At 39.3% G+C, this 57,671-nt stretch carries 56 protein-coding genes and 1 riboswitch (2 of these 57 cut by a window edge); of the genes, 18 read left to right on the forward strand and 38 right to left on the reverse strand.

Translation table 11 applies throughout. The annotated features are described in order from the left end of the window. From ACZSMY_RS04780 to ACZSMY_RS04810, 7 genes are all read right to left on the reverse strand, one after another. Positions 1-289: the 5' portion of a TetR/AcrR family transcriptional regulator gene (locus tag ACZSMY_RS04780; protein WP_465147499.1), read on the reverse strand. The gene continues 275 nt to the left of window position 1, outside the view; 289 of the gene's 564 nt are visible here — the first part of the coding sequence; the start codon lies at positions 287-289; the stop codon falls past the left edge of the window. 22 nt (positions 290-311) lie between these two features. Continuing rightward, positions 312-1,082 carry an SDR family NAD(P)-dependent oxidoreductase gene (locus tag ACZSMY_RS04785; protein WP_465147500.1) on the reverse strand — a complete coding sequence of 257 codons (771 nt, stop codon included), beginning with the start codon at positions 1,080-1,082 and terminating at the stop codon, positions 312-314. 199 nt (positions 1,083-1,281) lie between these two features. After that, the gene (locus ACZSMY_RS04790; RefSeq protein WP_465147501.1) at positions 1,282-1,923 is read right to left on the reverse strand and encodes an SDR family oxidoreductase; all 642 of its coding nucleotides are present in this window, start codon (positions 1,921-1,923) and stop codon (positions 1,282-1,284) included. A gap of 41 nt (positions 1,924-1,964) precedes the next feature. Then, on the reverse strand, positions 1,965-2,708 hold the full coding sequence (locus ACZSMY_RS04795) for an SDR family oxidoreductase (RefSeq protein ID WP_465147502.1): 744 nt from the start codon (positions 2,706-2,708) through the stop codon (positions 1,965-1,967). 48 nt (positions 2,709-2,756) lie between these two features. Next, positions 2,757-3,713 carry a quinone oxidoreductase family protein gene (locus tag ACZSMY_RS04800; protein WP_465147503.1) on the reverse strand — a complete coding sequence of 319 codons (957 nt, stop codon included), beginning with the start codon at positions 3,711-3,713 and terminating at the stop codon, positions 2,757-2,759. A gap of 86 nt (positions 3,714-3,799) precedes the next feature. Further along, positions 3,800-4,570 carry an SDR family NAD(P)-dependent oxidoreductase gene (locus tag ACZSMY_RS04805; protein ID WP_465147504.1) on the reverse strand — a complete coding sequence of 257 codons (771 nt, stop codon included), beginning with the start codon at positions 4,568-4,570 and terminating at the stop codon, positions 3,800-3,802. 175 nt (positions 4,571-4,745) lie between these two features. Next, complete coding sequence (locus tag ACZSMY_RS04810; protein WP_465147505.1) at positions 4,746-5,915, reverse strand: MFS transporter; 1,170 nt, start codon at positions 5,913-5,915, stop codon at positions 4,746-4,748. 648 nt (positions 5,916-6,563) lie between these two features. On the opposite strand from ACZSMY_RS04810, the gene ACZSMY_RS04815 reads away from it, so the two are divergent. Then, positions 6,564-7,472: a LysR family transcriptional regulator gene (locus ACZSMY_RS04815; protein WP_465147506.1), complete on the forward strand. Its 909-nt coding sequence runs from the start codon at positions 6,564-6,566 to the stop codon at positions 7,470-7,472. 85 nt (positions 7,473-7,557) lie between these two features. Here ACZSMY_RS04815 and ACZSMY_RS04820 read toward each other — a convergent pair whose 3' ends face one another. The 9 genes from ACZSMY_RS04820 to ACZSMY_RS04860 all read right to left on the reverse strand — a co-directional run bounded on the left by ACZSMY_RS04820 (position 7,558) and on the right by ACZSMY_RS04860 (position 17,407). Further along, entirely contained in the window at positions 7,558-8,292 is a 735-nt protein-coding gene (locus tag ACZSMY_RS04820; RefSeq protein ID WP_465147507.1) for an SDR family oxidoreductase, read from the reverse strand. Positions 8,293-8,588: 296 nt separating this feature from the next. Then, on the reverse strand, positions 8,589-9,071 hold the full coding sequence (locus tag ACZSMY_RS04825) for a LysM peptidoglycan-binding domain-containing protein (RefSeq protein WP_244882401.1): 483 nt from the start codon (positions 9,069-9,071) through the stop codon (positions 8,589-8,591). Positions 9,072-9,816: 745 nt separating this feature from the next. Beyond that, complete coding sequence (locus tag ACZSMY_RS04830; protein WP_368900688.1) at positions 9,817-10,425, reverse strand: uridine kinase; 609 nt, start codon at positions 10,423-10,425, stop codon at positions 9,817-9,819. A 299-nt stretch (positions 10,426-10,724) separates the two neighbouring features. Beyond that, positions 10,725-11,411, reverse strand: coding sequence for a thiaminase II (gene tenA, locus ACZSMY_RS04835; protein WP_193062147.1), 687 nt, complete (start codon positions 11,409-11,411; stop codon positions 10,725-10,727). A gap of 91 nt (positions 11,412-11,502) precedes the next feature. Next, positions 11,503-11,605: riboswitch (TPP riboswitch) on the reverse strand. Positions 11,606-11,755: 150 nt separating this feature from the next. Then, entirely contained in the window at positions 11,756-12,796 is a 1,041-nt protein-coding gene (locus tag ACZSMY_RS04840) for an NAD(P)-dependent alcohol dehydrogenase (protein WP_042534045.1), read from the reverse strand. A gap of 319 nt (positions 12,797-13,115) precedes the next feature. Continuing rightward, positions 13,116-14,162, reverse strand: a complete 1,047-nt coding sequence (locus ACZSMY_RS04845) for an NAD(P)/FAD-dependent oxidoreductase (protein ID WP_193062146.1) — start codon at positions 14,160-14,162, stop codon at positions 13,116-13,118. 503 nt (positions 14,163-14,665) lie between these two features. Then, entirely contained in the window at positions 14,666-14,869 is a 204-nt protein-coding gene (locus ACZSMY_RS04850; RefSeq protein WP_042534043.1) for a twin-arginine translocase TatA/TatE family subunit, read from the reverse strand. A gap of 27 nt (positions 14,870-14,896) precedes the next feature. Next, positions 14,897-16,636 carry a GMC family oxidoreductase gene (locus ACZSMY_RS04855; RefSeq protein WP_193062145.1) on the reverse strand — a complete coding sequence of 580 codons (1,740 nt, stop codon included), beginning with the start codon at positions 16,634-16,636 and terminating at the stop codon, positions 14,897-14,899. A 21-nt stretch (positions 16,637-16,657) separates the two neighbouring features. After that, positions 16,658-17,407, reverse strand: a complete 750-nt coding sequence (locus tag ACZSMY_RS04860; protein ID WP_193062144.1) for a gluconate 2-dehydrogenase subunit 3 family protein — start codon at positions 17,405-17,407, stop codon at positions 16,658-16,660. Between the two features lie 1,225 nt (positions 17,408-18,632). On the opposite strand from ACZSMY_RS04860, the gene ACZSMY_RS04865 reads away from it, so the two are divergent. Beyond that, entirely contained in the window at positions 18,633-20,024 is a 1,392-nt protein-coding gene (locus ACZSMY_RS04865; protein WP_193062143.1) for an aminotransferase-like domain-containing protein, read from the forward strand. Between the two features lie 108 nt (positions 20,025-20,132). Here the strand turns inward: ACZSMY_RS04865 and ACZSMY_RS04870 are convergent, their stop codons facing one another. Further along, positions 20,133-21,440, reverse strand: coding sequence for an MFS transporter (locus ACZSMY_RS04870; protein WP_193062142.1), 1,308 nt, complete (start codon positions 21,438-21,440; stop codon positions 20,133-20,135). 521 nt (positions 21,441-21,961) lie between these two features. Between ACZSMY_RS04870 and ahpC the strand changes: the two genes are divergently transcribed. Next, the gene (gene ahpC / locus ACZSMY_RS04875) at positions 21,962-22,525 is read left to right on the forward strand and encodes an alkyl hydroperoxide reductase subunit C (RefSeq protein ID WP_042534036.1); all 564 of its coding nucleotides are present in this window, start codon (positions 21,962-21,964) and stop codon (positions 22,523-22,525) included. Positions 22,526-22,715: 190 nt separating this feature from the next. Beyond that, on the forward strand, positions 22,716-24,245 hold the full coding sequence (gene ahpF / locus ACZSMY_RS04880; protein WP_465147508.1) for an alkyl hydroperoxide reductase subunit F: 1,530 nt from the start codon (positions 22,716-22,718) through the stop codon (positions 24,243-24,245). 315 nt (positions 24,246-24,560) lie between these two features. On the opposite strand, the gene ACZSMY_RS04885 is transcribed toward ahpF, so the two are convergent. From ACZSMY_RS04885 to ACZSMY_RS04895, 3 genes are all read right to left on the reverse strand, one after another. After that, a complete protein-coding gene (locus tag ACZSMY_RS04885; RefSeq protein WP_465147509.1) occupies positions 24,561-25,040 on the reverse strand; it encodes a PaaI family thioesterase in 480 nt (159 codons plus the stop codon). 200 nt (positions 25,041-25,240) lie between these two features. After that, positions 25,241-26,581: a hypothetical protein gene (locus tag ACZSMY_RS04890; RefSeq protein WP_465147510.1), complete on the reverse strand. Its 1,341-nt coding sequence runs from the start codon at positions 26,579-26,581 to the stop codon at positions 25,241-25,243. Between the two features lie 159 nt (positions 26,582-26,740). After that, entirely contained in the window at positions 26,741-27,898 is a 1,158-nt protein-coding gene (locus tag ACZSMY_RS04895; protein WP_332093681.1) for an MFS transporter, read from the reverse strand. A 493-nt stretch (positions 27,899-28,391) separates the two neighbouring features. Between ACZSMY_RS04895 and ACZSMY_RS04900 the strand changes: the two genes are divergently transcribed. Continuing rightward, positions 28,392-28,745 carry a winged helix-turn-helix transcriptional regulator gene (locus ACZSMY_RS04900; RefSeq protein ID WP_084612971.1) on the forward strand — a complete coding sequence of 118 codons (354 nt, stop codon included), beginning with the start codon at positions 28,392-28,394 and terminating at the stop codon, positions 28,743-28,745. Positions 28,746-29,030: 285 nt separating this feature from the next. On the opposite strand, the gene ACZSMY_RS04905 is transcribed toward ACZSMY_RS04900, so the two are convergent. After that, a complete protein-coding gene (locus tag ACZSMY_RS04905; protein ID WP_465147511.1) occupies positions 29,031-30,461 on the reverse strand; it encodes an MFS transporter in 1,431 nt (476 codons plus the stop codon). 155 nt (positions 30,462-30,616) lie between these two features. On the opposite strand from ACZSMY_RS04905, the gene ACZSMY_RS04910 reads away from it, so the two are divergent. Both ACZSMY_RS04910 and ACZSMY_RS04915 read left to right on the forward strand, forming a co-directional pair. Further along, positions 30,617-31,483 carry a LysR family transcriptional regulator gene (locus ACZSMY_RS04910; RefSeq protein WP_289585130.1) on the forward strand — a complete coding sequence of 289 codons (867 nt, stop codon included), beginning with the start codon at positions 30,617-30,619 and terminating at the stop codon, positions 31,481-31,483. An 89-nt stretch (positions 31,484-31,572) separates the two neighbouring features. Beyond that, entirely contained in the window at positions 31,573-32,013 is a 441-nt protein-coding gene (locus ACZSMY_RS04915; protein ID WP_289585129.1) for a PH domain-containing protein, read from the forward strand. A gap of 55 nt (positions 32,014-32,068) precedes the next feature. Here ACZSMY_RS04915 and ACZSMY_RS04920 read toward each other — a convergent pair whose 3' ends face one another. Continuing rightward, complete coding sequence (locus ACZSMY_RS04920; protein WP_465147512.1) at positions 32,069-33,253, reverse strand: MFS transporter; 1,185 nt, start codon at positions 33,251-33,253, stop codon at positions 32,069-32,071. 99 nt (positions 33,254-33,352) lie between these two features. Here ACZSMY_RS04920 and ACZSMY_RS04925 point away from each other — a divergent pair, with 99 nt between their 5' ends. Next, entirely contained in the window at positions 33,353-34,222 is an 870-nt protein-coding gene (locus tag ACZSMY_RS04925) for a LysR family transcriptional regulator (protein ID WP_465147513.1), read from the forward strand. A 123-nt stretch (positions 34,223-34,345) separates the two neighbouring features. Here the strand turns inward: ACZSMY_RS04925 and ACZSMY_RS04930 are convergent, their stop codons facing one another. Next, a complete protein-coding gene (locus ACZSMY_RS04930; RefSeq protein ID WP_175297061.1) occupies positions 34,346-34,762 on the reverse strand; it encodes an Lrp/AsnC family transcriptional regulator in 417 nt (138 codons plus the stop codon). Between the two features lie 116 nt (positions 34,763-34,878). Here ACZSMY_RS04930 and ACZSMY_RS04935 point away from each other — a divergent pair, with 116 nt between their 5' ends. Further along, positions 34,879-35,931: an alkene reductase gene (locus ACZSMY_RS04935; RefSeq protein ID WP_052485070.1), complete on the forward strand. Its 1,053-nt coding sequence runs from the start codon at positions 34,879-34,881 to the stop codon at positions 35,929-35,931. Positions 35,932-36,090: 159 nt separating this feature from the next. On the opposite strand, the gene ACZSMY_RS04940 is transcribed toward ACZSMY_RS04935, so the two are convergent. From ACZSMY_RS04940 to ACZSMY_RS04960, 5 genes are all read right to left on the reverse strand, one after another. After that, complete coding sequence (locus ACZSMY_RS04940) at positions 36,091-36,882, reverse strand: uroporphyrinogen-III synthase (protein WP_042534015.1); 792 nt, start codon at positions 36,880-36,882, stop codon at positions 36,091-36,093. A gap of 101 nt (positions 36,883-36,983) precedes the next feature. Then, positions 36,984-37,388, reverse strand: a complete 405-nt coding sequence (locus ACZSMY_RS04945) for a hypothetical protein (protein ID WP_042534013.1) — start codon at positions 37,386-37,388, stop codon at positions 36,984-36,986. Between the two features lie 2 nt (positions 37,389-37,390). Further along, complete coding sequence (locus ACZSMY_RS04950; protein WP_465147514.1) at positions 37,391-38,698, reverse strand: Y-family DNA polymerase; 1,308 nt, start codon at positions 38,696-38,698, stop codon at positions 37,391-37,393. A gap of 265 nt (positions 38,699-38,963) precedes the next feature. After that, on the reverse strand, positions 38,964-39,359 hold the full coding sequence (locus tag ACZSMY_RS04955; RefSeq protein ID WP_465147515.1) for a nucleoside deaminase: 396 nt from the start codon (positions 39,357-39,359) through the stop codon (positions 38,964-38,966). A gap of 36 nt (positions 39,360-39,395) precedes the next feature. Continuing rightward, positions 39,396-39,986, reverse strand: a complete 591-nt coding sequence (locus ACZSMY_RS04960) for an ankyrin repeat domain-containing protein (RefSeq protein WP_465147629.1) — start codon at positions 39,984-39,986, stop codon at positions 39,396-39,398. Between the two features lie 250 nt (positions 39,987-40,236). Here ACZSMY_RS04960 and ACZSMY_RS04965 point away from each other — a divergent pair, with 250 nt between their 5' ends. Further along, positions 40,237-41,112 carry a LysR family transcriptional regulator gene (locus ACZSMY_RS04965; RefSeq protein ID WP_193062132.1) on the forward strand — a complete coding sequence of 292 codons (876 nt, stop codon included), beginning with the start codon at positions 40,237-40,239 and terminating at the stop codon, positions 41,110-41,112. A 289-nt stretch (positions 41,113-41,401) separates the two neighbouring features. On the opposite strand, the gene ACZSMY_RS04970 is transcribed toward ACZSMY_RS04965, so the two are convergent. Further along, the gene (locus tag ACZSMY_RS04970; protein ID WP_289585128.1) at positions 41,402-42,952 is read right to left on the reverse strand and encodes a multicopper oxidase family protein; all 1,551 of its coding nucleotides are present in this window, start codon (positions 42,950-42,952) and stop codon (positions 41,402-41,404) included. Between the two features lie 469 nt (positions 42,953-43,421). Between ACZSMY_RS04970 and ACZSMY_RS04975 the strand changes: the two genes are divergently transcribed. Together ACZSMY_RS04975 and ACZSMY_RS04980 are read left to right on the forward strand one after the other, a co-directional pair. Continuing rightward, entirely contained in the window at positions 43,422-44,198 is a 777-nt protein-coding gene (locus tag ACZSMY_RS04975) for a hypothetical protein (RefSeq protein WP_465147516.1), read from the forward strand. After that, positions 44,195-45,067, forward strand: a complete 873-nt coding sequence (locus tag ACZSMY_RS04980) for a DUF3307 domain-containing protein (RefSeq protein ID WP_465147517.1) — start codon at positions 44,195-44,197, stop codon at positions 45,065-45,067. Before ACZSMY_RS04975 ends, ACZSMY_RS04980 begins: the two co-directional genes overlap by 4 nt. 100 nt (positions 45,068-45,167) lie before the next feature. On the opposite strand, the gene ACZSMY_RS04985 is transcribed toward ACZSMY_RS04980, so the two are convergent. Then, the gene (locus tag ACZSMY_RS04985; RefSeq protein ID WP_289585126.1) at positions 45,168-46,106 is read right to left on the reverse strand and encodes an NADP-dependent oxidoreductase; all 939 of its coding nucleotides are present in this window, start codon (positions 46,104-46,106) and stop codon (positions 45,168-45,170) included. Between the two features lie 270 nt (positions 46,107-46,376). Here ACZSMY_RS04985 and ACZSMY_RS04990 point away from each other — a divergent pair, with 270 nt between their 5' ends. Both ACZSMY_RS04990 and ACZSMY_RS04995 read left to right on the forward strand, forming a co-directional pair. Beyond that, complete coding sequence (locus ACZSMY_RS04990) at positions 46,377-46,757, forward strand: hypothetical protein (protein ID WP_042534001.1); 381 nt, start codon at positions 46,377-46,379, stop codon at positions 46,755-46,757. A gap of 16 nt (positions 46,758-46,773) precedes the next feature. Beyond that, the gene (locus tag ACZSMY_RS04995) at positions 46,774-47,388 is read left to right on the forward strand and encodes a PadR family transcriptional regulator (RefSeq protein ID WP_193062128.1); all 615 of its coding nucleotides are present in this window, start codon (positions 46,774-46,776) and stop codon (positions 47,386-47,388) included. A gap of 195 nt (positions 47,389-47,583) precedes the next feature. Here ACZSMY_RS04995 and ACZSMY_RS05000 read toward each other — a convergent pair whose 3' ends face one another. The 6 genes from ACZSMY_RS05000 to ACZSMY_RS05025 all read right to left on the reverse strand — a co-directional run bounded on the left by ACZSMY_RS05000 (position 47,584) and on the right by ACZSMY_RS05025 (position 53,352). Further along, on the reverse strand, positions 47,584-49,647 hold the full coding sequence (locus ACZSMY_RS05000; protein WP_465147518.1) for a catalase: 2,064 nt from the start codon (positions 49,645-49,647) through the stop codon (positions 47,584-47,586). A 136-nt stretch (positions 49,648-49,783) separates the two neighbouring features. Then, a complete protein-coding gene (locus ACZSMY_RS05005; protein WP_042536250.1) occupies positions 49,784-50,188 on the reverse strand; it encodes a GNAT family N-acetyltransferase in 405 nt (134 codons plus the stop codon). Between the two features lie 49 nt (positions 50,189-50,237). Further along, entirely contained in the window at positions 50,238-50,717 is a 480-nt protein-coding gene (locus tag ACZSMY_RS05010) for a metal-dependent hydrolase (RefSeq protein WP_042533996.1), read from the reverse strand. A gap of 141 nt (positions 50,718-50,858) precedes the next feature. Further along, positions 50,859-51,212, reverse strand: coding sequence for an MmcQ/YjbR family DNA-binding protein (locus tag ACZSMY_RS05015; protein WP_244882398.1), 354 nt, complete (start codon positions 51,210-51,212; stop codon positions 50,859-50,861). A gap of 126 nt (positions 51,213-51,338) precedes the next feature. Further along, the gene (locus ACZSMY_RS05020) at positions 51,339-51,923 is read right to left on the reverse strand and encodes a nitroreductase family protein (RefSeq protein ID WP_256706258.1); all 585 of its coding nucleotides are present in this window, start codon (positions 51,921-51,923) and stop codon (positions 51,339-51,341) included. Positions 51,924-52,026: 103 nt separating this feature from the next. Continuing rightward, on the reverse strand, positions 52,027-53,352 hold the full coding sequence (locus ACZSMY_RS05025; RefSeq protein ID WP_193062126.1) for an aminotransferase-like domain-containing protein: 1,326 nt from the start codon (positions 53,350-53,352) through the stop codon (positions 52,027-52,029). A 150-nt stretch (positions 53,353-53,502) separates the two neighbouring features. Between ACZSMY_RS05025 and ACZSMY_RS05030 the strand changes: the two genes are divergently transcribed. The 4 genes from ACZSMY_RS05030 to ACZSMY_RS05045 all read left to right on the forward strand — a co-directional run bounded on the left by ACZSMY_RS05030 (position 53,503) and on the right by ACZSMY_RS05045 (position 56,285). Next, a complete protein-coding gene (locus ACZSMY_RS05030; RefSeq protein WP_465147519.1) occupies positions 53,503-54,408 on the forward strand; it encodes a DMT family transporter in 906 nt (301 codons plus the stop codon). Positions 54,409-54,426: 18 nt separating this feature from the next. Next, positions 54,427-54,642, forward strand: coding sequence for a zinc-binding dehydrogenase (locus tag ACZSMY_RS05035; RefSeq protein ID WP_084612970.1), 216 nt, complete (start codon positions 54,427-54,429; stop codon positions 54,640-54,642). 22 nt (positions 54,643-54,664) lie between these two features. Continuing rightward, positions 54,665-54,904 (forward strand): MDR/zinc-dependent alcohol dehydrogenase-like family protein, encoded by a 240-nt coding sequence (locus ACZSMY_RS05040; protein WP_052485066.1) that lies wholly within the window; start codon positions 54,665-54,667, stop codon positions 54,902-54,904. Between the two features lie 142 nt (positions 54,905-55,046). Beyond that, a complete protein-coding gene (locus tag ACZSMY_RS05045) occupies positions 55,047-56,285 on the forward strand; it encodes an aminopeptidase (protein WP_289585244.1) in 1,239 nt (412 codons plus the stop codon). A 79-nt stretch (positions 56,286-56,364) separates the two neighbouring features. Here ACZSMY_RS05045 and ACZSMY_RS05050 read toward each other — a convergent pair whose 3' ends face one another. Both ACZSMY_RS05050 and ACZSMY_RS05055 read right to left on the reverse strand, forming a co-directional pair. Next, entirely contained in the window at positions 56,365-57,486 is a 1,122-nt protein-coding gene (locus ACZSMY_RS05050; RefSeq protein ID WP_042533987.1) for a DUF418 domain-containing protein, read from the reverse strand. 65 nt (positions 57,487-57,551) lie between these two features. After that, positions 57,552-57,671, reverse strand: partial view of a gamma-glutamyltransferase family protein gene (locus ACZSMY_RS05055; RefSeq protein WP_465147520.1) — the 3' portion only. 1,569 nt of this gene lie beyond the right edge of the window; the window shows 120 of its 1,689 coding nt (coding positions 1,570-1,689); the start codon falls outside the window, past its right edge; the stop codon is at positions 57,552-57,554.

The following is a 57,671-nucleotide window of genomic DNA, read 5'->3' on the forward strand; positions in this document are numbered from 1 at the left end:
TTTTCTGTAAACTGTCTTTAAATTGTTCTGTATATGCAGTAAGAATCTCTTCAAGAGAATGAAGTTTGTCACAGCGATCGTCTAAAGAAACAAAAAAATGATTAATATAGTGCTCTAACACACTTTTTACAAGGTCTGATTTAGTCGGAAAGTAATAATGGATGCTTGCTTTTCTGATGCCTACTATGTTTGCAATATCAGCAAAACTAAATCCATTTATCCCCCTTTCTTGAATCAGCTTTTCCCCTGTTTCAATAATTTTTGTTTCCGTGCTTTCTTTTTTTGCCATTCAATCACCTTTATCTTTATTATTAACGCAGCCTTGCTGTAGCTCCGCCATCTACAGGCATAACTGTCCCTGTAATCCAGGAAGATGATTCACTTGCTAAGAATAAGATCGCATTCGCAACATCTTCTGGTTGTCCATTTCTATTTAAAGGATGGAATTCATTAAAGGAACCTAAAACCTCCGGAACTTCCTCATCTGAAAGGAAATTATTATAAATTGGCGTTTCCACTACAGCAGGAGCTACTGCATTTACCCGAATATTATCTGCAGCTAATTCTACCGCCATATTTTTTGTGAGCGCGTGTCTTCCAGCCATAGCTGCGGAATAAGCAGCCGATGGTGTTGCTTCTACTGATTGGATCGCCCACATAGAACCCGTGTTGATAATAGCACCTTGTCCACGTTTTTTCATTTCCGGAATGACTGCTTGCGAAGTGAAAATAGTTCCTTTCACAATGACATCAAGGTAAGATTGCACATCTTCCGGTGTATATTCTGTGAATGAAGTTGGAACAAACTTCCCAGTATTGTTAACAAGTATATCAACTCCGCCATATAATTCAACTGCTTTGTTAACCAGCTCTTCAGAAGTTTCCGGGAGGCTGATATCGCCTGCTGCAAAGCTTACTTTTTGTCCGGTTGGATCAATTTCTGCAACGGTAGTTTTCAAAACCTCTTCTCTCCGTCCATTAATGATTACATTAGCACCTTCATTAAAGAATAATTCTGCCGCTTTTCGGCCGATTCCAGTTCCTCCGCCAGTAATAATTACGGTTTTATTTTGAAATTGCATATATGTTTCCCCGCTTTCATTTTATTTATTGAATATTTTCATTCTACCTACTGGTAGGTAGAATGTCAAACGTAGAATTTTGGGTGCAAATAAAAAATAAACCCGCCTGAGTAAGTTGGGTTTATTTAGATGAGTAGTTATACAAATTTTATTAAAGTTAATAGGTGCTTTCTGATATATTCTTATATTCTATTGATACTTATAACGAACTCAAAGCTTCATCAATGGATATATTTCCACCAATAACATCAAAAGCTTTACCGATTGTTTGCTTATTCTGGAGTGATGCAATAGTCACTGAAGCAACATCCTCTCGGGTAATAATTTTATGCGGAAGATACTCTCCAATTTGAATCTTACCTTTCCCTGATTCATTGGAAAGGTGCCCAGGACGAATAATGGTGTAATCCAAGTTAGAGTGCTCTATCAATAAATCAGAATAATGCATTGCGGCAGCATATTCTTCATAATCATTCACCCATTCTAGACGATCCTCATCATGAAAGTGATGAATACCTCCTGCACTAATGAGAATAAAGCGTTTCACACCAGCTTGTTCAGCAGCTTTTGCCGTTTTTACTTTCCCATCTAAGTCAACGAGCACGGATGGGCTTCCTCCAGCAGTAAAGACAACCGCATCAATTGAAGATAGCTTTTCAACAATTTGTGCCACTGTTTCACGTACATCTACTAATCGTGCCTCAACACCTTGTGATTTAAACTCCTCTATCTGTTCTGGCTTACGTACACCAGCAATAGGATTATATTGGCTGGATTCTTGTAACTTTCTAACGACTTGTCTGCCTGTTCCGCCATTTGCTCCCACAACTAAAATATTCATCGTAATTCCTCCATTCAAGAACTATTTTGTATTAAATATTCTTACGCCTGATTCGTTGGATAAATCGTATATTCACTTACATTCGTATCTTCTGGTTGCTCCATCGCGGAAACAACAACTTCTGCTACTCGCTCCGGTTCAATTCCAGTTTTGGCATAATCTGCACGCTGCATTTGTTGTACTTCAGAATCGGTAATAGAATCCAGTAATTCTGTATTAATTGAACCTGGATAAATTGTTGAAGTCCGTATGTTCGTTCCTTCCTCAACAGATTCTTTCCGAAGGACTTCCATAATATTACGCAATCCCCATTTAGTCGCTCCATATACACCACAATTTAAATAATTACGTAATCCGGCTACGGAAGATGTTGCAATAAATTGACCTGACTTTTGATTGGCAAAATGAGGAATTGTCGCTGCAATCCCATAGAGTACCCCTTTTAAATTGATATCAATCATAGCATCCCAATCCTCCACTTGTAGTGAGGACATGCGTGAATTAGGCATAATACCACCATTCAAAAACATAACATCAACTGTTCCATAAGTGTCGACTGCTGTTTGAATTAATTGTTGATTATCCTGACGTTTCGTTACATCGGTTACGACATAAGCAGCTTGTCCTCCTTGCTCTTCAATAGTCTGAACAAGTGCTTTTAATTTTTCTTTACGTCTTGCTCCGATTACTACTTTTGCCCCTTTTTTTGCTGCAAGTTTAGCAGTTGCTGCTCCGATTCCGCTCGAAGCTCCTGTAATCACTACTACCTTATCCTGAATAGACATAATCGTTCCCTCCAATATATGATTTGAATGCTGTTTGTATATGATTCTTTAAGGTATTAACACTACAGCCCCTGTTATTTGTCGCGATTCTAACAATTCATGAGCTTTGACAGCATCCCTTAAAGAAAGCTGCTTCGGTTCTGGAATTTGAATGATGCCAGACTTAATAGCATGGAATAACTCATTTCCCATTGAAAGAAGGCGATCATAGTTCATCACATGATGATCTAAATCAGGAAATGTTGCATATAATGATCCTTTAGCTGCTAACATCCACATCTCTAACTCGACAGATCCTGATGCCATACCAAAGTTTACGTAATAACCAAAAGGCCGTAATGATGCTAAGGATGCTTCAACCGTTGCTTTTCCAACCCCATCATAGACCACATCGCAGCCTTTCCCATTCGTAAATTCTTTCGCACGCTGAGCAATGTCTTCATGACGGTACTCAATGACGAAGTCACAGCCACTTTGATAGGCGATTTCAGCTTTTTCAGCAGCTCCAACCGTTCCAATCACTGTGACGCCTTTATTCTTTAGCCACTGTGTCATTATATTGCCAACTCCGCCTGCAGCTGCATGAACAAGGGCAACTTCTCCTGCTTGAACTGGATAGGTACGATGAATTAAATAATGTGCTGTTAATCCTTTTAACGTCGAAGCCGCTGCTATTTCATAACTCATTTCTTCAGGCAGAGGGAGCGTTAAATGTGCAGGCACAATATGCTCTTCCCCGTAGGCTCCTGGAGATTGAGTATAAACGACACGATCTCCTATTTTAAATTCGTCTACTCCTTCGCCAACAGCGATTACTTCTCCGGCTCCTTCCTTACCTGGCGTAAGTGGTAATTCTCCGCCCGTTCTTGTATAAATATCTGTATAATTTACGCCGATGGCACGATTGCGAACTTTGATTTTTCCTTTTCCCGGTTCGCCTAGTGATACACTTTCTAAATCCATCACTTCAGGTCCTCCGTGTTGCTTTACTACAATTTTTTTCATTACACTTTCCCCTTTCCTCAGTGTTTTTGCATATCCCCTCAAAAAGATGGAGGATAAAGGGCCTCGATTTCGAGCGTCAGCATACTTTATAGAAAGGCGGCATTATCAACTTGAATAATTTGCCCTTTCATTTTCCGTCCCATATCGCTTGCCAAAAATAAACAGGCATTTGCTTGGTCAATAGGATCTGTCTCTTCAGCTTCCCAATTCACATATTTTTTAGCTAAATCTAATTGCAATGTTCCGCCTGGGTTTGTGCCTTCTAAATTCCCTCGATGCATTGGTGTCATTGTTGTTCCGGGTGCAATCGCATTACAGCGAATATTGGTCTCGGATAAACGAATAGCGACATTGTGTGTTAACGTGTTGAGTGCTCCTTTAGATGACGCATAAGCCACCCCATTAATCGGATGTTCCCCATTGACAGAGGTAACATTAATAATGACACCGTCATCTTTTGGCAAGAAATATTTTAAAGCTTCGCGAACATAACGTGCTGGACCGAAATAGTTCACATCAAATACTTCCTGCATACGTTCATCTTCAATTTCATCAATAGCATCTCCATCAACGACGCCTGCATTATTAATTAAAATATCTATACCTCCAAATTGGTCAACTGTACTCTCAAATACTTCGGAAACTTTGTCCGGGTCAGTAACGTCAGCGACCATACCTGCAGCTTGGTGTCCTTTTGACGTAATTCCTTCAACTACTTCATTCAATTGTTGTTCATGCAGCGCTGTAATAAAAACAAAGGCTCCTTCTTCGGCAAATAATTCTGCCGTTGCTTTCCCGATTCCTGATGATGCGCCTGTAATAATGGCTACTTTATTTTTTAACATTAATTTTCCCATCGATTTATTCTCCATTCTGTTTTATAGTTTTCAAATGTAGGTTTCTTTTAAACGTTACATTAATCCTATCTTTCTTTTGTATGGAGTGAGAGCTTCCTGACTCAAACCCCTTACACTCTAACCATTTTCATCACCCCATTTATGAGAGATGGCTTCAATCTATGGATAACTTCTCTTAACTTGCTAATTGGGCCTCAGAACGATATTCACTGTTTCTTAATAGAATAAATACGAAACTCAAGATAACAGCGATGATTCCTACTAAGACAACATATTGTGTTCCCATTCCGGAGATAAATAAGCCTCCAATGGCTGTTCCGATGGTTGTTCCAATATTACAAGCTGACAAGAACATCCCATTGGAAAAATCAGGCGCTTCTGGTGCTGCAGAAGTAACCAGATATTGATTGATATTTGCTCCTATTCCAGCAATGATTCCCCAAATTAAAATAATGGCTGCTGTTGCTAATGTAAGCTGTCCAGCGAAAAATAAAATGATATAAATACCTCCCAATAGGAAAGGCAATGCCATAATTGTTCTAATCGGGTTAAAAGTAAGCAGTCTTCCGGCCAATATATTACCAATAATATTAGCTGCACCATAAACAAACAGCAGTAAACTAGTTACACTCGGTGATACATTTGTTACGGTTTGAAGATACTCTGCCAGATAGCTGTAAACCCCGAAAATAGCTGCATTTACCAAAACAACAATGATAATCGAAAACCAGGTAACCGACTTTTGTAATACTTTTAATTGTTTTCCGTAAGAAATTGTTTCTTTTATCGGCATGGATGGAACATAAATGACGGTAGCAATAAGCACTAAGATATTTACAATCGCAAAAAAGGCCAAAGCGATTTGTAAATTAGTTGTTCCGGCAATAAAACTGGCAATTGGAACACCGACGACCATCCCTGCAGATACACCAATAAAAATTTTAGCTACTGCTTTTGGAGCTTCTGCTCTGCTGACCGAATCAGCAGCTGCCGAAAACGCTAAAGAAACGTATACTGGATGAAAAAGTGCTGGAATGATTCGAGCAGCTAATAGAACTGCAAAACTAGCTGTGAATATTGAGATGATATTCCCTATAACAAAAATGACTAATACAAGCACCATCACATTTTTTCGATTGAATCTTGAACATAATAACGGCATAATTGGGCCAGATATGGCGACACCAATTGCGAAAATACTTACCAGCCATCCGGCTGTTGCAACACTTACATCGAAGTATTCCGCGATATCAGGTAATATTCCAATGAAGCCCATTTCAGTATTTAAAATACCGAAAACCCCAACGGTTAAAATAAATATAATGAAGCTATTTCGTTTTTCCAATAAATCCAAATCCTTTCTTTTATAAAACGTCTTGAAGTGAAATTTCTCTAGACTTCTAACTTTGTTTAATACATATTACTTCACAACTTGCAACAGACATTCTTTACGTGTTCGTAATAATGAAAATCTAAAATAATTTCTGTTCCATAGCTTCTTTACTTAGCTCACGTCCAGTAATCAAACTTTTTACCTTCAAGCATTTTCTTTGCCTCTTGCCAGCTAATTTTATTCTACTATCTCGAAATATATATAACAAATACCTATTTCTTATGTAGTGATATGCCTTTTAAGAATGATTCTTCCTAAATATTTTGAGATGAGAAAAGTAATATTCGGTTTCAATTTCCAATACGTAAACTTCATGCCGTTTTTCCATTCAACAACGAAGACAGGATGGATAATTTGGCCTACCATTTGAGCATTGGTGTAGAGTGATGAATTCTTGAACTCCATTTTACTTCTAAGAGCTAAGTAAATTATTAACTACTAAATCTATTCTACTTTCCTGGAAGCACCATTAAAAATGCTTACTTTTCATGACATGATATGCTTTTTTTGAATAACATAATCTATATAGTGTATAATACAAGTCATGATATGCTTGTAAGGTATTTCAAAATATATAATCAATCATAGGAGGAGCATATAATGGAATTTAGAGTTCTGCGCTATTTTTTAACTGTTGCCAGAGAAGGCAGTATTACAGGAGCGGCAAATTTTTTGCATGTTACTCAGCCAACCTTATCGAGACAATTAAAAGAACTCGAAGAAGAATTGGGGAAAAAATTATTTATCCGAAAAAGTCACAATATTGTTCTTACTGATGAAGGAATGATCCTGAGAAAGAGAGCAGAAGAAATTATAGATATGGTCGGTAAAGTGGAAAAAGAATTTCATTCCATGGAAGAAACAATAGGCGGAGATATTTATATAGGCGGCGGGGAAACAGAAGCTATGAAGCTAATTGCGCAGGTAGTAAAAGGTATACAGGTTAAATACCCTAATATTAAATATCATTTTCATAGTGGGAACTCTGACGACGTAACGGAGCAGCTTGATAAGGGATTACTTGATTTTGGAATCCTAATTCAACCAGCAGATTTATCCAAATATAATTATATCAATCTCCCGGCCAATGACGTCTGGGGAGTTGTTATGAGAAAAGATAGTCCTCTGGCCGCAAAAGAAAACATCCAAACAATGGATTTATTAAACGTCCCGCTTCTCTTTTCAAGACAAGCGATGAAACCAGGGTTATCTAGAAATGAATTTGCTGAGTGGTTTGGTGATGATTACGATAAACTAAATGTAGTCAGTACATATAATCTTATCTATAATGCGGCGATTATGGTGGAGGAAGGCATTGGTTATGCCGTCACCATTGATAAAATAGCAAATACCTCTCGTGACAGTAACCTTTGTTTTAGACCATTAGAGCCAAGACTTGAATCAGGTTTAAATATTGTCTGGAAGAAGCATCAGGTTTTTTCCAATGCAGCTCAATTGTTTTTTGAGGAAATCCAAGATAAATTTTCTAACAATAAATCCGACGTATAAGAAAAAACTCCCAAATGGAAACATTTCGTTTCCGTTTGGAAGTAATCCATTTTAAAATATAGACCTGATTTACAAAGTTTCTTGACTAAACCGGTTGACCGGTTGGCCGAACAATCATGTCACTAACTGACATGCGATCCGGTGTATCGATGGCAAACACAACTGCGGAGGCGATATCTTCAGAAGTTAATCCAGATTCCAATTGATCTTGATGAACTGCCTCCGAAACTTCTTTATTATTAATTGTTTTATATAGCTCTGTAGCAACTGCTCCAGGAGAGATAATGGTTGATTTGATATTATTTTCTCTTTGTTCCTGTCTTACCCCTTCCATAATCGCACGTACTGCAAATTTTGTTCCACAATATACTGCTGAATCCGGATAGACAACATGCCCTGCTACAGAATCTGTGGCAATAATATGTCCTGATTTTTGTTCTGCCATCACAGGAACTACAGCAGCAATACCATTTAAAACACCCATGACATTGATATCAAGCATTTGTTGCCATTCATCACGACGTCCCTCTACGATTGGAGCTGTTGGCATGATACCTGCATTATTATATAACACATCGATTTTTCCGTATGTGTCTAATGCAAGCTGAGCAACCCTCTGCACTTCTTCATAATTCGTTACATCTGCTTGCTGGATAAGAATATTTGCTTCTGGATACGCTTCTTTAATTGCTTCAAGACGATCTAAACGTCTAGCTGCTAAAATTAATTTAGCACCGCGTTCTGCAAGCTGTTTGGCTGTAGCTTCACCAATCCCGCTTGATGCTCCCATAATAATCATAACTTTATCTTTTATTGTCATGAAAAATTCCTCCTAAATTTCTTATAATCTTCATTATTATCATAAAAGAGAACATTTAAATCCTCAAATACCTATATCATATATGATGATATACTAAATAAGCATAAGGTTTGTGTTGTTTTTTATATTAGCTAAATACATAGAACAGTCTGGGTAACGGGAATGATGAGCTATTTAACAAAACAGCTCATAAAAAAAGCAACCAGCCTACATGAGATTCATAGGCGGTTGCTTTTTTGCGTTAATTTGCAATAAGGATTTTAACATACAGTAAATCTGTCATCTAGTCCCTATGCTTAATAGGTCCACACTTTAGCTTGAAGTTCTTGTACTCCAAATTCCAATGCATCGTCTAAGTCTTCCTTATAAATATCCAGATGGCCATTTGTAATAGCACTACCCCTGTCTTCGCACACGTAAGTTTCATCCTGCTCCGGGATATGTATTTTCGTGCCAAAAGGAAGCGATTGCGGACATGCAATGGTCCTTCCTTCTTCTACTTCCTCACCAGATGCTGTGATACCATAGGCTGGATCACCAGGTTCTTTACCAGTAGATTCTGGACCAGCTGTATAAGCTGTCACTGTAAAAGAGGCTCCGTTTTGATCTGGTATTGTTACTGTTTGCCCAGCTTCAATATATGCAGCATCCGATATGGATGGATTTGCTGCAATAAGCGCATTGACATCTACTTGATAGTTTTGTGCGATACGATAGACATTATCTCCCGGTTGCACTTCATGCTGCTGCTCAGCTGCTGCCGCCCCAGTAAAGAGCACGAATCCAGCCAAAGCAAGAAAAATTGAAAAAATATACTTGATAATAACACCTTCCTCTCCAATATGATAGTAACTATCTACCCCACTTCTTAGCTTATAAACTCAAATTCTATCTATTTAATCTAATTGTAATAAAAATGAAAAAATAGAAATATATTTTATTCTATTGATTATTTTCCATAGATGAGCATGCTGGTGAAGTTCTTGCGTAAAAACATCCAATCAATGAATTACTTTTTCGCATAACGAAGTGATAAAAACGATAAATAATTCATAACTCTCGAATTATTTATCGCAGGCTAATATCAGTTTCATACGCTTTTAGTGCGTAATTTATAGTTGTATGGTAATCTGTTAAATTATTCTTCCCTCCGTCTTATCTTCCTCTTTTAATTTTAAAATAATGAAGGCAATGATTTTATCCCATTTTCCTTCTTGTCCAATTATATTCTATGTATAAGCGTACTAAGTAATCTGTCGTTGGAAAAAGAAATTGCGTGTTTATTATGTAAGCCTGTGGCACCTTCCAAAAAACAGCCTGTAAAAAAGAGAAGGAATCTCTATCAAGTCTCTAATATGTTGGTTGGGGGGTAACACAATGAGTCATCTGATTTATTCACAGAACAATTTGATAGAGAAACCTTATTCCTTATTGATAATGATAATCATTATCACTTGAATTGTCAATACATAATTACAATATTATTTATTTTAGGGAATGGAATCATTGCATTTAAGCGGTGCCTTACCCGTTCACGACGATTAAATCAAATGATGCCGGCGGGCACAAAACGGAGAAATAGTAGTCCTCTGCAGGATCCCATTGCTTATGCCAAGCCTCATCCGCATGCCCCTCTCTTACATTATGCCGATAACGGCGAACCTCAGGTAATACATCCACTAGAATCTTCAAATCAACAACATCAGAAAATTCGGGCAGCGAGCTATAAATTCCATCAAGAATAATGACCTTTGAGGGCTCTTTCGTTATGGAGGATGAGGCCAGACCGCTTTCAGCTGAAAAAGAAAAAGGATGATATTGAACGCTCTCCCCCGCTATAAGCGGTAACAATGCTTCTTTATGCAGACGTTGCCAGTCAATACATCTGCGACATTTCCATTCCGATGTAGTAGTATTCCATTCCTCGTCTGTAATCGTCGCGTCGAAAAACGCATCACACTGAATAACAGTTGCTCCTACGTGTGAAGCAACCTCAGCAGCCAGCGTAGATTTTCCTGCACCGCTCCCCCCGTCCAAAGCCACCACTAAGGGGCTGATTCGTCCTTTCAGGTATCCATTTATAGCGGATACGATTTGCTCGGAAGCTTTTCTTGTTACTTGAGTGTTTTTCACGATTATCCCTCCTCCGTGTCAGACACAAGATTAAATTCACTATCTACAAGTATTCATTTCTTTGGAATAAATGCTTATTAAACTAAATTTCCGGCTTCGGCTTGTTTGCTTCTTACCATTACGAAAATTATATCACAAGTAAATTAGCTGCATCGTGTTTTTAACAAAATTGCGCAGTTGGTATAATAAATACTTTTCCCTTCCAGTCCAAAAAAAGAACCCTCAGATAAATGAGAGTTCTTTAACATGGAACGAATAAACCGAACCCATTAAGAAATTGGAAGCCGTTCTGTTTCTTCTTAACGACTGTTCACTTTTTTACTTTCTGAAAGCCAGCCTTCAAGATTGTAGGACATTTCCCAGAAATGGAGTTCGTATTCTTTTGCGATAATAAATTGTTCTTTTACCTTCTCTTTTTCCTTATCATTCATATCTTCAACTAAAGTGTTTAGTAAATTAATCATTTCGGTAGTTGAATCTTGAAACCAGTCACTCGCATACATTTTAATCCAGTTACGATAAATTTCCGGCTCTGGAGTGGCATTTTCATTCACTTTTCCGATGTCCGCATATAACCAATAGCATGGCAGTATGGCAGCCACAGTATGTGCTAGATTTCCAGACAGGCTTGCTCGATACAAATGCGAAGTATAGGCATACGCAGTTGGCGCTGGTTTGAAGTTATCTAAATCTGCTTGTGTAATATTTAAAATCTCAGCGTGCTCGTTATGCACGGTCAGTTCAGCCTCTGCTGTAAAGCGCGCTTTATCAGCTAAAAGAGCAGTCAGCTTAAAATCTTCGGCCTGGGATGCTGCAATCGCGTGGATCTTACCGTAATGTTTTAAATAGTAAATATCTTGTAAAATATAATACTTAAATGTTTCTAGCGGCAAATCTCCTTTCACGATTCCTTGCACAAATGGGTGATGTAAACTTTGCTCCCAGCTTTCCTTCGTTGCAGCACGTAATTCATCCGTAAATTTCATAAAAAAAATCCTCCTTTAATCTTTTTTCTAAAGACTCGTAGAAGGAAGCATCTGCATACAAAAACATACACACGAAAAAATAGCGCATGGTTGTCTGCTTATTCTACTTCCCTCCGCTGGCCTTAACCAGATCAGGTTCTAAGGGTGCTAAATATACATTTATCTCAGCCGTTACGGCGCCCCTAGCAGAAAATTGAAATGTATTCGATTGTCTATTATGGTAGCAGAACAAATTGTTAAGTCAAGTCTTTTTTGTTTATAAGAAAATCAGCAAAGAAATAATCAAATCTATTAAAAAAATAGGTTTCCAAGAAGCTTAAAAAACTAGTGTGTTTCACTCGTTATCATGGATAAATCATTATCTTAATGCTAGTATCCTTCTGATTTACGGCGGTTTCTACAGCCTCTTTGATATTATCTAAACGATACTTATGGGTAATTACATCCTCGAGACCAAGGTCCTGACTGCCAATTGCCTGTATTGCTGTCGGATAACTGTTTGCATAGCGAAAAACACCGTGAATGTCGTATTCTGAATCGACGATATGGGTAATATCTACAGGTATTTCTGAGGATGCAGGTAATCCAACTAATACAATCCTTCCTCCGCGTTTCGTAATCGTCAGTGCATCCTGAACCGCCCGGCCATTACCTGAAGTTTCAACGGCGATATCCAAACCACTGCCAGCTGTTGCCTTTTCTATCTCCTCATGAATATTATCTTGTGTTGGATCAAATACCTTTGTCGCGCCAAATTTCTTCGCTAATTCTCTGCGATATGGTACCACATCCGAGCAATAGATTTCGTTCACTCCGAATATTTTCGCTGCCTTGATCGCTAACAGCCCAATAGGTCCTAAACCGGTTATCAGCATTTTATCATTGGGATGAACTTTTCCGCGCTGCATCGCATGAATGCCAACAGAAAGCGGTTCAATTAAAGCCCCTTCTTCATAGCTCATTTGATCCGGTATTTTAAACGCGAAATCACTGCGAATCGTGACATATTCAGACCAAGCTCCGTCAACTGGCGGAGTTGCCATAAATTGTACCTCCGGGCAGAGATTGTATCGGCCTGATTTACAATATTCACAAGTTCCGCATACCACACCCGGCTCGACAGCTACACGGTCGCCTGCCGCAAGATTCTCAACCTGACTGCCAGCTTTAACAATATCTCCTGCTAATTCATGCCCTAAAATGAGTGGTTCTTCTACGACATAACGCCCGATTTTTCCGTGTTCGTAGTAGTGCACATCAGAGCCGCATACACCGATACACTGCACTTTGATTAATACTTCATTTTCCTTTGGTTCTGGTATATTTATTTCCTTAACCTCAATATCCAATGGCTTATTTAGAACTGCTGCCTTCATCTTTTTCATTCCGCTACACCTCTTTGATATGTATTGTTTTGCCAAGCGTATAAATACGTCATCCTATACTATTTTGGAAAAATAGAGAGCTATAATTTTTTAAGAACATATTCTTCATTGTAACATGCGTGTTGATATACGATAAATAAACGTGCGATCTTTCTCTTTTTATAGAATACAATGTGCTATAAGCTCTTCCTCTATTTTCTTAGAACAGCTTCTCAATGTAAGGCATTCCATTTCCTCCAAAATTAAAACACTATCTTTGTTCGAGATAGTGTCAATAAGAAGATGGCATGTATCATTTAAGTTCATATTTTCTGCCTTATTATTTCGTATACAAGTGAGAAAGCAGCTTTCTGTTTTTTTCATGAAATTTTGAGTTGTGAGAAGAGACATAAATCTCATTATAGGCATCCGGCTTCATATACAGCTTTGCTTGATTCACTGTATTCGCTGCATCATTGTACGCGCCGGCAATTAAGTGCACCTTTCCATCGAATGAAAGAATATCACCGGCAGCATATAAACCAGCTATGTTCGTTTCAGCTTTTCCGGATCCTTTTACGAAAAAGTCCTGTTCAAGTTCTACTTTCAACGGACTTTCTTTAATAAATTTCAGCTCTCTGTCAAATCCATGATTAATGATTAAATCGTCCACTTCAAAACGAACTTTTTCCCCGGTTTTTTGGTTTTTCGTCAAGATTTCTTTGACATGATGACCTTCTTCGTCTGCAAGCAATTTTTCTATTTTTGTATTTTTATAGATATGGACAGAGGAGGCTTCCAGATGAGCGATATGCGCTTCCATCGCTTTGAATTCCTCCCCTCGATAAACCAATGATACCTGTTCCGCAATGGGCTCTAATTCGGTAGCCCAGTCAATGGCCGTATCTCCTCCGCCGGAAACAATCACTTTCTTATCTTTAAACCTGTCAAGGCTCTGTACTGTGTAATGAAGATTGCTTACCTCGAAACGGTCCGCTCCCTCTATATCCAATTTAATTGGTTCCAGAATACCTCCGCCAGTTGCCAAAATAACCGTTCGGCTAACGTATTTATGTCCTGTATGGGTTGTCACCACAAAACAATCTTCCATATTCTTTTCAAGTTTTTCCACTTTTTCATTTAAAATAACTTCCGGGTTAAATGTACGTGCCTGCGCTTCCATTTGCTCTATCAATTGAGCGCCGGTAATCGGTGTTAGTCCTCCTATATCCCAAATCATTTTTTCAGGATAGATATGAACCTTCCCTCCGAGGTTTGGTTTAAATTCGATAATGCGGGCAGATAGATCGCGCATCCCGCAATAAAAGGCCGCATACAATCCAGCCGGGCCACCGCCTATAATGGTTACATCTTTACATTCTGTCATCGTCTAACAACCTTCCATAAGTTAAATTTTCTGTATTCTTTTTCTAATATTCGTGAGGATTCACACCAGATCGATAAAAAACACACGCTAAAATATTGGATAATATCTAGAATGATGCGCAAATTGGGAGATGAAAAATGTCTTCAATTACTTCAATTCGCGAACGCCTTAGTTGGACCTGGGACTGCGTTTACTCGTCCCATCAAAACCGCTAGATAAAGAAATCCTACTATTTAATGATAATGATAATCATTATCATTATAAATGTCAATGTGTCTTTTTTTATTTCTATCTTTTCGTTCCTGATTAAGCTACTTAAAAAACCGGTAAAAGTCATCTCATACACAGCAAAAAAGTCTTGTACCTAAAGGATTCTGCCGGTGCAGCTCTCTTTTTTAGTACAAGACTTCAAATTTCTTTCTATGAAAACAGCTATACTAATAAACCTCAAACTCATATTCATCGGATACGCTTATTGCATTGCAGAATATTAACATAAGATTTCAACCTTCTCTGTTGACTTTCGGTATTTCCTTTGTTTCACTCGCTTCTTCATCACTTATGATGCCTTCTGCTGATTTTTTAAATGAAGTCAGTGTTTTCCCTAAGGCAGAACCAATTTCAGGCAGTTTTTGGGGACCAAAAATGATCAAAGCCAGAATAATAATCAGAATCAAGCCTGGGATACCGATATTGGAAAGCCCCATCCTGTTCCCTCCTCTTTTATTCTATCATTAAACATGCTGGCTGTTTTTACTCACTTGGACCAATTGGCCTCCCTCATCGAGAAATTTAATAATCCCTTCCGCAGCCCGATATGCCAGTGCCCCTACCGTGCCAGTCGGGTTGTAGCCGCCATTATGGGCGAAAGCAGAAGCACCGACAACAAATAGATTATCGACCTCCCACATTTGTGAATAGTTATTTACTGCAGAGGTTTCTGGGTCAGCACCCATAATGACACCGCCCGTATTATGGGTTGTCTGGTATGGGACGATATCATAATGTTCGCTGATTTCTCTGACGTCCACGTGATCGGCACCCATTTCTTTTAGAATCTCTCCGGCTTTTTCCGAAAGATAGCGATGTAAGTTCCGGTCCTGCTCTGTAAAATCGTACGTTAACTTCAATAAAGGATTACCATATGCATCTTTATAGTTTTCATCCAAGCTTAAATAATTGTTGCGATGCGGCATGGAAGCTCCTTGTGCACCAACAGAAAGAGATCGATTAAAATAATGCAGTGACTGCTCTTTAAAATCCTTACCCCATGATGGCGTGCCCTTAGGAACTGGATTGCTTTCAATTGGCCGGCGTCCTGTTTGTGTAATTGATAAGGAACCGCCATGAATGAAATCTAAAGCTTTATGATCGAAATTATCTCCATTGTAATCATCTACGGTAGCCCCAAGCGAGCCTGCTCCCATAAAAGTGTTAAACTTCTCGTTTTCAAAGAAGCCCGTTGCGCCACCCCCGATTTGATAGCAATAATTCTTCCCGATGACGCCTTTTCCAGTTTCCGGATTATAAGGCTTGCCAATTTCTGATTGAAGCAGTAAACGCGTATTGTTTAATACATAGCTTGTCAAAATGACCACATCTGCAGGTTGTTCAAACTCCTCTCCCGTTTGCACATCGACATAACGGACACCGGTTGCCTTCCCATCATTATGAAGTACCTCGACCACGTTGGAGTCAGGCCGCAATTCAAAGTTTCCTGTTTTTTTTGCAGTAGGGAGAACGGTGATATTCGGGCTTGACTTTGCTCCGTACTCACAACCAAATCTCTCACAGAAACCGCAATACTGACAAGCATTGATTGTTTCCCCATCCGGATTTTCATATGCCTCCGATAAATTTGCGGACGCCATCTGGATAGGATGAAGATTTAAATTCTTAGCAGCTTTTTTAAAGCGATCCAAGATGGGAGTGCTTTTCATTGGGCCTGTCGGATAATCGTTCTTCCGAGGAGCTCCCATTGGATTCTCTTCTCCGCTGATGCCAGTAGTTTGTTCAAATTTATAAAAATAAGGCTCTAGCTCATCATAAGTGATGCCCCAGTCCTGTAATGTATAATCGTCGCTCAGCTTGTCCTTTCCATATTTTTTATCTGTTTCCGATTTGATTTCCAAGTCATATGGCAAAAAACGCCACGTATGTCCATTCCAATGATCTCCAGCACCGCCGACACCTTCTCCCAGAAGAAATGAACCTAATTGTCTCATGGGCAGTGCATGTTCATCCCGTTTATTCCGAAATGTGATGGTTTCTTTCGAGGTATCCTGCATCAGCCCATAACGGACAGCGTAACGGTATTCATCATGAACCATATGAAAATCTTCTGTTCCTCTGTCACCGCCTCGTTCCAGACCAACGACTTTATATCCTTCCTTTGTCAACTCTGCGGCAATAATACCGCCTGTCCAGCCAACCCCAACAGTGACAACATCTACCTTGTCCAATTTCTTTGCCATATCAACAGCCTCCTCATCGTATTACAAATGATCGTTTAATGCTTTTGGTTCCATCTCTATAAAGCTTTCATCCTCAATTTTATCGGTATAACTCATTTGACTGCCTGGATATTCCTTCATTTTCCAACCGCGCATTTTATCATTCCCGCCATATAAAGGATCAGCATAAGCACCTGCGAGTGTTGATGCACGCAGCATTTTGAAAAACTCAGAGGACGCAACCCCTTTTAATTTTACTTCGTCATTTTCAAATTTCTGCAATATTTTATCCTGCTGTTCTCCTTCCAAATCTATAAAAGACTCCTTATAATCATTTTGGCTTTCCTGCTCTAATGCACGAATTCCCTGCATAAAGATTTCATGACGTTTTAATGCAGACTGATAGCCTTGAAAAGGGGTTCCCTTACGAAAGGGACCTTGCATATATTCTTTATCATTATTTCCATATGCTCCTGCTAACTGATGATCAATAAAATAGGGAACTCCAAGAGCTAACGCGCCAGGTCCATTATCATCTTCTGGAAATATACGCTCCGTCGCTGCACCAAGCGTATTAAAATCAGCATGTCTTGTGAAATACATTAATGCCTGGTTGAAATTCTCCTCTTCTTTTACAGTAGGTGCAGCTGGCTGTTTCGTTCCACTCCCACCAAAGCTTGCTCCAAACACAGATCCTATCAAACCGCCGCCGATAAGACCTCCTGCTACATACCCGGAATTCTTTACAAATTTTCTGCGTGACATCTTAGAACCTTTTGACTCTTCAGCCATTTTACTCCCGCCTTTCTAAAACAATTAAAATGTTACAACTAGAATGTAAAAAAACTCATTTTGAGTGAGTTATCAGGATGGGAAAGGAATGATTCTGCTTTGGATACGTTCTAAAACTTCTTGCTTTGCGTACCCTTTCTTTATTTCAAGTTTATTTTTCTATGTTCTCTCTATACGTTTTGATACTTTCACTAGTTTTTAGTTCGTTATTACATCTATATGTTTTCTCTGATGGTCATATACCTTGTAAGTCAAAAAATACGAAGATTGGTTTGTTGTTATTTCTAATATTCTATGGCAATCAGGTCATCTCTAAACAGTCAATTCAATTAAATATATAGATAACTTCTTTTACTCCATTTGGTTTCTTAAAAGGAACAATGTTTAATTAAAGTGCCTGCTTCTCAAAAAAGAAACTTTGGATTTACGATGATTTTAGTAACCAAATGAATACAGACTTATCGTTTGAACTACGCAATATAGATTTATTTTCCGGAAAATACTTCAGCTGCGATGAAGCGCTGATAAAGCGATTTATAGAAGGTGTTCGTATAAAATGAAAACATTAGTATTCGTTTTTCACCCCAATTTGGCTAAATCTCGTGGAAACCAGTATTTAATTGAAGAATAAAGAAGCAGCCTAACGTTACTTTCCACGATGTTTATAGAGCTTATTCCAAGGAATAAATCGATGTTCAAGAGGAACAAAAGCTGGTAGAAAATCATGATCGTATTATTTTTCAATTTCCTTTCTATTGATACAGCGTCCCTCCATTGGAAGCAGCTGTTAACTTTGTCGGTGCACATTATTTACCGCCATTTGCGCTGAATGGTGTCGGTCATCAAGGAGGAACAACTTGCTGAAATCACAAAAGAGTATGTAGATTATGCGTTGAACCCGGAGCTGCTTACCCCCTGCTATAAAAAGACACAGCGGAGCAGCCGTTTGCTCGATAATGACAAACAAACTAAAAACCAAACCTTATTTTATTGGAAGGTTTGGTTTTTAGTTTGTCAGGATCGGCAATTTGCTCTGCAATTGCAATTGCTTCCTAAGGCATTAACTCATCATGAGGTTTAGTAAATTCAAAAAAAGAATTGCAGATGGGAAGAATATGCTTATACAATATAAAGCAAGGATGTTATTCAGTATTTTAAGAAATCATTGAAATTGTAAGAAACTGTCGAAATAAACAGCGTAAAATTGTATAAGAGGGGGAAGAACATGTCTATTAATTCTTTTGAAAACTATCCGATGTCTTGGAAACCGTTGCTCAATAAAAACAAAAAGCCAGTTTATCAAACTCTCGCCCAGCAATTGGAGGACGATATACTAAATGGAAATTTATTGCCAGGAACAAAGCTTCCCCCTCAGCGAGAGTTGGCTGATTATTTAGATTTAAATTTAAGTACCATTTCAAAAGCTTTTAAAATGTGCGGGTTAAAAGGCTTGTTAAGTTCATCTGTCGGCAGCGGAACTTTTGTAGCTTACGATGCGCTATCCAATGCCTATTTACTAGAGGATACAAAGCCAAAGCATTTAATCGAAATGGGCGCTACATTGCCTGATAATGATTCTTATAAACTACTTCAGCTCCAATTAAAAAGCATGGCACAGGAAACAGACTATGAAAAATGGTTTGGTTATGGCCGTGCCGGAGACAGTCTTTGGCAAAAAGACGCTGCCGTAAAATTTATCAAAAGAGGCGGCTATGAAACGACTGTTGACCATATCTTATTTGCAAATGGGGGACAAAATGCCATTACGGCTATATTAGCCAGTCTCTATAAATCCGGCGACCGTATTGGCGCTGATTCCCATACTTATCCTGGATTAAAAACGGTTGCCGCAATGTTTGGTATACACATCATACCGATCAAAGCAGAGAATCATATCATGAGCCCCTCTGCTTTTGAAGATGCCTGTAAAAACGAGCATATCAAAGGGATATATGTAGTCCCCGACTACCACAATCCAACAGCTTGCTGTATGCCTGTCGAAAATCGAAAAGAAATCGCAGCAATTGCTAAAAAGTATAACCAGATTATTATAGAAGACGCGACATATAACCTTCATCATAAAAAAGCATATCCGGCAATTGCCGCTTTTGCGCCTGAACAGACCATTTATGTTGCCAGTTTATCAAAGTCCATAGCACCAGGGCTGCGATTAGCTTATGTGGCGGCGCCGAAACAATATAAGGAGCTCATTTCAAAAGCACTGTATAATTTAAATATATCCGTCTCTCCCTTATTAGCAGAACTGGCAGCACGGACCATTGTATCCAACCAGTTTGAAGATTTAATTGAAGGACATCTTCATGAAGCGATTCGCAGGAATGAAGTTTTTGACCGTTATTTGGCTGATTGCACATGCTTGGGGGCTGATATAGGCATCTTCCGCTGGGTGCTGCTGCCAGGCAAAATAACAGGTGCGCAATTTGAATTGCTTGCCGCACAGCAAGGTGTACAGGTCTACGCAGCAGAACGCTTTGTAGTTGGTAACAGTTCTCCAGAAAGAGCTGTAAGAGTTGCCGTTTGTGCCCCGGAAACAACTGAAGAGCTCGAGCATGGCCTGATTATTCTTAAACGATTACTAGACAGCATCCTTTCATAGGATTGAAAGCATCTAAAATGCCTGAACTTTTGAGATGAAAGGATTCAGGCATTTAGATAAATATATGTGTTATTTCATTCTTATATCAAAAGATGTATACGCATCACTCTATGAAGCTCTTTTCTGTTTATTAATATCTGCCCAAATAATGATAGGTATAAGCAGTAATGAAAGAATCGCACCACCAATGGAAAGGAATGCATAACTGGAATTTGCTACAATCATTCCAGATATTCCGCCCCCTAACGCTCCGGACAAAGCAATCCAGACATCTACGGTTCCCTGCGTCTTCGCCCGGCTGTCTAATGAAGTAGAGTCTACCAGGATTGCGGTTCCACTAATCAAACCAAAATTCCAACCAAGACCAAGTAACACGAGCGCTGTAATAAGTACTGTCATCGAATCCGCAGGTCCCAACGCAGCTAAAACACCAGAAGCAAGCAGCGTAACCGCAGAAGCAACAGCCATCGCAGCCCGGCCGACTTTATCGACTAAGCTCCCGGTTATTAAAGAAGGAAAATACATTGCGCCAACATGAAAACCAATCACTAGGCCGACAGCCTGCAAGTCATGCCCATGATGCCCCATATGTATCGGCGTCATAGTCATAATGGCAATCATAACAAACTGCGTTAAAACCATTACTGCAGCTCCTGCCCAAATACCTTTCCTGTTTTTGGGTAGCCCACCCATGTTTTTTTCTGTCTTTGAATGGCTGTTGCTTTTCTCGGAATTAGAGATGGCTTTCGCTACAAGCAGCGGATCAGGACGCAGATAAAATAAAAGTACCAATCCTGCTAGTATATAAGCTGCTGCTGCTAATATAAATGGGCCTGCCAAAGCAGGTACTCCCAGAAATATCGCAACATCTCCCATAAATTCCACCAGATTCGGTCCGGCAACAGCGCCTAATGTAGTAGAAACCATGGCCATACTTACAGCTTTAGCCCGTTGCGTTGAACCTGCCAAGTCTGTTCCTGCATAACGCGCTTGCAGATTGGTGGCTGTTCCTGCCCCGTAGATAAACAGCGCAATAAATAAAAGGACAATGCTGTTCATTAATGCAGCCATAACGACACCAATGGCCCCAATCCCTCCAGTTAAAAAACCTGCTGAAAGTCCAAAACGACGTCCGTAGCGTTGAGAAAGCCGTCCTACAAGTAACGCTGTCCCTGCAGATCCTAAGGTAAATAATGCTGTAGGAATCCCTGTTATGCTGTCTGTTCCCAGCATATCCTGTGCGAGGAGCGCCCCTACGGTAATTCCCGCTGCAAGACCTGCGCCTCCAAATATTTGAGACATAATGACAACCATTAATGTTTTCTTATACAGTTGTTTTTGTTTTTCTGGAGAGTCAATATATGCTTGCAGCCAAGCTGAACTATCTCCAAGTTTTATTTCATTATCTTCCGCCATTTTATCCCGCCTTCATACTAATACAGTTCTTTTTTAGTAACAATCATAATATTTAGATAGCTTATCACGAATGAAAAAACCATACAACACAATAATTGTATGGCAAACAATATTATAAAATTATTGTATGGCGGCCAAATAGATGAAGCATTTCTATTCTATGACGCCCTTCTATGATTTCTTTTGAAACGCCGCCCCTGCTTTTATCTGTTTCTGGAATTGTTCTTTGCAGTTCTGTGAAGAAAAACACAAATTGCCCCTTTTTCATTTGCCGAATCCGTTCGCAAATGTTATACTCTATTCTCAATTAGTTATTCAATTTTAGAATAAAAGAACAATATAAGACAGCTTATTTCGTTCACAATTTGTTAATAATTCAAGTGAAATAATGCACTTTTTCACTTGGGTTCCTTGACAAATTATCTCTAATTTAGAATAATTATTATTAGATTATAATTATTGTTTTTATTGATAAAAATCAATAATTATAAGATTACTATTTTGCAAGGAGGACATACATTATGTCACTAATAGGTAAAGAAGTACAACCATTTCAAGCAACTGCATTTCATCAAGGTGAATTTGTAGATGTATCCGAAGAAAATTTCAAAGGTCAATGGAGCGTTGTTTGTTTCTATCCAGCAGACTTCTCTTTTGTTTGCCCGACCGAATTAGAGGACTTACAAAATCAATATGCTGAATTAAAAAATCTTGGTACAGAGGTTTATTCTGTTTCTACAGATACACATTTTGTGCATAAAGCATGGCATGAAGCATCAGATGCTATCAACAAAATTGAATATACGATGATTGGTGACCCTTCTCAGCAAATTTCCCGTAACTTTGAAGTATTAAGAGAAGATGCAGGACTGGCTGATCGCGGTACATTTATTATTGATCCAGACGGCGTTATCCAAGCTGTAGAAATTAACGCTGATGGTATTGGCCGTGACGCCAGCACATTAATCAATAAAATCAAAGCGGCACAATATGTACGTGAAAATCCAGATGAAGTTTGCCCTGCTAAATGGGAAGAAGATGGAGAAACATTAAAACCAAGCCTAGATTTAGTTGGAAAAATCTAAGAAAGCACGGTTAGCCGGTTAACGGCTGTAATTTAAATTTAAACGGGGTTCGGCGTTACGTGCGTCGAACTTCCTTTGTGTTATACAGCCTATCGATACAGATTTCTCCATCAGGGGAAATTCCGAGACAGCTATGAACAAAGGGATTCATTTTAGTTTTTCCGATTTTAATAGAGAAAAGAGGTTTACTATGCTCGATCAAGAAATCAAATCACAACTTAAAGAATATTTGCAGCTATTGGAAAATGACATTGTACTCAAAGTAAGCTTTGGCGCTGACGATGTTTCCAAAGAAGCAGAGGAACTGGTCAATGAAATTGCCGGAATGTCTGATAAAATCACAATCGAACAAGGTGAATTCCCGCGCACTCCGACCTTTAGCGTAAATCGTCCTGGAGAAGATTCAGGCATTGCTTTTGCCGGTGTTCCACTTGGGCATGAATTCACCTCTCTTGTTCTTGCATTATTGCAAGTGAGCGGCCGTCCGCCGAAAGCAGATGTGAAACTCCTGGAACAAATCAAGCAATTGCAGGGACCGCTCCATTTTGAATCGTATGTCAGCCTTTCCTGCCATAATTGTCCTGACGTAGTCCAGGCCTTGAATTTAATGAGCGTGGTTCACCCTGCAATTACGCATACCATGATTGAAGGATCTGCATTTAAAGAAGAAGCAGACGATAATGGCGTGATGGCCGTCCCATCTGTCTTCTTAAATGGAGAATCCTTTGTTAACGGACGCCAAACTCTAAAAAGCATCTTTGAAAAATTAGGCACTACGACTGTGGATGTATCCGGCCTGAACGATAAAGAAGCATTTGATGTGCTTGTTGTCGGCGGCGGTCCTGCTGGCGCCAGCGCAGCTATCTATGCAGCACGAAAAGGAATTCGTACCGGTGTCGTAGCGGAACGCTTTGGCGGACAGGTTCAAGATACCATGGGCATCGAGAACTTCATCACTACCAAATATACAGAAGGTCCGAAATTGGCAGCAAGCCTGGAAGAGCATGTTCGCGATTATGAAGTTGATATCATGGACTCGATGCGTGCTAAATCACTGGAGAAAAAAGACTTATTTGAATTAGAACTGGAAAATGGTGCAACACTGAAAAGTAAAACAGTTGTGCTTTCCACCGGTGCACGCTGGAGAAATATTGGCGTCCCCGGGGAAGCAGAATTCAAAAATAAAGGGGTTGCTTATTGCCCGCACTGTGACGGCCCAATTTTTGAAGGAAAAGATGTAGCGGTTATCGGCGGCGGTAATTCCGGGATTGAAGCAGCCATTGATTTAGCCGGAATCGTTAAGCATGTCACAGTTCTTGAATTCCTTCCCGAACTGAAAGCAGATAAGGTTTTACAAGAGCGTGTATATAGCTTGCCAAACGTAACAGTTATCACAAATGCTCGTACTTCTGAAATTTATGGTGATCAAAAAGTGCAAGGGCTTCGCTATGTTGACCGTGAAACGGAAGAAGAACACAGCATCGAACTTGCTGGTGTCTTTGTACAAATTGGCCTTGTGCCAAATACGGAATGGCTGGAAGACACGGTGGAACGCAGCAAATTTGGAGAAATCATTGTAGATAAACGCGGTTCTACCAATATTCCCGGCCTATTCGCTGCAGGAGACTGCACAGACAGCGCATATAAACAAATCATTATTTCAATGGGATCTGGAGCCACTGCGGCTTTAGGTGCATTTGATCACTTAATTCGTAATTAAGGCGGAAAGACTAGCGGGAAAATCCTGCTAGTCTTTTTATCTATGAATCAATTTAACTTTTATTTGGCGCAAACATAGGCAACGCTGCCGATAGAATCTGGATTTTCCAACTGATCTATCATCGATGTAGCCAAGTCGGCCCCAGTTATACGTCCCTTCCCTTTTGGTACAGGCTTATCGAGGCTTATTCGATAAGTCCCTTTTGCTAAAAAAATACCAACTCACTCCTAAAAAGTGTAACTTGGTATTTGGGATTTTGATAACTTCCTTTATGTTAACTTAACGCACTATACTGCATGATATTCAAAAAAATTTCTATTTTAAAAACGTACTCGGCATAACGACAAGAACGACCTCTCCACGTGCGCAGAGAGTATCATCTGCAAAGATTTCTGTATGGACCTTCCATCTTTTCGGATGAATTTCCTCCACTGTTCCAATGGCCTTTAGCGGCGTATCCTGTGAAGTTGGCTGCAGGAATTCCACATGGAGGCCTGCAGTGACAAATCTGGGCGGTACCGAACCATCACCAATTTCATTTCCGTTTTTGCGGTGTAAAGCAAGTGCAGCCGAACCTGACCCACGACAGTCCATTAACGAAGCTATCAACCCGCCGTAAACAAAACCCGGGATTCCCATGTACTTTGAATCAGGCGTAAAAATGGTAATTGTCTTATCTCCTTGCCATCCAGTCCGCAGGTGGTGACCATCTTTATTTAGTCGGCCGCATCCATAGCACCAGGAAAAATCATCGGGATAAATATCTTGTATTGCTTTTTCTATCTTTTCTTCCACACTGTCCCCTCCTTCGACTTTATAAATCTCAATAAATCAGATGGAATATAAGCTGGTAATCTGTCATGTTGTACTATCAATATATACAAGTTCTTCCTGATGTGCAATAATATTCTGATAAATAAATAGAAAGAACCTATTTTGAAAAATAATCAAAACAAGTTCTTTCTATATGAATAACCATCAAGCTATTCTGTTCGTTAAAGCTCCTTTTCTTTGACTTCCCCGGTTTCTTTATCTACCAGATACCAGCCTATGGTGTTTGTCATCTGCGCTTCCCCTTCTTCTCCTGAAAACACAAATGCTTGAACAGTATAATAGCCTTCTTCGTCCTCGTCATCTTGTACCATGGCTTTTACATCTTCCCGGTTAGTGTCGCTATGCTCATCTACATAGTCAAACACGTTTTTTGTCGCATCCTCTTCCGTTATTCCGGTATTTTCCTCCTGTTCATTTGCGTTTGAAGTATCTTCGGATTGGTTATCATCCTCTTCTGCTGTGCCATTATTGTCACCTGCTTCATTCAATAAAGGGTAGGTGGAAATAACTTGATCCGTTTCATTTACCAGCTGGAGCTCCTCGACCTGAAAATCGAGCGCAGTTAGTTGAAGAACCTGCTCAAAATCTTCACGTTCTTGTTGAGTCGGTTCTGCCTCCTCATTGATATGATATGTCACCATCGCTTGATTCCCATCTACCTCTGCTTCTTCGATTTCCAGACCTTCGTAGATTCCGGAGTGATAAGACCCGTTGTCGTTCGTTGTGGTTGCCATCGCTTCAATTGTCTGGCCGAAATCAAATAGTTCGCCATCCTCCGCAGATATTTCTTCTCCCGCTACAGCCCCGCTGATATACGTGTGCTCCCCTCGCTCTGTTTCTTCTGGAGACATAACATAGTATCCGCGATTCGGCTCTTGTTCGATTTCAACGGGATCCTGCCAATGATTTTCCGCAAAAGTCAGTCCTCTTTCCCCATCCTGATTAAAAAGGTTAAATTCATCCAAACCATACCGAAAGCCAATCTCATTCAGCGCTTCCCAAAACATCGCCGACTCCGTGGATGCCATACTTAAATCATCCTCTTCATTATAGTACAAGTTCACTGCTGTTCCGTCGACCTCAAAATTGGTCGTAGCAGAGAGCAGATCACGTTGTGAAGGATCACTTTCCATTAATGATTGATGTATCCGCTCTTCACGTGTCATCTCATCCGCTGTCCGCGTGAAGTAAAGCAATAAATCCGTGCCATCCAGCCACTCGGCGTGAATCAGGTAGTCACCGGAGACTTGTTCTTCTGTATAGTCCTGCTCTTCTGCTTCGTTATCGGAATGGTTGTTTTCCTCCTCGTTTTCCACCGGGTTCTTATCAGATGCAGCATCCTCCTCTGGATTGTTTGAATCTGTCTCATCTCCATCTTCTTCTGAATCTGCCTCATTATTTGACGGTGTTTCCTCTGCAGAATCTGTTTCATTTGTATTATTGCATGCCGCCAATACGAAACTAAATAAAAACAGTCCTAAAACAACGCCTATTTTTTTCAAAATAATCCCTCCAAAATAATGGCTTCGTTAGTTAAAACTATTCCCGGGATTTAAAAAATAAAACGATGTTTGCTTTCTGAGGTTGGATGAGACATATAAATGTAAGCAGAGTTCAACAATTTGTTTTAGAAGAATTTCACAAATGCGTTTAGTTCCTCGCTAAGCATTTACAGTAAATTTATCCCTTCGAATAAACGGAAGCAATGTAGTCAATCCAATAATCCCCAGGATAACGCCAACCCATAAAGGAGAAGTGACTCCAAACCCGGCATCAATCGTTAATCCGCCAACAGATGAACCAATCATGAGTCCAAGATTAATCATAGAGTTATTTACTGTGGCTACCAGCGTTCCTGTATTTGAAACACTTAAAACCCTTTTTGCCATCGCCGGATTTAAAGACACTCCGGTTAAACCGATGATAATAACTGCGGCAACAGCGATGACAGGAATTTCCGCAAAGGATCCAAACAGAATCAGTGCAGCTGTCAGAATAACTAGCCCAACTGTCATGACAGGCATCATATGCAAGTCTGCTAATCTGCCGACAATAATATTACCAATAACCGTTGCTGCACCATAGACTCCTAGAATAAAAGGAACAACACCAGCGCTAAATCCTGTGACTTCAGTCAGGATTGGCGTAAAATAGCTGAATGCTGCAAAAGTAGCGCCGATAATAAATACATTCGTCGTATAGGCAGCCCATAACTGACCGTTTTTAAAGGAACTGATTTCTTTTTTGATACGGATACTTTTCTTTTCCTTTGATTCGAAGGCTGGAATCAGGAACTGTACGAATATGGCTGCGATAAATACTAAGACAACAACCGCCCAGAAGCTGGCACGCCAGCCTAAATACAAATTAAACACCATCGCAAATGGGACTCCGGCAGCAGTTGCAATCATTAATCCGCCTAATACAATGGAAGCCGCCCTCGCTCGTAGCTGATCAGGGACGAGTTGATAGGCAAGCGACATAGCTGTTCCAAACGTTGCGGAAGAAGCTATCCCTTGTACGACACGCGCCGCCATCATCACTTCATAATTGGGAGAAACGGCAGCAATGGTCTGTCCAATCAGAAAGACAAGTGTTAAAGCCATTAATCCTTTTTTTAACGGAACCTTTAGTAAAGCAATGGTTAGAATCGGTCCGCCTGCAATCATCCCTACTGCATACGCTGAAATTAGATAACCGATGGCTGCAATCGATACGTTAAATTCTTCTGATAGAGATGGCATAATTCCAGCCACCATAAATTCTGATGTTGTTTGCGAAAATATAAGAAAACCTAATATAAAAACTGCAAAAGGCAATTGTATCCACTCCAAATTTATATTCTATTTTACGGAACAGTACAGAGTAAGCGTTATATTATGATGTTCCATAAAAATTCATATATATCGTCCAAATCTTGTGTGTAGCTTCTTCCGTATCCTTTGTTCGTCTTCTGCATCAGCATATATAAAGAAAAGCTTTTCCTCTCCCACTTTCCACAAGCAGTAAATGCCATTTAATTCTTTCACGTGCATGTCATGGATTTATCCCCCTTTGGTTACTAGCTATTAACACCTTTTATTATGGTGAGCAAAATATCACTTGAAAAGTAGGCATATTTTTCATACTCAGTATGGTAAAAGGTACAAATAAAGCCCTGTCCGGGTTACAGCTTTATAATTTTTATCCATATCTACAAAGCCAGAATGCTGTAAGGCAAATTGATTACTTTTCTTTATTTTCTCTGGTATGGTTAACATACTTCGTATGAAATAGTGACTGAAAGCTTTTACTATAAGGAGGAAAGTTCTTTTGGACGATTTATCAAAATACGGAATTGTAACTGCGCTTCAAGCAATTGGCGGTAAATGGAAACCGCATATCTTATTCATCCTTTTAGAAAAGGGCACAAAACGCTTCGGAGAATTACGACACCTCATGCCTGAAATAACGCAGGGGGTACTTACACAGCAGCTTCGGGAGTTAGAAAAAGACGGACTGGTTCATCGTGTTGTCTACCAGGAAATTCCGCCAAGAGTAGAATATTCTTTATCAGCACATGGAAAATCATTGGAGCCTATTTTAAGAGAGATGTGTGCGTGGGGTTTTACGCATGAGGAATTTATGGAGAAAAATAAAAATGCTTTAGAGGTCTGCAATAAATAATTGAAATGCTGGTTTGGAGAGTGAATTTTAAAATATAAAAACAGATCACTTGTTATCTTTTAATAAATGATACAAGTGATCTGTTTTTCTTCTTACTCCAGTTTTCAAACGTTAAGCATAAAATATACCATGGTTATCCTTTACTTAAATTAAAACTAAATGTTAATCAAGCAGATAAATGATAGCCGTCAATTCCAAATAGCAATAAAGAAGTACATATTAAAGAATAGTGCTTTTTAACAAAATCCTCCCCATTTATCTGTTTTATAGTATTAAAACAATAAATCAGCTTCCTTCCACCCGCTCTTTTGCCATTTTCCAAAGCAGAATTGCGGAAACTAATGAAGCAATAAGATTATAAAACATCGCATTGACGAAAGCAGAAGCATATAGACCGCTGTTTCCCCCGTCAGCATCAGCAACAACACTCCCAAAAAATATGCTTACTGCTGCCAGGCCGACAGCTGCGCCAACCTGCTGTAAAGTAGAAATAATTCCTGAGGCCATGCCTGCTTTGCTTTCTTCTACAAACCCTAATACCAGGTTTAAGAGCGGTGTCATGACTAATCCTTGGCCAATCCCTACAAAAACAAGTGCTGTAATTAAATGAACAGCTACCAAATCGCCTCCTGCAGTCCATACTTGCCAGATTAATACAGCAAAGGAAAAGGTATAAAAGACAGCGCCCCAAAAGATCGTCATCGTTCCAAAACGTTCTACCAGGCGGGGTGCAGCCATGGAAGCAGCGGTAAATCCGATACTGCAGGGCACAAAAAGAATCCCGGCGGAAAGCGGACTTAATCCCAGCCCTGTTTGTACTAATAACGCATAGCATAAGAAAAACACGGACGAAGTAGAATATATCAGCAAGACGAGACTGCCGCCCATGGCAAACCGGGATTGGCGTAAGAGCATGGTGTCTACCAGCGGCTGCCTTTTAGCAAGGCGCCGTCTTTCCTGATGCCGCCAAAAACCAAATAGTATCCATGCCGCCGCCGCAAGGGATAAGAAACTCCATATCGTCCAGCCATGATTCTGTGATTCAATAAGCGGGACAAGAAATAAAATCAGTCCAAGACTGACAATAACTACTCCGCCCCAATCCAGCAGTGGACGCTCCGGAGCATGCGATTCCGGGATGAACCGCGCCATAAGAATGGAGAAAATGCCGATGGGAATGTTGATTAAAAAAATCATCCGCCAGCCGAGTCCTCCAAAATCGGCTTCTACAATAAAACCGCCTAGCACTTGCCCCGCAATGGCAGCAAGGCCTAATACCATGCCGAGCAAACTGAAAGCAATTCCTCTTTCCCGGCCTGAAAAATTAACCCGAATAGAAGAATAAATTTGCGGCTGCATCATCGCAGCAGTCAGGCCTTGAAGTACTCTGGCGATGATTAGCATATCTGGATTAATTGCCAGCCCGCATAATGCAGATGTAATAGTAAAGCCAAACATCCCCACGATAAACAGACGCCTGCGCCCAAAACGATCCCCGAGCCTGCCTCCAGTAATCAAAAGCACGCCAAAACCAAGTTCATAACCAGCAACGATAAAAGCGATTTGTGAAAAGCTTGCCCCCAGATCTCCTTGTATACTCGGAATTGCCACATTCACTATAAAAAGATCAAGAATGGTCATAAAACCGGCTAACAAAAGAATAAATAACCCTAATAATGTAGCCGGCTGTGATAATGTTGGATATCTTTCTTTCAATCTAAAGCCCTCTCTTTCATTTTTAAGTTTTTCTGCTCTCTCCCTTTCCAACAGAGCATGATTTGATTATACTAATACATAAAAGTTTAATAAAACGAATCTTTTTAAATGAATAGTTTAATAATATTAAACTATTCATCAAGGAGGACAAATAGATGGAATTACGTCATTTAATCACGTTTAAAACAATCGTGGAAAAAGGCGGATTTAAACGTGCAGCGGAATATCTGGATTATTCACAGTCATCGGTGACGGTACACGTGAAGGAGCTGGAGAAGGAATTAAAAAAACCTTTATTCGACCGTATTGGCAGAAAAGTATTTCTGACAAACTACGGAACCCAATTTCACCCATATGCTGTTAAAATCGTTGATTTATACAATGAAGCAGCGGAAACCATGAATATGAATGATGCGCCAAAGGGCAGTCTTGTTATTGGGGTTACAGAAATCTTCTCACAATACAGGATTCCGTCCATTCTAATGGAGTACAAAAAAAGATACCCTGATGTGTCGTTATCTTTACGTTCTCTTGAAAATAAGGATATTTCTGCCGCGCTTAAGAACGGACAAATTGATATGGCCTTTGTTTTGGAAAGAAATGACTGGTTTGATAAAGAGCTGACGATTGAAAAAATAAAGGATGAATCGACTGTTCTGGTATGGCCTGTCTGCCTAGAAGATAGTGAAAATACGATTCTCTCCACCGAAGAAAGCTGCAGTTATAAAAGCATGCTGGAAGCATATATACAGGAAGAACAAATCGAGGCAAAAAATTCATTAAACTTTTCCAGTTTGGAAGCAATTAAGCAATGCGTGCTTTCCGGACTCGGTTTTTCCATCCTGCCCTATTTCGCGGTAGAAAAGGAACTTGCTTCCGAACAAATTCTAGGTGAATTTATTTCATTAAACCATACAGGAAATGCTACGTTTATTGTGAACCATAAAAACAAACAGCTCTCCCCTGCTATGCAAGCAATGATTTCATTGATGAAAGAGCAGAGTCTGCATTGGGGTGAATGAAATAAAGAGAAAAACCCCTTATAATGGTTGGATAGAAACAGTAAGAAAATATATTTGGAAAGCAACTGCAAGAAAGGTGAGAACGCGCCATGATTTTCCGTTCAAAAGTAGATGGTTTTTTCGTAACGTTTATGTCCATTGTGGTTTTATTAATAGGTGCCGTAACGCTCTTACCTCCACTCATTGATAAAGAGGCATCCATGGGCATCGTCATAATAATGACTGCTATCTTTATTATTTTAGCAGGAGCTTTGTTATGGATGTCTTTTTCGATCAAGTATATTTTCTATGATAATTATCTGTTAGTGAAAGGCGGACCATTCAAGTGTAAAATCGCTTATCAAAGCATAAGGAAAATTTCGCCGACAAAAGATATCTTTACTGGTTATCGCATTCTATCTGCCAGGAATGGACTTGAATTATTTTACGATTCAGCCATCCTTGGCAGTGTAAAGATTTCACCAAAGAATAGAAGAGAATTTATCACGGAATTAAAAAAACGATCTCCTCATGTAATTATTCAGGAATAAACCTTTATTCAAGGAAAAGAACCTCAACTTGTCAGAGAATGCGGGGTTCTTTTATCTATTCATTCATTTCATAATTACCTTGCCCGTTTTTGTTTAAGTAGAAAGAACACCGGATGAAAATAAACGCGATAATTACAAATAATCCGGCAATCCAGCTTAAATGGACGATATTTATATACTGAATAATAAGACCGCCCAGCGCAGAACCTAACATCATTCCCACATTCATTAATGCAGTATTAAAACTCAGTACGGTTTCAGATGATTGCGGCTTTAAAGATACTAAATAAAATTGCTTTGCCGGCGTGGTTGTCCATGTTGCTATTCCCCAAACTGCCAACGTGATAAATACGCCTGTCATGGTATATTGTGTCAATGCCAAAACAAATAACGCAATAATGTGGATACATAAGCTAAGCGATATGGTTCGATCAGGCCCCCATTTATCTACCGCGTATCCTCCAAAACGGGAGCCGATAAAAGCAAAAGCTCCTAAAACAAATAAAGCGATACTTGTCATCTCTATGGAAAAGCCAGCTGTATTACTTAACAATGGAGCAATATAGGCAAAGACCATGGTATACCCTAAAATCCAAAAAATGGTCGTCAATAACCCTGTAAGCACCCGTTTATCTTTGATAATCAGCAATTGCTGTTTAAACGGCAGCGGCTGGTTTCCTTCAATAGCCGGCAATAATTTATACAGTCCTGCTAATAACAATACCGTACCAAGTGCAATAATCAGGAAAATATACCGCCAATCTACATATCCTGCTAAAAATGTTCCTAAGGGTACCCCAAGTACTAAGGAGATAGTAAAACCCGTAAGCACTGTTGCCATGGCGCTTCCCTTTTTTTCAGGTGCTGCAATTTGAGCAGCATAATTGGTAGCTACTACAATAAATAATCCTCCGCTCATTGCCTGGATAACTCTGGACAGCATAAGAACGATAAAATGATAGCTGAAAAACGCAACCAGATTTCCTAGAATAACCATAACGATGGCGTATAAAAGGACCTTTTTACGGTCAAATTTGGAGGTTAAGATAACCAATACCAAAGCGCCAACAGCATAAGATAAGGAATAAATCGTAATCAATTGTCCGGCAGTTGAAATAGAAATATCCAAATCAAAAGAAATCAGTTCCAATATTCCTGAAACCACAAACTCCCCTGTTCCTGTTACAAAAGCTCCTAAGGCCAAAAGAATAATTGTAAATTGGTTTATATTGTTTTTCATTTTGTATCCTCTCCCTTATTTAAACATTGAATTTATTGTAAATCCCGTGTTAACATAAGTAAAATTGATATTTTTAATAAGGGAGATGAGTAATTACTCATGAGCATTGTTCGTTTTGAAATTATTGCGACCGTATTTGAATTGAGAAGCTTTACCGCTGCCGCTGAAAAATTAAATATGACACAATCGGCAGTAAGTCATGCAGTTGCCGGTTTGGAATCTGAATGGGATGTTTCTTTATTCATTCGTGACCGCAGAAAAGGAATCACCCTGACGGAAGTAGGACAAAAAGTGCTCCCTCATATCCGGGAAGTATTGAAGAGAATGGAAAGTATTCACCAAGAAATCGCTCTGGCAACTAACTTAGAGACTGGTATCATTCGCATCGGTACATTTGCAAGTGCTTCTTCTTGCTTATTGCCAAAGCTGCTTGCCAAATTCCAGAAAAAACATCCGAAAATAGAATTTAAATTTTACGAAGGCACCTACGAAGAAATTACAGAGTGGTTGAGCTCTGGAGTGATTGATATTGGATTTGTTGTAAAAGGAGAAGCTAATCCAAATTTCGATTTTGTCCCTCTTATCAAAGATGATATGGTGGTTGCCTATCACCCGGCACATCGATTTCAATCCGAGGATACAGTGGATATGGCTGAATTAGCGAAAGAATCTTTTATTATGCCCACAGGGATGTATCAATCCCATGTAGAAGCATTGTTTGAAGAAGCACAAATAAAACCTTCTATTCGTTTTGAAGTGCATGACTGTACAACGATTGCGAATATGGTGCAGGAAGGCCTGGGGGTCACGGTTGGTCCTGAGCTGTTTTTAAAGACGCAGCAAAACATAAAGGTCAGTAATTTAACGATTCGAAACAGCCGTGAAGTAGCACTTGCCTGCCAATCTATTGCGGAAGCGTCACCGGCTGTAAAGGAATTTCTTCATATTGCAAAAGGGGTTTCTTACTGAGCTGAATAAAAACATGAGGGGTGACAAAATTAACCTGTAAATGAGGAAGCAGACATTACTTAAAATATTAAAAACCTGATGATTTTATTTGAAATCGCCAGGTTTTTTGATGCGTTTCTATTTTTAGTCATTACTAACAGGATGATTTCCCAGAACAGATAGTATATTTGAAAAAGCAAAATGTGTGGTATCCTTAGAAATTTGCTCCAGCTCCTCCATTTCTTCACAAACCACTTCTGCCATGTAATTATACTCTCCGCCAATTCTCCATAAATCTATTATATTACTATTCTCCTTACAGTAATTCATTAACTTTTCACAGCTTTTGGTCTTAAATAAAACGAAGCCATGGATTCCTTTATTGAGCTCTTTATTATTTACCTCAACCGTATAACGCTTTATTACATAATCTTCTAACCTTTCTATCCTTGTTTTCACAGCAGGAGATGACATATTTATTTGCTTGCCGATTTCTGTATAGGTAAGTCTGGCATTTCTTTTTAATAAATCTAATATTTGATGATCGATATGATCCAACATCCTTTTCACCAGCTTTCCAATTACTTTAAAATTTAAAGTTTTCCATAGCATATACTTTAATCATTCCATTGTAAACAATTCAGTATCGAATTAAAATTTGATATGAGGTGATAAATATGACGTGTTCTATCTTCTCCAAGTATAAAATCGGGAACTTAACATTAGATAATAGAATTGTAATGGCGCCAATGACAAGAGGATTTGCTGATAACGAAACAGGTGAAGTGAATTACTTGATTGCAGACTACTATGGAAAACGGGCAAGGTACGGGGCAGGATTAATCATTACGGAAGGTGTCGCCATCAACAAACTGGCCAAAGGAACCTATGGGATACCAGGGATATATACGCATCGTCAAATCTTAAGCTGGAAAAAAGTCACGCGGGAAGTTCATCAATATAAAACAAAAATCTTTGCTCAGCTCTGGCATGTTGGCAGAGTAAGTCATCAGGAAATTCTAAAAGGGAATGCTCCTGTTGCGCCCTCTCCTATCGGTGCCAACGGACATGTGCATCGTTTGAGGAAACCTTTCCAAGCTCCCAGAGCTTTAAATAATATGGAAATTTATCAAATAATAGCTGATTACAAGGATGCAGCAAAAAATGCGATGGAAGCCGGATTTGACGGAGTTGAGATACATGCTGCGCATGGTTACCTGATCGATCAATTTATCAATGAGAAAACAAATGACCGTCAGGATGAGTTTGGAGGTTCCTTACAAAATAGACTGCGATTTTTAGATTTAATTATTAAAGAAGTAAAGAAGGTTGTTCCTAAAAATAGAATCAGCATTCGAATTTCTGAAAAAAAAGATGATGATAAGGATTATGTATGGGAGCATCCAGAAGAAATGGTATGTGCTATAACAGGGATTCTTTCCAAGCATCAACTAAAAATTGTCCATCCATCGGCAGAAAACTACGGTGATATGCTTCAACATAATCAAAAATCGCTTCATGAATTATTCAGGCAATACTGGGATAAAACGCTTATTGCTGTTGGAAATATAGCACCTGAAAAAGGGGCGTCCATTATTGGAGGTAATCAGGCAGACTTGGTAGCATTCGGACAATTATTTATAGCTAATCCAGATCTGGTCGTTCGTCTGAAAGCGAATCAGGAGATTTTTCCGTATCAGACAAAAAATCTGCATACATGTTTAATTTAAGCAGTATATCAAGTAGGATAAGCACTCCTTTATCTCGTTTCTAGTTAAAAGGAGTGCTTTAAAATAACAGTACTTAAAGAAGCGCAAAAGCCTGTTTAAAACGAATGGTTTTCGAAATAGAATGCCATCAAAATATTCGAAGCTTTTTCACTATATATTCTATGAGAACTGTTTATTTAGTTCTACAACCATCGCTCCCATTTTAGGTTTCTTCGGCTGAAATACTTTCTCAATGCCATTCTTCTCTAATTCAGCCGCAGTCACCTTTCCTATCGCTGCTGCTAAAATTCCTTGATTAAAGGCTTCCGCCAATTTCTCCTTATCCTCCTTCATAAATAAATTTCGCACCTGTGTTTTACTGGTAAAAACAACAACATCTACATTTTGAGAGGTAATGGTTTCTTTTAGTATCGATAAAATCTGCTGGTCTGGTTCTTTATAAGAATAGGGTTTAGATAAATAAACAGCATACCCAAGCTGTTCCAGACTTCTTTTTAAATACACGTCATCCTCATTATATGTCTGCAAATAAATTTGTTTTTCTTCGCCCTGTTTGACCGGAGGTAAAGATGCAAGCAAATTTTCCATTGTTCCATCTGCAGAAAGAATGGTTGGTATCAGGTGATGCTGTTTCATCCACTTTGTCGTTTTACTGCCGCGAATGGCAAGGGTTGAGCTTTTTAGTTTATCTATGAAGCTGGTATGGATATGGAGTTTCTTTGCGGATTGCTCTAACGTTTCTGCTCCTATCCCAGTAGTTAGTATGACAAAGTCAAATCTGTTTTCTACAAGCTTTTTTACATCCTGCTGACAAATCGAATCATTCAGCTGATACTCTCCTTGAATCGGTAATTGAATTGTGTTTCCGCCATGTTTACTGATTAGTGTATCAATTGCTTTTGCCTGACGAGATGCAGCAACAGCAACTTGTTTCCCTTTAAGTCCGTCCATATATTTCTCCTTTTCCTATAGCTTTAGTATTCATTCTTTTATTTATTATATTACAAATATTCCAGTGGTTCAGCAAATGATTTCAAAAAATAACTTCTTAATCATTTTCTTTTATCATACCAGTCAAGTGTGTTCATAAACTCCACATTTCTTATTTCCTCTATGGAACAATTCGTTCCCCGTCCATCTTTTAAAAATAGATGAATCTGACCTTCTCCATATCCAGATACTTTACATTCCAAGTCTTTATAATAATTCCCGTTTCGCATCACATTCGCTTGAATCAAAACAGGAGAATTCGTTGCAAAAGCTTGGTTCAATACTTTTGCGATGGCTTCCTCGGTCATCTCTTCTTTTGCTTTCACTTCGATTAGCTGATCATTCATTTCTTCTTTTTTGAGCGCTTCTGAATGGTCGCTTAACATCATGCCTAACCATTTCATAATTCCTCTGTCCTTATACCCGAACTGTTCAGGCGTAACTCGTGTAATCGATATTTTTTCCATGTTCACTCTTCCTTTCCAGAACGATGACCGCCTAGCAATTTCGCACGGTATCTCGCCATTCCGTTTTTAAGCAGACTAGAAGCATGCAGCAGGGAAGTATAACCATGTTTTCTTCTTACAAAATCAATCGTCTTATCCAGCTCTTCGTTTTCCATTGTTTCTTCTGCCGATTCAAATAAATTCAGTTGCAATGATTGCTTTATTTGAAGTTTTCCAAAAGTAACATTAATCACTCGTACGGGCATATTGTCTTTATAATGTTTATGAAAGATAAACAGCATGTGCGCTTTTAATTTTCTGGATGAATCCGTTGCTTCAATCTTTATCTGATGGCTAAACCCGCCTAGTACTGTATCTCTCGAATATCCAATGGTCAGCTTGACAACACCTGTCATGAGCCGGTGCTTCCTTAACCTTGCCACATTCTCATCTGTCATTTCCCGAATAACCGTTTCAATATCGTGTTTAATCGAATAATCTCTGTTTAGTATCTGATTTCTGCTGAAGGAGGTACTTTCCGGTGTGTACGTGTCCGATAACACGGTTCGATCTATTCCATGTGCATGAAAATAGAGCTGTTGACCAATCACACCGAACTTTTCTTTTAATTTGCCAATATCATATTGAGCCAAATCATACATATTTCGAACCCCTATCCGATTTAGATTGGCTTCCGTTTTTTGTCCTATCCCCCAAAAATCAATTAAGGCTTCTATCTTCCATAATTTATATGGAACGTCTTCATAACGCCATTCCCCAATAAAGCCTCGTTGTTCGTCATGCTTTGCCTGATGGTCGAGTGCCAATTTTGCTAAAAGCGGATTATCCCCTATTCCCACAGTTAACACTAATCCCAACTCTCTCCATACATCACGTTGGATTTTCCTCGCGATGTCATGCGTACTGCCAAAAAGTTTATGTGATTTCGTTACGTCGAGGAACGATTCGTCAATAGAATAAACAAGTAAATCCTCTTTCGCTACATAACGCTTAAAAATACGTAATATCTCCATATTCTTTTGTAAATACACTGCCATACGAGGCTCCACGATATCTATATTTGCTTTCTGCGGGATTTCATAAATCCTTGTTCCTGTTTTCACGCCATACTCTTTTTTTACTAAAGGAGAAGCGGCTAACACCAAACCGCCTTGATTATCCGGCTTGGATACAACTGCAATCCGGGATTTTAAAGGATGCTGCTTACGTTCGGCAGCTTCTACGCTTGCGAAAAAAGATTTGACATCTATACATATAATGTCCCGCCGAGGCTCCTTCGAATAATCCATCATGATAATGTTTTTCATCATACTCTCTCCTAATACGAATAGGTGTTTGCATACTCATTATACGAACATATATTCCTATGGTCAACATAAATCCGTTTAAATAGTCGTGTTAATATATGGAAAGCTGAGATGAATAAAAAAACCCTTCGCGAAATGTTATCGCAAAGGGCCTTCCGTAGTGAATTATCCTGTTATTCCATTTCGATTTTGCGGTCATCTTTGTTCCAGTTAAGGCTAATATCATCTTTTTTACACCTGGAGATTCTGCTTCAGCTGAATTATTTAGTCATTCTTTTAAATGAATCATGTGAATATCCCTTTCATCATGTGATAAGGAAAGCTGATTGTATATATAGTCTTGATCAGGGTTGCTGGGGTTAGAAAAATACACGGTATCTATTTGCGTATAATAAATCGTACTTAAACACATTGGACATGGCTCTGTACTGGCGTATATCTCACACCCTTTAAGATTCGTTGTATTTAACGTTTGACAGGCTTCACGAACAGCTTGAATTTCCGCATGCGTAGTCGGATCGTTCGTTGCTGTTACTTCATTCACACCAGACCCAATTACTTTTCCATCTTTGACAACCACTGCTCCAAATGGGGCTCCCTGATGCTTTTGTTCATTTTCATTCGCTAATTTGACTGCTTGTTTCATCCATTCTTTGTTCGACATGTTGGTCCTCTCCTTTATGATGTTTCGTTTTACCAATTATGCTTCAGATTCTTTCAAAATACGTTCAATTTCTTTAAATTCAAGGCGCTCTGCATGCTCTAAAGGAGTAATGCCATCTTTATCACCAATATGGATGTCAGCACCATGGTCTATTAATAGCTTTACTATCTTCTGATGATTTTCCCCGCCGTTTCCTAAAATAATCGCTTCCAATAATGCAGTCCATTGTAAATTGTTTATATGGTTTACGTCTGTGTCAGAGTTCATTAAAAGCTCCTCTACCACATCAACATGCCCGCGCTCTGAAGCAGGAATAAGCGCCGTTCCGCCGAACCGGTTTGTTAATGATGTATCTGCTCCTGCTCCAACAGCAAGCTTCACGATTTCAAGGAATCCTTCAGCTCCAGCATATAGAAGCACATTATCCTGGTTGCTATTGCGGATATTTATATCTGCTCCTTGTTCGATAAGCGCCTTGACAGTATCTGTATGATATTTTTGCGTCGCAGCCATTACTGCGGTTACACCGTGTTCATCTGTTGCATCAATATCTGCTCCAGCTTCTATTAATTTTAAAACCGTTTCTGTATTTCCTTCTTCTGCTGCTGAAATTAACTTTTGTTCCAAATTGGTTTCCTCCTTCTTTTCTTTCTGTGTTGAAAAACCTTCCCCTGTTTTGGCAGCTGCCCTGCGATAAAAATATTTCAGCTTTATCATAACCTTTACCCCTATATAAATATGTTATCATGGAGGTAGCTATATGAAAAATATTAATTTAATTATATTTACTTATTTTTTTAATATATAAAATGAAACTTCATTATAGGTAGAGCTTTGCAGACGGTTCTCTGCGATTAAAGTAGAAAGGATGTTTACGATGGATATTAGGCAGCTGCGCTATTTTATTGCTATTGTAGAAGAAAGGAAAATTTCTGCCGCCGCTAAAAGACTTCATATGTCCCAACCACCCTTAAGTCAACAATTAAAAGCTATGGAAGAAGAACTCGGTGCCACATTAGTCGAAAGAAGCGGTAAATTTTTAGAAATGACAGAAGCAGGGAAAGCTCTGTATACAAATGCGCTGCAAATAACTCAATGGATGGAAGAAACCGAAACAGAGGTAAAAGAGGTTGGCAAAGGGGTAAATGGGAAACTCACTATTGGTGTTAACACATTTTCCGTTAGCGAATTGCCACATATACTTGAACAATTTCAAAAGGAATTCCCAAAAATCACATATAAAATCCAACAAAATGAATCCTCCCATCTTTGCCAATTAGTCAGGGACAGAATTGTGGAACTGGCAATTATCCGAATGCCGTTAGATTTGGACGATTTTTCTGTTCTCCATCTCTATAACGATCCTTTTTATTTCATTACGTCTGAGGAGCAGACATCATTTGATAAAGAAGTATCACTTGCTGAAATCCAGCATTATCCTCTCCTGTTTCCAAGCACAGAGGGATTAGGTGTGCACTATTTGATTTTAGAGGCATTTTCTCGATTTAAACTGCACCCTAATAAGATAGGGGAGTGCTCTGACATTAGCCTTTTAATGGATTTAGTTGCGTCTGGATTCGCCGCATCTATTGTTCCGGAAACTCTGCTGAAACGATATCGCGGGTACCCTGTAGATGCTTATCGGATATCAAGTGCGATGGAGTTAAATGGACCAGTCGGGTTGATATGGCTCAAAGATCATAGCTTGTCTAAATCTGCTCAAAATTTTATAGAGTTGCTCCAAAAAGGATAAGTTCCTCTCTTTCACAGTATTTTATATGGGTTTGGTTCATACTTTTCTGTTTGATTTTGTTTAATTGTCTTTTATCCCCTACGGAATATATCCAAGCTCTATACACAGCTTTATTTTAAATTTTGTATATAGTTCATAAAAACACCTGCTAAAAGCCGTTAATTTTATATACGCTTTTAGCAGGTGTTTTTAGTTTTTATACTGGAGGCTATCTATCTCATTCATGCTTTTTTCTATTTCATGGTCTGCTTCTGCTATCCCTCAACTCAAACCCTTTTCGTCTATATAATTAAAATTTAGTATTATTTTTGTCATCATCTGCCACCATATAAGGCCGCATCATATCATAATCCTCATGCTCTAAAATATGACAGTGCCACACAAACTCTCCGCTATATGGAGCGAATTTAGCGATGACTCTGGTAATGGTTGCAGCAGGAACCTCAATGGTATCTTTCCAGCCGCGGTGATTTGCTGCGGGGGCCTCAGGCGGTCCGGTAAATATGATTTTGCCATCTTGATTATATTGCTCCAGATCGAAAGGCTGATGCTCCAGCACCTGAAATTGGACAAGATGAATGTGAATTGGATGAGAGAAGTTGGTTGTGTTTGTAAAAGCCCAAATCTCTGTTGTCCCTAGCTGCGGATTTTCCGTGATTGGATCATGCCAGTGCTTGTTGTTGAGAAGTAATAAAGGACGATCAAATTCATCAGCAGATCCAACTAATTTTAAATAACGAATACCAGAAATATCATTTTGCTTTAATGAAGGAATAACAGATAAAGTTTGTGGCAAATGGCTTCTATCTTTATTTTTCAATGACTTTGTAACACGGAACTGCATGATATCTCCAGTGTCATCGTTTGGATCAGCGTCTGGTCCTAAGTCATTTTTTAATAGAATGGACTGACCAGCTGCTTTTGAAAAATCAATAATGACATCGATTCGTTCTGCCGGCTGAAAACCGATTTTTTCGATTTCAACGGGATGCCTGAGCAGCCCGCCGTCCGAACCGATTTGTTGAAAGTTTATATTAGAATCAAGCTGTAACTGGTAGGACCTTGTATTGGAAGCATTTAAAATCCGGAACCGATATTTTCTTGGTTCCACCTCTAAGAACGGCCATGCCTTTCCATTAACGATTATTGTATCTCCATTGTATGCAGGCAGAATAGACGGATTTGGCAGGTTTTTTGCTGCATCATCAGGCTGTGATGGGTAAAATAAGGAACCATCTGCGTTCAAGCTTCGGTCTGTAATCATAAGCGGAATTTCATAGTCCCCAGCAGGCAGGTTCAATGATTTCTCGTGCTCATCCCGAAGAATATACATCCCTGCCAGCCCTGCATATACATTCAGCCGCGTAATTCCCATAGCGTGATCATGATACCAAAGCAGGCTTCCGCGCTGATGATTCGGATACGTAAATGTTTCTCTTGAAAAAACAGGTCCGGTTTCTTGGAAGTTATTTGTGTACCATGCTTCCGGATGTCCATCGCTGTCAGCTTTTGTTTCGATACCATGTAAATGTACCACCGTGCGTACGATGGGGAGCTGTTCAAGGCCATGAATCGATACATCAACTGGAAGCAGATGCTTATTCGGCAATTGGTTAAGCCATGCCACGTGAACCGGTTCATCCCGATTTGCCTCAATCATCGGGCCGGGGAACTGACCGTTATACCCCCATAAAGTGGTTGCTGGTAAATCACGATGCAGCTTACGCTTGAATTGCTTCATCGTGATTTCATAGTGAACCCCGTCCCCTGTTTTTTTATCAGGCTTTAGAGGCTGTAGATTAGGAAGCGGATCCACAAATTTTTCTAGCTTACGGCGCATTCGTATTCACCCCATTTCTTTATAATGCGTGTTCAAAAAGTACGATAAATAGGACCAAGAAATTCAAGGCGATGAGATTTTTACGAACGGAGCGTATGTTTTGAATACGTGAGTATTGGAAAAATCCTGTCAACGCAGAAATTCGCTGTGGCATTTTTATTGGACTTTTTAAACATCCTTTCGTAATAGTAAATGTGACTAGAAGCAAAAAAGTGCAAAACTGATGTACAGTATACTAAAGTAATTAGGGTGATACAAAATGCGTCATTTATGAAAAAATGACTTGGATAAGCTTTACATGATTTGTTTATTGTTTGGTGTGTCATGGTATGCTTTTTTATATTTCAAATTATATTAGACTAAATCATCTAACTTCCACAAAGTTTGACTATTTCATCTAACTTTTGATATATTCGATGATATAATCAAACTATTCTCTGAGATGAATAAGGAAGGAGCTGTTTTATTCATGTCAACGGAAGTTTCCATCTTCATTATGGATATAAGTAATTCGTCAAAAGAAAATATCGGGAAGGCATTAAGTGATTACCTGGGACAATTAAAAGAAAGTATTTCTCTATGGACCAAAAATACAGCTGGAACACAAATCAGTCACCGCGCCGGAGATGAATTGGTACTTGTGAGCAACGGCTATGCAACAGCATATACTCTTGCTTTTTATATCAGCCGCATCTGGAAATTTACTGATCATCCGCCTTATTTTGGCCTGTCATTCGGAACGATTAAAGAGGATGTAAGGGATATAAATATAGAGACATGGATTCATCCATTGATGAAACAAGCAAGGAACGCTAATAATCATCTGAAAAAACAGCCGGATAGATTGCTGTTTCGTTTTACGTTGCCTGCTTCATCAAATGAACAAGACTTCACGGTTTTTAGCAAGCAGTTCGAAATCTTGATTAATACGAATTTAATGCTGAAGCAGGGACAAATCAACGAACAAACTGACATACAATCTCTCGTCTGTTCGTTATATCTCATACTCGGTCAACAAAAAAAGGTAAGCGAACACCTTAAAAGAACAACAGCTACCATATCCCACCATATGAAACAGGGCAAAACGCAAATCATCTTGCATGCTTTTGATAATATTGTAAAGGTGCTGGATTCATTAGGTGCACAAGATAACCATCGTCTAACAGATAAGCTGCAAACAAATATTAACCATCATATCATCACACATCTATCTGATTATTTCCCTGAGGAAAGGAGATTATCATGACAATATTATTGCTTGTTCTCGCACATTTGATTGCTGATTTTTGGCTGCAATCTGACCAGATGGTGAAACATAAAATCAAGCATTTAAAAAAACACATCCTTCACCACCTGCTGACAACAAGTATTGTACTTGCGGTAATATGGGGCTATCAATATGAGTTTCAGCATGTCATTTCCTATTTTATTTCACCTTTAGCTTTTATTATAATCACACACCTTTTGATTGATTTATTAAAAATAAAATTTGTAGATTCCCTTCCCAAAAGCCCGATGGATAATATGAAGAAACTCGGATATTTTCTAGCAGATCAAGTCTTACACGTTATGATGATACTCCTGACCTGTATCCTATTCTTTCATATGACAATTACAGAGATGACAGCTAGTCTCTTAAACCTGAATAGTACAAGCAGTTTAGGTCTGTTCAATACAGCATTATTTGTTATCCTAATTTATATTTTAGCGACAAGTGTCAGCGGGCATATTGTAAAATTTATCATTGGTTCGTTACCATCCGAATTTGCCAATTTTGAAGGTGAACTGACGTTGAAAAACCAAATAGCTGCCGGAAAGGAAAAAATCCAACCGAGCGCAGACAATCGTTTTACAGAGGAATATCATTATTTCACTTACTCTGCCCCGCTTCGTTCGCGCGGCAAGCTTATCGGCTATCTGGAAAGATTGCTGGTGGTACTATTAACAGCAGCAGGCGCATATCAGTCGATTGCATTTATCATTGCCGCCAAGTCGATTGCCCGATTTAAGCAGTTAAACGACCGGAACTGGGCGGAATATTTCTTGTTAGGTACGCTGTCTTCTATTTTTCTAGGGTTGGTGCTTGGACTTGTTGTACAAAGAGTTCTTATGTAAGCGATAAGGACTTTCACTAGATTGACCCCTTTCCTCCAGCAAAAAAATCAGGCTGCTGAATATTGCTCAGCAGCCTGATTTTTGGTGAGAATCACCGTACTTACTTAATTTGAATCACAATCTTTCCTTTCGCATGATGGGTTTCGCTCAATCGATGCGCTTCCTTCAATCCGTTCTCGGTAAGCGGGAAAGTATGTCCAATATACGATTTTAATTTCCCATCCTCCATCAGCTTCCCTAATTCAGACAGTTCTCCTCCATCTGGCTCAAGCCATAAGAATCCTGCCTTGACTCCTTTTTGTTTGGCTAACTTTTCATCTGGCTGTCCTGCAATGGAAACGAGCCGTCCGCCTTCCTTTAATACATGGAAGCTTTTATTCAGGATTTCACCGCCCAGCGTATCCACGACAATATCATAATCTTGAAGAACATCTTCAAAGTCTTCCTCTTTATAATTAATGAATTGATCGACACCTAATTCTTTTAAAAACGTCTCATTTTTACCGCTGGCAGTCGAAGCTACATAGGCACCGAAGCTTTTAGCAATCTGAATGGCCATGCTGCCAACACCGCCGGAACCGGCATGAATCAACACTCTATCGCCTTTTTTTATTTCAGAGAAGTTCACAAGACATTGCCAGGCAGTAAGACCTGCAAGCGGAACTGCTGCCGCTTCTTCAAAGCTGATATTTTTTGGTTTCATCGCCAGCAGTTTTTCATCAACCGCTGTATAGGCAGCATACGTGCCATTTGGTGTAAGGGCCGGTCGAGCAAATATCTCGTCACCCACTTGAAAAGAGGTTACATTTTTACCGACTTGTTTGATGACACCTGCCGCGTCCCATCCTAAAATAATTGGAAATTCAAAAGGCACCCCTTCTTGCAGGTAACCTTCACGCAGCTTCCAGTCAATCGGATTAATGGACGTAGCGTGCATTTCTACTAATACCTGGTTATCTTTTATTTCTGGTACGGGAATATCGTCTTTTTCCTTTAGCTGATTTGCATCGCCGTATTGTTCGATAATAATTGCTTTCATAATCAAAACCTCCAGCGCATATTTTTCTGTTGCATTTTTAATAGTATCAAACGAATTTCTTTTTAACAATTAATAGCAATTCACTTGATAATCCCATACTTGAGGAAGATTGGAAATTATTATATTATCTATTCTCTCTTGATTTTTTACTCCAGTTAATTCATTTCATTATTATTTAAAAAATGCTGACAATGGTTATAATTAATGTTACTATTAGTAATATTACTAATAGTAACGTCAGCTTTAAAAGCTGACCAAGGAGGAACTGTGATGCTTTCTTTTTCATTCCTAGGTGCGTTTATTTTTGGGTTCATTGCACTTTTTACGCTGCTGGTAACTTTAGGGTTGCCATTAGGTGAATTTACTTTAGGAGGTAAATTCAGGATCTTACCTATAAAAATGCGAATAATAAGCGGAATCTCGCTGGTCATCCAAATGATTGCAATTATAACGATACTTGACGTTGGCGGGATAATTATAATAGATTTCCCTTTTTCTATCGAAAGAGGATTATGTATTTTCTTTGGATTTTATTTATTATTGAATACAGGGATGAACATCATATCTTCCAGCAAAAAGGAAAAGTATGTTATGACCCCTTTGTCTTTCTTGTCATCTATGTGTTTTTTTATTACAGCATTTTTTAACTAAAGGAGAATGGATTACGATGGATACTATTATTTTAGGCTTTCTGATGATTCGAGGTTCAACGATTTATGAGTTAAGGCAATCTATCAAACAAACCTTATCTAATGTCAGCAGCGACAGCACAGGCAGTATTCAAGCAGGAATCAAAAAATTATTGAAAAAGGAATGGATTACTTTTGAAGAACACATAGAGGGGAGTGTAAACAAAAAAACATATTATATTACAGAAGCTGGAGTAAAACATTTTAGAGAAAATATATCAACACCTATGTTATACAAGGAAAAAAATATGGAATTAAGTAAATTTTTCTTTCAAGGGTTCGCAGATCATTCAGAGCACGAAGCGTTTATCAACAGCTATCTGGAAGAATTAGAAAAAGAATTACATCGCTTGGAAGCTATTAACATAACGATTGATCAGAGAAATAATTTCAGCCGTGACTATATAAATAATTTAAAAGAAGCTGGCGGTGCAACAGAATTTATGACGGAAGAGGGAGTAAAATCAATTGCCTATTTCCAATATGCAACGCTGGATTTAGGTATAGAGAAAATTAAATTTGAAATCGACTGGTTTAGGAATTTCCAATCAAAATTAAAGGCAGAAAGGATGGAGAATGACAAGGGACAATAAAGCGGAACATTATTCCATTGCATGGCGATAATTATTATTCAATAAAAAGCTTCCCTTCCCCGCTTTTCTTAAGAAATGCAGAATAATTTCTTTTCAGAAAGAAACGTTTATAAACCTTACACAGAATGAAATCCCAAATAAAAAAAACATCAAATTACTCACTTTATCGTAATTTGATGTTTTTCTTATTTTACCTTACATATTATAAAGGAAACTCGGACGCTCCCAAAAACGCTGCTTCGCCATCGCATCAATAAACTTCTGTCCGAATTGCGAATCGATATCCATCACGACTCCAGGCTGTCCTTCAATACCCATTTCCTTCAATAAATGAGCACTCTCTTCTCTAGCACCTATCGGCTTGAAATGATTGTACATATTCATAATAAAGGTACGGGCTTGATGATGAAAATAGTCATTGACTCCGGTACCGCCAACAAGATATGCACCCTCATAGCTTAACGGAGATCCTGTCAGAAAGTTTTGGTCTACATCAAAAGTCATTCCCTCGCTGCTCTTTACTTCACCGAGCTTATTGCTGACAATAACGGGATGCATCCCGGCCTTCTTCCATTGCTTGAGCAAAGCATCCACTTCCTTACCCGGAAAACCTTCTGCCAGAAAAACAGCTACTTTCAGTGTATTCGCCACAAAATTGGTATTCATTAAGCTTACAGCCGGCGATGATTTCGTAGCAGTTGACTCTTCTACGTCTGGTACAGTAACACCAACATTTGACGCAACAGCCTCTGCAAGCTCTTTGCTGACCCTTGCCAAGCGGTCCACCATCTGCTGACGCACAGGTACATGAAGACATCTTCCCAGCTCAAAGCTATACGCTCCAATAATATGCTCCCGCTCTACAGGTGTCATGCTGTTCCAGAAAATCCTTGCCTGCGTATAGTGATCTTTAAAAGAATCCGCTGTTTTACGCTGCTTCAACCCTTCTACGGTGGAAGGATACGTAACAAAGCCTCCCTTGTCTGGCGGACCTTCTGATGGTGTATTATCCGCTAATATGTTTTTATGATAAGATACTTTTCCTCGGTCAATCACATGACGCGAGTTTCCATCCCGCTGATTGTTAAAAACCGGACAAACCGGCTTGTTGATAGGAAGCTGTTGATAATTTGCGCCTATTCGCACCTGCTGTGTATCTGTATACGAAAATAATCGCCCTTGCAGCAGCGGATCATTGGAGTAATCCATTCCCCGAACAATATTCCCTGGGTGAAACGCACTTTGTTCTGTTTCCGAAAAAGCATTATCGACCGTTTTGTTTAACGTTATTTTTCCTATTTTTTGAAGCGGGACTTCCTCCTCCGGCCAAAACTTTGTCGGGTCTAAAATATCGAAATCAAACATAAACTCCTGATCTTCACTGATAATCTGTACAGCAAGTTCATATTCCGGATAATTGCCCATTTTGATATTTGTCCAAAGGTCTCTTCGATGAAAATCGGCATCCTCGCCAAGTTTTTGTGCTTCGTCCCAAATCAATGGATGAACACCCAGGACAGGCTTGACATGAAATTTGATAAAATGAGCAACTCCCTCTTTGTTTACAAAAAGATACGTATGAACGCCAAAGCCTTCCATGGTACGAAAATTCTTTGGAATAGCCCGGTCAGACATAATCCACATCGCCATATGAGTCGTCTCCGGATTACTTCCCATAAAGTCCCAAAATGTATCGTGTGCCGTCTGCCCTTGAGGATATTCATTATCAGGCTCCGGTTTGACAGAGTGAATCAAATCAGGGAATTTAATCGCATCTTGGATGAAGAAAATGGGGAAATTGATGGCCACAATATCAAAGTTTCCATCATCTGTGTAGAATTTAATAGAAAAACCTCGTACATCGCGAACGGTTTCATTACAGCCCCGTGAACCGATTACTTGTGAAAAACGTACAAATAACGGTGTTTTTTTGGAAGGATCCTGTAAGAAATCTGCCATAGTCACTTCACTCATAGATTGATACAGTTCAAATTCTCCATAAGCACCTGTTCCTCGAGCGTGCACGACCCGTTCCGGTACTCTCTCTCGATCAAAATGCGCTATCTTTTCTCTGGCAAGAAAGTCTTCAATCAGAGTCGGGCCGCGGTCTCCGGCAGTCAGTGAATTTTCATCATCCACGATCTTTTTCCCTTCATTAGAAATCATCTCTTGATTACGGGTATCCCGAATAGATGGTTCTAATTGCTGTTCCTTATGGTAATAGAATTTATTTTTAGCAAAAAAATGAAAAGTATTCATTGAAGGTTTCTTTCTGTGTATGACTGGAACAACTTTAATACACCATGCACCATAATTAGTCGGGAAGACGTCCGAGCTTCCACAATGAAAGAAGCCGTCTGTGCTGCACAGACGGCTTCTTTCATTTATTGGAGGACTACAGAAATTTCTCCATGATAACGTAGGCCTCCCCATTTTTCATAAAACTTCTATCTGTTTCCTGGAGACCAAACTTCCGATAAAAATGGCTCTTATTCTTTCTGGCATTACACCAAATTCTTTTCACATCATGTTTTTTCGCTTCCTCAAATACGGACTCTAACAATCTGCTTCCATACCCTTTTCCCTGTTCTGATATCAGCGTCGCAAATTTTCTAAATTGAGCTTCCTCTTTGTCTATAAACAGCGTAACAATGGAAATCAGTATATTATCTTTAAAAAGTCCCAAATGAATACCCGAAGCATCATCCTTTAACTTTATGTAGTTGAAATCCTCATTCGGCCACATGACTTCATGCCTAAGCTCCCATGCTTGTTCTTTCTGTATTTTTGAAATTTGAATTTCCATGATAACCTCCTTGCCTGCTGTGAAGCTGGTCAAAAACACATGCTTAGAAAAATGCCAGTATACTGTTGGCGTAAAATAGCGTAACTACTGTCAACGCCAGTAAAACAACCCCTTCCGCTTTTCCGCCAGTTGTTGCAGCGAATGGAAAACGAATCGTAATCTTTGCAGGGTACAGCAGCTTGATTCCCTGCTTTGTCGCAGCATCTAGTATAAAATGCGTAACCATACCAGCTAAAATCCCCATGGTGATCGACGGATTACTGATGAACTTAGATAAAATAAACGCCACCAGCGCTAAGAATAATAAACTATGTGTAAAGGTTCGATGACCAAAGAGGGTATTAACTACTTTCGAAACCGCTGGAAACCTCCGTCCGATTTTGCTGCCGCTATGGCAAATATCCGGAAGCAAGCCCCCTGCTGCGCCTGCTGCAATGAACCATTCGGGCTGATATGCATCTGTGATGGCGACGATGGCTGTCGTCGCTGTGATTCCAGCCATAATATGTGTTTTTCCTGTCATGCTCTTTTTTCTCCTTCATTTGTAAATTGCGTTATCTTATCATAACACTATCCTAAGAAAAAGAACATACGTTTCTTTCAATTAATTTCCTTTTATTCAAAAATGCAGCAAACATTATTGTCTGCTGCAGTCATGATTTGTCTACATGGTTAAATGATAACTGGCATCTAAAAGTTCAAATATTTCCTCTTCTGAAATAGAACCGTCCAGCAGAATGCTGATCCAATGTTCTTTGTTCATATGGTAAGCTGGCAGTATTCCATTTTCTTTTCTTAAAATCGATGCCAATTCCGGGTCGCATTTGACATTTAAAACGGCTGCAGTCCCTTCTCCTTCTATATTTAATTTCTCTTTGTTCACATCCATCAGCAACCCAAACCATTTGCTGTTTTCCTTATGCCGAAGCACAGCGTAATTAGAAAATTTAGCCCAAGGATAATCTGGCTCTGTATCGTATTTTCTTTTTGCATAATGTATAACTGCATCTCTGCTCACTAAAATCACCTTCATCTGATAAATTAAACGGGTAAATTGCTTTTCTTCATTTTATCAGCAGATACAGGTTTGTTAAATAGGATGCTGCACACAGAAGCTTAAAAATACCATGATATCCTGCTACCTTTAATATATACGAACAATTTTTCCCAAAGTCAGACGGTGGTGACTATGCCCCTCGTCAGCTCCATATCCTGCTGCAACCACAGAAAGAATATTCCCCTCTATCTCCAATAATGCTTTTACCTTTTCCAGATCAAAACCCAGCATCGGAACGCTGGATATACCGTAAGCGGTGAGCGCTAACAGCAAATACCCAAGCGCAATATACCCTTGCGATTGCAGCACCTCAGGAGCCATATCCAGCGTTTCTAAAAGAGCTTCCTTGTCACTTTTCTTCTTTTCCAAATTCATTTCCGGATGAAGGACATCATCTGCTTTCTCCCGCACATCCATCAGATTACTGTATAGCACGATGACACAGGAGGCAGTATCTAATTGCTTTTGATAAGCGGAATATTGGTAGAGCTTTTGAATCATGGTTTTGTCTTTCACAATAACAAATCGCCAAGGCTGTGCATTGAATCCGCTCGGAGCCAAACGGACATGATCGATAATATTAGCTACCAGATTCGTATCTACCTCCTGCTCTGTAAAGCTTCGGACGCTTTTTCGCTCTTGCATCCATTTTAAAATATATTCTGATTCCATTGAAAATCACTCCTATCTTATTTGTTACGTTTCATTATGATAGAAGTGACCTCCCTTTGTTTAAAAATATGTAAAGCCTGTATCGATACAGACGCCTCTTGCTTTAGAGATATTTGCTGCTTTCTATTGCTTCATGGATTAATTGAACACCTTCATGGATTCTTCCTTCTTGAATACTCGTTGTATTCAACTTTAAGAATTTATGTTTCTGCTTATAATCAGCTATATAATTTGTTTTATAGTCATCGACTAAAACATGACGTTTCGCTAATGCTTCATGAAGTTTCTGTATATTTATCTGTTTTGGCAGCTTGATTACGGTATGCATTTGATGATTGTCATTAAATGCATACCCGGATAAAAAGGTATTTAATGCATGCCGCAGTATCTCTGCTTTCTGCTGATGTTTGGAGACGATTTTGTCTTTATGGTGTGCATATAGACCGCTCTCCATAAATGTCTGCATAATAACCTGGCTCAAAGAATTGGTATGGATATCAATAATTTCTTTAAAACTCCGAAAGGGCTCGATTAATTTCTCTGGCACGACAGTAATACCTAACCGCTGCCCTGGAAACATGATTTTAGAAAAACTTTTTAAGTAAATAACACGTTGATCATTATCCATTTCGTAGAGTGTTTTATAACTGTTGTCCCCTTCAAAATCTCCCAGGTAATCATCTTCAATCATATAAAAATCATATTTCTCTGCTAATTCCAACAGCAGCTTTTTTTCCTGTTCATTCATGGTTGTACCAAGCGGATTATGCAGGCGCGGCATTAAATAAACATAGCTTGGACGCTTGATTTTAATCGTTTTCTCTAATTCCTGCAAATCTATTTTATCCAGCCCTCGGCAGCATGTGACATAATCTAACTGAAGGCGTTCTATAAGATTGATGACCTGATGATAGGTGGGCTGTTCAATTAGAATGGATTCCTTTCTGGTCAGCATGATTAAAGCAAGAATATGCAAAGCCTGCTGTGTACCGCTTGTAATCATAATCTGCTCTTTTTTTGTGAATATCTGGTCCTCCATCAACAGCTTCTGAAATAAGGTTTTCAACTCCTCATTGCCGGTCGTTGCACCATACGTAAATAATTCTGTTTTTTCATTTTGGATAGCAGCTTCCAAGCATTGCGAATAGCTGTCCAATGGAAAGTCCGTCCAGGAAGTGGAAGCAGTTGAAAAATCATATACCCCGTTAAAAGCAGCAGCTTTTTCTTTTCTGGAAATAATATAATAACCGACATTAGGCTTGGCATATATTCTATTGTTCTCAACTAGATATTTAAGCGCCTGCGTTACCGTCACTTGACTTACTCCAAAGGCTTCCATTAATTTACGTACCGTCGGCAGTCTATCTATATATATTCCTTCCTCTATACGTTTTAAGATTTTATCAGCTACGAATTGATATTTCTTCATAAGCAGCCCCTTTCCCCTCTACAAACAGATTACCATGAATCTATTTCAATTGTATTTTCCTTTATCTTGTTTGTATCGATACACCTAAAAAAAGAATTGCTTCCGTTTAGACATTCTTTCTATACTCTGGAATAGAAGGAGGAGGAAGTCATGAAAAAAAATAATGCATTACTGGCAGCAGTCACTTTTTCCATTATTATTGGATTGTCCTTTATGTTTGTGAAAATTTCTTTGACGTATGAAGGGCAATTACTTATATTGGCGCAGCGATTTACATTTGCTTTTTTGGGATTGCTTTTATTTCTTGTCATAAAACCAATCCATTTACGGTTGAATCGGAAGGAAATCATGATTGTGATTATTATTTCCTTGTTCTACCCGATTATATTTTTCAGCAGTCAAATACTTGGTCTTGATCAAACAACGGTTACGGAAGCAGGAATCATTCAGGCGATTGCTCCGGCCACAACTGTTCTCTTAGCAAGTGTATTTTTGAAGGAACAGGTCCGAATAGTACAAGGATTAGGAATCGTTTTTAGCATTGCCGGAGTCGTTTTCCTGCAGCTGATGAACAGCTCGGGAGGCTATGATTTTCATCTGCTTGGCAACCTGCTGATTATCGTATCTATTCTTGCAACAGCGATTTGGCAGGTAATGTCCAGAAGTGCAACAAAATCTATCGCACCAATTCAAATTACGATATATATCATGTTCATTGGTTTTCTGTTCTTTAATGTCATCTACTTCATAAACGGCGGTTCTGCCGGCGAGTATATCGATTCCCTGACAGAAATTCCATATTTATTATCAATTTTATTTTTGGGTGTCCTGTCTACATTTGGAACGTCTTTATTGTCTATTTATGCTGTGTCCAAATTGCCGGTTATTCAAGTAAGTGTGTTTAATAATGTGGCTACGTTAATTACCATCCTGTCTGGAGTACTGATTTTAAACGAGCCTTTTCATTATTACCATATTATCGGCGCAGCGGTGATTATTTTTGGCGTTATTTTGGTTAATGCAAAAAAGAAATCAAGACATTCTAAGGTAAGTTAATCAATAAAATCAGTTTTTATGAATAAATGCTATTTTTCTTTATATCATCTAGTTTGTATCGGAGCAAAGGTGAGCGTCACTTCAAGAGATGAAGAGAAGCTGCGTAAAGCTGGAGATCTCGGAGCGGATTATCTTTTAAAAACAGACAGGGATTGGACAGCTAAAATGAAAGATGAAAAATTCGATATCATATTAGATAGTATTGGGCCGGCACTCTTCCCGAAAATACATTAATGTCTTAAAGCCAGATGGAAATTTGGTTAATTTTGGAGCGAGCTCCGGAGACAGTATTGACCTTTCTTTACCCTCCCTCTTTTACCCGCAATTTAATATCTTAGGAACTTCTATGGAAAGTAAGGAAGAATTCGAACAGTATAACGCATCACAACATAAAACCGGTGCTGATAGCGTTTATCCGCTTATTGAAATCGAACATGCATTGGAGAGAATGAAATCCGGGAATCAATTTGGCAATATAGGCTTGGAAATGGAATAAAAAAGCCGAGTTTTTCATTTTTACGTTATCGTTATGAAGAAAAATCGTTTGAGGTGAATCAATGCCTAGCTCCTCTTTTGTGATTCATAAATGATTGTGCTACGATAAAATCGTATATCAACTTCACAAGGAGGCTCTATGTATGGCTTTGGAAAATTTTGATGAATACCTGCAAAAATATGCTGAATTAATCGTTTCTACCGGTGTCAACGTTCAAGAAGGACATTCTCTCGTTCTAACGATTGATGTTGAACAGGCTCCATTAGCACGTAAAATCACAAAAGCTGCTTATGAAAAAGGCGCAAAACGTGTTATTGTCAAATGGGGAGACGATAAAATCTCAAGACTTGGGTTTGAGCATCAATCAACCGAAACCCTAACAGATATTCCAGATTATCGCATTGAAGAAATGAACTATATTATTGAACAAGGTGCCAGCCGTATCAATGTTGTTTCCAATGATCCGGATGCCTTAAAAGGATTAGATGGTGAAAAAATCGCTGCAACGCAAAAAGCGTCTGGTGAAGCATTTCAGCCATTATCGCAAGCAACACAGTCGAATAAAATCTCATGGGTCGTGGCAGCTGCAGCCGGTCCGGAATGGGCAGCGAAAGTCTTTCCGGATTTAGATTCAGCGGAAGAACAAACGGATGCATTATGGGATGCTATTTTCAAAGCGATTCACTTATATGATGACGATGCGATCCGCACATGGGAGGATAAAGATAAGACCCTGGAAACGAAAGCGGAATCATTGAATAAGGAACAATTTACAGCATTGCATTACACTGCGCCGGGTACAGATTTAACGGTCGGCCTGCCGAAAAACCACCGCTGGGAAGGTGCTGGAAGCTTTAACTCCCGCGGAGAACGCTTTATAGCCAATATGCCGACAGAAGAAGTATTTACAGCCCCAGATGCCAACCGGGTCGATGGCGTTGTCGTATCAACCAAGCCATTAAGTTATGCCGGTTCTGTCATCGAAGGGATGGAATTTCATTTTGAAAATGGGAAAGTAACCAAAGTGACTGCTGAAAAAGGCGAAGAGGTTATTCAAAAATTAGTCCAGCAAGACGAAGGTGCTTCCCGCTTAGGAGAAGTTGCTTTAGTTCCGGACGCGTCCCCTATTTCTCAATCCGGATTGACTTTTTTCAATACGTTATTTGATGAGAATGCTTCAAATCACTTAGCGCTGGGTTCTGCATACGCGTTCAACTTAGAAGGCGGAATGGAGATGTCAGAAGAAGAATTAAAAGAAGCTGGTCTGAATCGTTCAGCAACACATGTTGACTTCATGATTGGTTCGGATCAAATGGATATTGATGGCATTAAAGAAGACGGCAGCCGTGTTCCGGTCTTCCGAAAAGGTGCTTGGGCTTAATTTGCTCATTAGTAATAGTCAGTAAAAAAATCCAACTAGCTTGCAGTTGGATTTTTTTACATTAGTATATAAAATGTATCTATTCTGCTTTTCTTTTGATAGAAACCATTTTCCCATAAGTCCCTATCCTCCAAAGCCATTCAAACGGTCCATAGGAGAACTCTTTCAACCAGAGATGACTGAAAATCATTTGTGCCGCGAATAAAATGACTCCAACCCCAAGAGCGAACGCATAGCTTGGTTCCTCCCAAATCCCTAAATTGATAAAAACCGTTCGTCCGCTCGATTGAAACAAACTTACAAAAACCAGAGATTGCATGATGTAATTCGTAAACGCCATCTTACCGACCGATGTGAACGGGACAAGCAACTTCGACATGCTCCCCTTGCTAGTTCCTAAAAGGACAATGAATAAAATCATGCCGATTGTCACCAAAAAGGGGTAGAAGCTTTCCAATGGATGTAATGCAATTCTATCATAAAGGCTTGCTTTCCCTGCTAACCCAATCACAAGAAAAAGTACTGACAATAAGCTCATGGTTTTTCTTCGCTTTTCGATTATTGTAAGCAGCCCCTTCCGATACGCATACATACCAAACAGGAAAAAGCTGATGTGTGCGACCATGGAAGAAAATTCAATAATAAGATATTCTGTTCCTGTCGGCGGCTCTTTTGAGTCAGGCAACAGACCTTTCAAACCGGCTTCCAGAGACAAATGATAGGATGAGAAATAACTGATTACATCCGCTCCAATGGTATAGCCGATCCAGAAAAGGAAAGCAGTAATAACCAATCCGGCTGCTGACCAATTCATAAACAGCAGAAGGAAAAATCCCGCCATCCCATACATGAGCAGAATATCTCCCGACCAAATTGCAAAACCGTGCACAGCACCAACGAGGGCAAGCAAAAATAATCGTCTGAATAATACTGGATAAGGGTTGATTTGCTTCGTTTTTAGGCGATTATAAAGTAACATAAGGCTCAGGCCAAACATGAATGCAAACAGCGGCCGGGTACTGTCTGTTAATATAATCTCCTCTAAGCTTCTTAGTACTTCATTAACCGGAGACAAATTTTCCGTATCGACGGAAGACAGCCCCGGGACGTTGGCTAAAAAGATTCCAAGTAAAGCAACGCCCCGCATTTGGTCTAATATAGCAATTCGTTGATGTTGATTTTTTTGCTTCATTGATGTCATAGAATCCTCTTTAACTCCTTACATTAAAATGCCCAAGTACATTTTTTAGAATACTAGATTCTTGCTTAATCCCGTGGTTCTACACGCCAATCAGCCTCTCGCCGGGGATCAGCCGCACCAGAGATGTCATCATTCTCCCGATCGATCATCAAAGCCTGAACAGACCCGAAATACAGCGGAGTCGG

This window comes from Oceanobacillus sp. B139/18 (genome assembly GCF_055524595.1).

Excerpts from the sequence above, each read along its gene's own strand:
- ACZSMY_RS05000 (WP_465147518.1), bottom strand. The coding sequence starts at position 49,647 with ATGAATACTTTTCATTTTTTTGCTAAAAATAAATTCTATTACCATAAG.
- ACZSMY_RS04795 (WP_465147502.1), bottom strand. The coding sequence starts at position 2,708 with ATGTCTATTCAGGATAAGGTAGTAGTGATTACAGGAGCTTCGAGCGGA.
- ACZSMY_RS04785 (WP_465147500.1), bottom strand. The coding sequence starts at position 1,082 with ATGCAATTTCAAAATAAAACCGTAATTATTACTGGCGGAGGAACTGGA.
- ACZSMY_RS04790 (WP_465147501.1), bottom strand. The coding sequence starts at position 1,923 with ATGAATATTTTAGTTGTGGGAGCAAATGGCGGAACAGGCAGACAAGTC.
- ACZSMY_RS04870 (WP_193062142.1), bottom strand. The coding sequence starts at position 21,440 with ATGGCGGAAGATAATGAAATAAAACTTGGAGATAGTTCAGCTTGGCTG.
- ACZSMY_RS05025 (WP_193062126.1), bottom strand. The coding sequence starts at position 53,352 with ATGAAGAAATATCAATTCGTAGCTGATAAAATCTTAAAACGTATAGAG.
- ACZSMY_RS04840 (WP_042534045.1), bottom strand. The coding sequence starts at position 12,796 with ATGAAAAAGATGAAGGCAGCAGTTCTAAATAAGCCATTGGATATTGAG.
- ACZSMY_RS05045 (WP_289585244.1), top strand. The coding sequence starts at position 55,047 with ATGGCTTTGGAAAATTTTGATGAATACCTGCAAAAATATGCTGAATTA.
- ahpF (WP_465147508.1), top strand. The coding sequence starts at position 22,716 with ATGCTCGATCAAGAAATCAAATCACAACTTAAAGAATATTTGCAGCTA.
- ACZSMY_RS04940 (WP_042534015.1), bottom strand. The coding sequence starts at position 36,882 with ATGGACGGACTTAAAGGGAAACAAGTTGCTGTTGCTGCATCTCGTCAG.
- ACZSMY_RS05050 (WP_042533987.1), bottom strand. The coding sequence starts at position 57,486 with ATGACATCAATGAAGCAAAAAAATCAACATCAACGAATTGCTATATTA.
- ACZSMY_RS04980 (WP_465147517.1), top strand. The coding sequence starts at position 44,195 with ATGACAATATTATTGCTTGTTCTCGCACATTTGATTGCTGATTTTTGG.
- ACZSMY_RS04925 (WP_465147513.1), top strand. The coding sequence starts at position 33,353 with ATGAGCATTGTTCGTTTTGAAATTATTGCGACCGTATTTGAATTGAGA.
- ACZSMY_RS05035 (WP_084612970.1), top strand. The coding sequence starts at position 54,427 with ATGAATAAATGCTATTTTTCTTTATATCATCTAGTTTGTATCGGAGCA.
- ACZSMY_RS04865 (WP_193062143.1), top strand. The coding sequence starts at position 18,633 with ATGTCTATTAATTCTTTTGAAAACTATCCGATGTCTTGGAAACCGTTG.
- ACZSMY_RS04820 (WP_465147507.1), bottom strand. The coding sequence starts at position 8,292 with ATGACAATAAAAGATAAAGTTATGATTATTATGGGAGCATCAAGCGGG.
- ACZSMY_RS04945 (WP_042534013.1), bottom strand. The coding sequence starts at position 37,388 with ATGGAAAAAATATCGATTACACGAGTTACGCCTGAACAGTTCGGGTAT.
- ACZSMY_RS05020 (WP_256706258.1), bottom strand. The coding sequence starts at position 51,923 with ATGGAATCAGAATATATTTTAAAATGGATGCAAGAGCGAAAAAGCGTC.
- ACZSMY_RS04910 (WP_289585130.1), top strand. The coding sequence starts at position 30,617 with ATGGAATTACGTCATTTAATCACGTTTAAAACAATCGTGGAAAAAGGC.
- tenA (WP_193062147.1), bottom strand. The coding sequence starts at position 11,411 with ATGAAATTTACGGATGAATTACGTGCTGCAACGAAGGAAAGCTGGGAG.
- ACZSMY_RS04950 (WP_465147514.1), bottom strand. The coding sequence starts at position 38,698 with ATGATGAAAAACATTATCATGATGGATTATTCGAAGGAGCCTCGGCGG.
- ACZSMY_RS04995 (WP_193062128.1), top strand. The coding sequence starts at position 46,774 with ATGGATACTATTATTTTAGGCTTTCTGATGATTCGAGGTTCAACGATT.
- ACZSMY_RS04935 (WP_052485070.1), top strand. The coding sequence starts at position 34,879 with ATGACGTGTTCTATCTTCTCCAAGTATAAAATCGGGAACTTAACATTA.
- ACZSMY_RS04915 (WP_289585129.1), top strand. The coding sequence starts at position 31,573 with ATGATTTTCCGTTCAAAAGTAGATGGTTTTTTCGTAACGTTTATGTCC.
- ACZSMY_RS04845 (WP_193062146.1), bottom strand. The coding sequence starts at position 14,162 with ATGACAGAATGTAAAGATGTAACCATTATAGGCGGTGGCCCGGCTGGA.
- ACZSMY_RS04975 (WP_465147516.1), top strand. The coding sequence starts at position 43,422 with ATGTCAACGGAAGTTTCCATCTTCATTATGGATATAAGTAATTCGTCA.
- ACZSMY_RS04985 (WP_289585126.1), bottom strand. The coding sequence starts at position 46,106 with ATGAAAGCAATTATTATCGAACAATACGGCGATGCAAATCAGCTAAAG.
- ACZSMY_RS04955 (WP_465147515.1), bottom strand. The coding sequence starts at position 39,359 with ATGTCGAACAAAGAATGGATGAAACAAGCAGTCAAATTAGCGAATGAA.
- ACZSMY_RS04855 (WP_193062145.1), bottom strand. The coding sequence starts at position 16,636 with ATGGCAAAGAAATTGGACAAGGTAGATGTTGTCACTGTTGGGGTTGGC.
- ACZSMY_RS04970 (WP_289585128.1), bottom strand. The coding sequence starts at position 42,952 with ATGCGCCGTAAGCTAGAAAAATTTGTGGATCCGCTTCCTAATCTACAG.
- ACZSMY_RS04860 (WP_193062144.1), bottom strand. The coding sequence starts at position 17,407 with ATGGCTGAAGAGTCAAAAGGTTCTAAGATGTCACGCAGAAAATTTGTA.
- ACZSMY_RS04850 (WP_042534043.1), bottom strand. The coding sequence starts at position 14,869 with ATGGGGCTTTCCAATATCGGTATCCCAGGCTTGATTCTGATTATTATT.
- ACZSMY_RS04965 (WP_193062132.1), top strand. The coding sequence starts at position 40,237 with ATGGATATTAGGCAGCTGCGCTATTTTATTGCTATTGTAGAAGAAAGG.
- ACZSMY_RS04920 (WP_465147512.1), bottom strand. The coding sequence starts at position 33,253 with ATGAAAAACAATATAAACCAATTTACAATTATTCTTTTGGCCTTAGGA.
- ACZSMY_RS04930 (WP_175297061.1), bottom strand. The coding sequence starts at position 34,762 with ATGTTGGATCATATCGATCATCAAATATTAGATTTATTAAAAAGAAAT.
- ahpC (WP_042534036.1), top strand. The coding sequence starts at position 21,962 with ATGTCACTAATAGGTAAAGAAGTACAACCATTTCAAGCAACTGCATTT.
- ACZSMY_RS04990 (WP_042534001.1), top strand. The coding sequence starts at position 46,377 with ATGCTTTCTTTTTCATTCCTAGGTGCGTTTATTTTTGGGTTCATTGCA.
- ACZSMY_RS04815 (WP_465147506.1), top strand. The coding sequence starts at position 6,564 with ATGGAATTTAGAGTTCTGCGCTATTTTTTAACTGTTGCCAGAGAAGGC.
- ACZSMY_RS05030 (WP_465147519.1), top strand. The coding sequence starts at position 53,503 with ATGAAAAAAAATAATGCATTACTGGCAGCAGTCACTTTTTCCATTATT.
- ACZSMY_RS04805 (WP_465147504.1), bottom strand. The coding sequence starts at position 4,570 with ATGGGAAAATTAATGTTAAAAAATAAAGTAGCCATTATTACAGGCGCA.
- ACZSMY_RS04800 (WP_465147503.1), bottom strand. The coding sequence starts at position 3,713 with ATGAAAAAAATTGTAGTAAAGCAACACGGAGGACCTGAAGTGATGGAT.
- ACZSMY_RS05010 (WP_042533996.1), bottom strand. The coding sequence starts at position 50,717 with ATGACAGGAAAAACACATATTATGGCTGGAATCACAGCGACGACAGCC.